Origin of the sequence: Isoptericola sp. NPDC056573 (assembly GCF_042793335.1) — a bacterium.
In the GTDB taxonomy this organism is placed as follows: domain Bacteria; phylum Actinomycetota; class Actinomycetes; order Actinomycetales; family Cellulomonadaceae; genus Isoptericola.
This window is the reverse complement of sequence record NZ_JBHTUY010000017.1, coordinates 1-57,671: the sequence shown is the minus strand read 5'-3', so window position 1 is coordinate 57,671 and position 57,671 is coordinate 1. Positions and strand designations below refer to the sequence as shown.

Sequence of the window (57,671 nt, the reverse complement as noted above, 5' to 3'; positions counted from 1 at the left end):
GCGAGATCCGGGAGGCCGAGCTCGCCCGGGCCGGCAAGAAGCCCCGCAAGCGTGCTTCCACCGCACGCGGCGACCGCTCCGACGGACGGCACGCCGCCCCCGCCGGCCACGCCTGGGTCACCCGGCTGACCGTCCTCGGCTCGCTCGCCGCCGCGACCATCGCCGCCCCCCTCGTCACCGACGACCAGGCCCACGGCGGCACCCCGTTCGACCTCGACACCCAGCCCGCGGGCCCCTCCACGCTGGCGCTCCTCGAGCAGGGCGTCGACACCCCCCGCACCTCCCAGGGCATCGCCGCCGCACCGCGCGACGTGCGCGTCGAGGCGTCCGCCGCCAGCCGGACCGCCGAGCGCAGCCCCCTGCCCGGGTGCGACGCCGGGGCGTCCATCGACGGCGGCAACGGCAGCCTGGCCGACCACTCGCTCTGCGACATCTGGCAGCCCGGGGAGAAGCTGCGCGCCGACGCCGCCGTCGCGCTCAGCGCCCTCAACGAGGCGTTCCGCGTCCGTTTCGGCCGCGACCTGTGCCTCGTCGACAGCTACCGCTCCATCTCCTCCCAGTACGCCGTCAAGGCCAGCCGCGGCTACCTCGCCGCCACGCCCGGCACCTCCATGCACGGGTGGGGGCTCGCCATCGACCTGTGCGGCGACGAGTACCGCTCCAGCGAGGTCTACGGGTGGCTGTGGGAGAACGGGCCCGCCTACGGGTGGGAGAACCCGCCGTGGGCGCAGCGGGGTGGCATGGGGAACTACGAGCCCTGGCACTTCGAGTACAAGCCCGGCGTCGTGGAGATCACGACCTGGCACTGAGCCGCCGTTCTGTGCTCGTGTGCTCACCGCCGCGGGAGGTGCAGGATCCTTCGCGCGGTCGCGTTCACGCGCCCCAGGGGGCGCTCCACTTCGGGAGGGATACGACCGCGCGAAGGATCCTGCGCCTCCCGCTCTCCTGATCCCTCACGGCAGCCTCGAACCCGGGCTCGTCCAGTCCCGCTGGTCGAGCCTGTCGACACCCGGCCGTGGTCTCGACAGGCTCGACCGACGACGATCCGCGGGCCGTGCGGCGTCAGGTGGTGATCGTCGTGTTGCCGCCGAAGTCGTCGCGGAAGCGCGGGCCCTGGGCGGCGAGCTCCTGGGCGTACGCGGCGGACCAGCCGCGGAAGGGGTCGACGGCGAGGGACTCGTTGGAGAACCGGCGGTCGTCGGTGAGCTCGGTGACGCAGAAGTCGGGGATCTGGAGGTCCGTGACCGGGCCCGAGCGCTCGCACTCGGCGACGATGAGCGGCGCGTTGGCGCCGCCGAAGACGTCGATCGACCAGCCGTCGGCGCCCAGCCAGGCCGCGTAGCGCGTCTTGATGACCTGCGCGCCGCCGCGGCGCACCAGCTCCGCGCCGACGTTCGGCTCGAGCGGGCGCTCCGCCTCGTACCGGGTGCCGCCCACCGACGGGCCCTTGACCGTGACCGCGGCGAAGTCGACGCGCGAGCGGTAGAGCTCGAGGACGTCACGCGCGTCGCTGTCGGGGCCCAGCCGTGCCTCGACGCCCGTCGCCTGCACCCGCACGCGCAGCGCGTAGCCGCCGTCCGAGAGGAAGTAGGACTGGACGATCAGGGCGGGCGCGTCGCGCAGCGCGTCCGGCAGCTCGCGGACGAAGAACCGGCGCTCGAACTCGAAGTCGGAGTAGTCGGCGGACATGGCCACGAGCCTAGTGGGCCGCGGCGACGGTCCGGTCCCGCGGCCAGGCGGTGTCGGTCCAGGTGCGCCGCACGCGCAGCACGCCCGTGCGCATCGGCAGGGTGAACTCGCCCTGCGCCGTCTCGGTCCGGCCCGCGAGGTACGCGCGGATGCGCGCCGTCGTGGCCGCGCGCTCCGCCTCCGGCATGACGAGCACCCCGGCGCGGGTCGCGAGGGTCGCGACGAGGGAGTCGGCGGTGCGGCGCTGACCGTGCGGGAACTCCGCCCGCTCCGCCCGGGCCGACCACCCCTCCCCGGCGGGCGGGAGCAGGCCGGCGGTCGCGCGGCGCCAGGCGGTCGGTGTGTCCCGCGGCCCCACGGCCGCGCTCCCGCCCGCGTCGGCGAGCCCGGCGACCCAGGCGACGTCGTCGTCCAGGAGGTTCCAGAGCCCGGCCAGGACGCCGCCGGGGGCGAGCACGCGGGCGATCTCGGGCCCCGCGACCGCCAGGTCGAACCAGTGGAGGGCGTTGCCCGCGAGCACGGCGTCGACGGAGCCGTCGGGCAGCGGGATCGACTCGGCGCTGCCCGCCAGGGCGCGGACGCCCGGCCGCCCCCGCCGCAGCTCGGCCAGCATCGCCGGGTCCGGCTCGACGGCGACGACCTCCGCGCCCGGGACGACCGCCGGGTCGAGCAGGGCGGCGGTCAGCTTGCCCGTCCCCGCGCCGAGGTCGAGCACCCGCGGGCCCGGCGCCGCCCGCAGCGTCCAGCGCACCGCGGCCGCCGCGTAGTCCGGGCGGTGCTCGGCGTACGCGCCGGCCGCCGTCCCGAAGGACGACGCTGCGGACGGGGCGTCCCGGTCGCCGCTCACGGGGCCGCGGGGCCGGGGACCTCGCGCCGCGCCGGACCCACGTACGCGGACAGCGGGCGGATCAGGGCGTTGGCGGCCTGCTGCTCCATGATGTGCGCCGTCCAGCCGGTGACGCGGGCGGCGACGAACAGCGGCGTGAACGTGGCCGTCTCGAACCCCATGAGGTGGTAGGCCGGGCCCGACGGGTAGTCGAGGTTCGGGTAGATGCCCTTGCGGCGCACGAACTCGGACTCCAGCGCGTCGTAGAGGGCGGCCAGGTCGGGGCGGTCGTAGTGCTCGACGAGGGTGTCGAGGGCGGCCTTCATGGTCGGCACGCGCGAGTCGCCGTGCTTGTAGACGCGGTGCCCGAAACCCATGATCTTGCGCTTGGCGGCGAGCGCGTCGTCGAGCCAGGCCGCGGCCCGCTCGGCGGTGCCGATCTCGGCCAGCGTCTCCATGACCGCCTCGTTGGCGCCGCCGTGCAGCGGCCCCTTCAGCGCGGCGATCGCGCCCACGACGGCCGAGTGCAGGTCGCTGAGCGTGGACGTGATCACCCGTGCCGTGAACGTGGAGGCGTTGAACGAGTGCTCGGCGTACAGGATCATCGACCGGTTGAACGCGTCGACGACCACCGGCTCCGGCTCGACCTCGAACGTCGTCCACAGGAAGTTCGCGGAGAAGTCCAGGTCGTCGCGCGGGGCCACGGGCCCCAGCCCGCGGCGGCGGCGCTGCCCGTACGCGACGACGGCCGGCAGGGCCGCGAAGAGCCGCACGCTGCGCTCGAGGTTGACGTCGGCGTTGGCGGCCGCCTCCAGGGCGGTGAGGCCCGCGGCCTCGCGGGCGCCGATGACGCTCACCGCCGTGCGCACCTCGTCCATCGGGTGCGCGGTGACGGGCAGGAGGTCGATCGCGGCGCGCACGTCGTCGGCGAGCGGGCGGTGCTCGCGCTCGGTCGCACGCAGGGTGGCGAGCTCGTCGTCGGTCGGCAGCTCGCCGTGCCACAGCAGCCACGCGACCGCCTCGAACGGGCAGGTCGCCGCCAGGTCCTGGACCGGGTAGCCGCGGTACAGCAGCGAGTTGGTCTCGGGGTCCACCTTGGAGACGGCCGTCACGTCGGCGACCACCCCCGCCAGCCCGCGTCGGACCTCCGGCTCGGGCCCGGTGTGCTCTGTCATCGATGCTCCTTCGCTGCGATGTCGGCGGAGACGGCGCGGCCGTCAGCCGTGCAGGTTGTCGTCCAGGCTGAAGTCGAAGACGTCCGTGTCGAACGTCGAATAGGCGGCGTAGTCGAGCAGCTCGTAGAGCCGCGCGCGGGTCTGCATGTGCTCGACCTGCCCCGCGAGCGAGCCCTCCGCGCGCAGCGCGTCCAGGCCCCGCTCGGCCGCGCCCATCGCCAGGCGCAGCAGCGAGACGGGGTAGATGACGAGGGCCACGCCCGCGTCGGCGAGCTGCGTCGTCGTGAACAGCTCGGACTTGCCGAACTCCGTCATGTTGGCCAGCACGGGGACGTCGACGGCGCTCGCGACGGCCTCGAACTCCGCCAGGTCGCGCATGGCCTCGGGGAAGATCGCGTCCGCACCGGCGTCGACGAGGGCCTTCGCGCGGTCGACGGCGGTCGGGAGCCCCGCCACGGCGCGCACGTCGGTGCGGGCCATGACCAGCAGGTTCTCGTCGCGCCGCGCGGCGACCGCCGCGCGCACCCGCTGCAGCGCCGTCGGCTCGTCCACGACCTGCTTGCCGTCGAGGTGCCCGCACCGCTTGGGGTTCACCTGGTCCTCGACGTGCAGGCCCGCGACGCCCGCGTCCTCCAGCGTCTGCACGGTGCGGGCCATGTTCATCGCCTCGCCGAAGCCGGTGTCGGCGTCCACGAGGGTGGGCAGGTCGGTCATGCGGGCGATCTGCCCCGCGCGGGTCGCGACCTCGGTGAGCGTCGTCAGCCCGACGTCGGGCAGCCCCAGGTCGGCGGCCACGACCGCCCCCGAGACGTAGACGCCGTCGAAGCCCTTGTCCTGGATCAGCCGCGCCGCGAGCGGGTTGAACGCGCCGGGCAGCTGCAGGAGCTCCCCGGAGCGCAGCCGCTCGCGGAACGTGGCGCGCTTGGCGGCGGGGGTGGTGGTCGAGTAGAGCACGGTCGCCCTCCGGGTCTCAGAAGATGCCGCGCGCGACGGGGTGGGTCGCGAGCGGGTCGGCGAGCGGCGTGACGGTGAGGCTGGACAGCTCGTCGGCGGACAGCTCCGGCAGCCGCTGGGCGAGGTCGAGGAACCGCTCCGTCTCCTCGTCGGCCAGCACCCCGGCGGCCAGCGTGCGGAACTTCGCCACGTACTGCTCGCGGGCGAACGGGCGGGCGCCCAGCGGGTGCGCGTCGGCGACGGCGATCTCCTCGACGACCCGCGAGCCGTCCGCGAGCTCGATCTCCACGCGGCCACCGAACGACTTCTCGTCCGGGTCGCTCGAGTGGTACCGGCGGGTCCACTCGGCGTCCTCGGCGGTGGTGACCTTGCGCCACAGCTCCACGGTGTCCGGGCGGGCGGCGCGCTCGGGGGCGTAGCTGCCGACGTGGTCCCAGGCGCCGTCCTGCAGCGCGACCGTGAAGATGTAGGGGATCGAGTGGTCCAGTGTCTCGCGGCTGGCCGTGGGGTCGTACTTCTGCGGGTCGCCCGAGCCGGAGCCGATGACGTAGTGCGTGTGGTGGCTCGTGTGCAGCACCACGGCGACGACGTTCGCCGGGTCGCGCAGCTCGGGCCGCTCGGTGCCGAGGCGGCGGGCGAGGTCGATCCACGCCTGCGCCTGGTACTCGGCGGAGTGCTCCTTGGTGTACGTGTCGAGGATGGCGCGCCGTGCCTCGCCCGCGGCGGGCAGCGGCACGGTGTACCGGGCGTCGGGCCCGTCGAGCAGCCAGGCGATCACGCCGTCCTCGCCCTCGTAGATCGGGCTGGGGGAGGTCTGCCCGCGCATCGCACGGTCGGCGGCCTCCACCGCCATCTTGCCCGCGAACGCGGGGGCGTGGGCCTTCCACGTGGAGATCTCGCCCTTGCGCGACTGCCGCGTCGCCGTCGTCGTGTGCAGGGCCTGGCCGACCGCCTGGTAGATGGTCTCCGCGGGCAGGCCGAGCAGCGTGCCGATGCCCGCCGCCGCCGACGGGCCGAGGTGGGCGACGTGGTCGATCTTGTGCGCGTGCAGGCTGATGCCCTTGACGAGGTCCACCTGGATCTCGTAGCCCGTGACGATCCCGCGCAGGAGCTCCGCGCCGCTGCGGCCCAGGTGCTGCGCGACGGCGAGCACGGGCGGGATGTTGTCGCCGGGGTGCGAGTACTCGGCCGCGAGGAACGTGTCGTGGTAGTCCAGCTCGCGCACGGCGACGCCGTTCGCCCAGGCCGCCCACTCGGGGCTGGTGCGCTCGGGGGAGCCGAAGACCGTCGACCCCGCGCCGCCGCGGGAGACCGGGTGCGCCTCCGCCTGCGTGCGGGCCGCGAGGATCGGGCCGCGGCCCAGCGACGCCGTCGCCACCGCGGCGTTGTCGATGACGCGGTTGATCACCATGTCGGTGACCTCCGGCGTCGGGTCGAGCTGCTCGGCCGCGACCTCCGCGATCTTCCACGCGAGCTGCCCCTCGCGGGGCAGCGGCTCGTCGGAACGGTAGACGCGGACCTCGTGGTCGATCATGCGGGGGAGTCCTCCCTGTGCAGGCCTCAGCAGACATCGTGTGCGGGCGTCGTCGCCGCCCGTGTCCGGGCCGCTCCGAGAACGTAACGCCCGGTGAACGCTGGGTCCAGCGTGTGCGGCCGCCGGACCGCACCGGGACGGCGGTGCGAGGGCCCGTGGCGACGCCTGTGGTGGGCTTCACGAATGACTCGTCAAGGAACGGTGTCGCCGCAGGTGACGGCGTCGCGCAGGGGTCGGTCCTCGGCCCGTGGTTGCCCTGACGAACTTGATTCTCGGTCAAGGATCGGTAACGTGGCCGCCCATGTTCGGGCTCGGCGTCCGCTCTCGCAGCGGACGCCGGCTCCCTGTCACGGGCCGGGCCGCTGCGTCACACCGCGTGCACGCCGCGCCGGCCACGGAAGGAAACATGACCGCCGTACTGCCTCAGGAACCGACCGGCACCACCCCTGCGAACGCCCCGGCCGCCCGGGCCGCGCGCCGCAGGCTCCGCGTCTCCGACGTCACCGTCGTGGACAACTCCATGCTCAAGAAGACGATCGGCGGCACCGCCGTCGGCAACCTCATGGAGTGGTACGACGTCGGCGTCTACGGCTACCTGGCCGTGACGATGGGTGCCGTGTTCCTGCCGCAGGCGTCGTCCGGCGTGCAGATCCTCTTCTCCCTCGGCGTGTTCGCCGCCACCTACGTGGCGCGCCCGCTGGGCGGCATCGTCTGCGGCCGCATCGGCGACAAGGTCGGCCGCCAGAAGGTGCTCGCCTTCACGCTCGTGATGATGGCCGCCTCGACGTTCCTCATCGGGCTGCTGCCGACGTACGGCGTCCTCGGTGTCGCGGCGCCGCTGCTGCTCGTGCTCCTCAAGCTGCTGCAGGGCTTCTCCACCGGCGGTGAGTACGCCGGCGTCACGACCTTCGTCGCCGAGCACGCCCCCGACCGCCGCCGCGGCTGGGCGGCCTCGTTCCTCGACTTCGGCAGCTACCTGGGCTTCGCGCTCGGCGCCGTCGTCGTGACGGTGCTGCAGGTGACGCTGGGCGAGCAGGCCATGCTCGACGGCGGGTGGCGCATCCCGTTCCTGGTCGCCGGCCCGATCGGCGCGTTCGCCGTGTGGTTCCGCCTGAAGATCGAGGAGTCCCCGGCCTTCCAGGCGCAGCAGGTCGCGGCCGAGGCCGCGAAGACCCACGGCGCCGAGGTGCCCGCGCCCACCGACGTCACGCTGCGCTCGCAGTGGCGCCCGCTCGCCGTCGCGATGGTGCTCGTGGCGGTCGCCAACACCGCCGGCTACGCCCTGACGAGCTACATGCCGACCTACCTCACCGACACGCTCGGCTACGAGGCGACGGCGGGCACCCTGCTCACCGTGCCCGTGCTGGTGCTGCTCGCGGTGATGATCCTCGTGGCGGGCCCGGTCAGCGACCGTGTCGGTCGTCGTCCGCTGCTGTGGTTCGGCGCGGGCTCGCTCGCGGTGCTCGCGGTGCCGGCCTTCCTGTTCCTGGCGATGGGCCACGTGTGGTCGACGCTGCTCGGCCTGTGCCTCATGGCCGTGCCGGTGGCGTGCATGGTCGGCGTGCAGGCGGCGACGCTGCCCGCGATGTTCCCCACGGCCGTGCGCTACCGCTCGATGGGCCTGGCGTACAACGTCGCCCTGGCGATCTTCGGCGGCACGACGCCGCTCATCGTCGAGTCGCTGACGCAGGCCACCGGGTCGAGCATGGCGCCGGCCTACTACCTCATGGGCTTCGCGCTGATCGGCGCGGTCGCCGTCGGTTTCGTCAAGGAGAGCGCGGGCAAGCCGCTGCCGGGCTCCATGCCGTCGGTCGACACCGACGCGGAGGCCAAGGCGCTCGTCAGGACGCAGGAGAAGAACCCGGACCTCGACCTCGACGCGATGCCGGGTCTGGCCCCCGCGCACTGATCGCGGCTCGAAACCGTCGTCGACGTAGTACCCGGTGCCGCCTCCGGGCGAGGAAGCAGCACCGGGTACTACGTCGACGACGGTGTGCCGCGGTAGAAGCCGGGACGCAGGTGCCCGAGCCGCTCGAACGCCTCCAGGAGGTCGTCCTCGCGGCCACCCACGGCGGTGAGCGGGATACACACCGGGGAGCCGAGGGTTCCCGTGCTCGCCAGCGCTGCCCGACGCGATGCGGCGCTGGGCTGCCGCTCGGCGACGCCCAGGGGGTCGGTCACCTCGACCACGAGCATCCGCTCGGGGTGGTCGACGATGCGCATACCTACCGTCTCGTCCCACTCGATCCGCCCGGCGCCGCGCAGGGATGCCGTGTCGGTGAACCCCTCGGCATCGAGGACCAGGGCGGTGCGGTCACGCTGCAGCAGCCGACGTGCCTGGAGCGTTCCGGCGGCTCCGGCGAAGAGCGCCACGGCAATCCCGACGACGACGCCGGCGAGTGGCGACGGGCCTCGGCGGCTCCCGGTGAGCTCCAGGACGCCGAGCCGCAGGGGCGCCCCCGAGTGGTCGGACCAGCAGACCACGACGACGCCCACCGACACGACGACGATCCCGGCGGCGAGCAGGAGCGCGCGCGACGACGCTCGACGGGACAGGTGGAAGATCTCGGGCGTCCCGACGGATCCACGACTCACGGCGGCAGCGTAGCGACGGACTGGCGGGGACGACGGAAAACGGCCCTGGTCGATGACCAGGGCCGTTTCTCGTTCTCGGTGCGCCTGAAGGGATTCGAACCCCCGACCTTCTGCTCCGGAGGCAGACGCTCTATCCACTGAGCTACAGGCGCGGGCGCCGGACGGAAAACCGCTCGGCACGGTGCACGAGACTACCAGCACCTGGGCGTCGGCCGGCACATCGTCGCCGATCCCACGACCGCGGCGAGAGCCGGGCGGCCCGCCGCCTTTGTAGAATCGCCCGGTGACCCCCGACGAGCTCTCCCGAGCACTCAGCGCTGCCCTCGCCTCGGCCGTGGCCGAAGGCACCCTCGCCCTGCCCGCCGACGCCGTCCCCGCGTCGGTGCACGTCGAGCGACCCCGGCAGCGCGAGCACGGGGACTGGGCCACCAACGTGGCGCTGCAGCTCGCGAAGAGGGCGGGCACGACGCCGCGCGCGCTCGCGGAGGACCTGGCGGCCCGCCTCGCGGCGACCCCGGGGATCAAGGCGGCCGACGTCGCCGGGCCGGGCTTCCTCAACATCACGCTCGAGGCCGGCGCCGCGGGCGAGCTGGCGCGCACGATCGTCACCGCCGGCGACGCGTACGGCCGCACGGACGCCCTCGCGGGCCAGGTCCACAACCTCGAGTTCATCTCGGCCAACCCGACGGGCCCGCTGCACATCGGTCACACCCGCTGGGCGGCGCTCGGCGACGCGCTCGCACGGATCATGCGCGCGGCCGGTGCCGACGTGACGGCCGAGTACTACATCAACGACGCGGGCGCGCAGATGGACAAGTTCGCCGCGTCGATCATCGCCCGCGCCAAGGGCGAGGACGTGCCCGAGGGCGGCTACCCCGGCGAGTACGTCGCCGAGCGTGCCGCCGAGGTGCTCGAGCAGGAGCCCGACCTCCTGTCGCTCCCGGCGGACGAGGCCCTCACGACCGCCCGCGAGCTCGGCTACCAGGCCCAGCTCGAGGCGATCCGCCGCACCCTCGACGCGTTCGGCGTGCACTTCGACGTCTGGTTCTCCGAGCGCACGCTGCACGACTCGGGCGCGGTGGAGCAGGCGGTCGCCCGCCTGCGCGAGCAGGGGCACGTGTTCGACGTCGACGGCGCGGTGTGGCTGCGCACCACGGACTTCGCCGACGACAAGGACCGCGTGATGATCCGCGCGAACGGCGAGCCCACCTACTTCGCCGCCGACGCCGCGTACTACCTGTCCAAGAAGGACCGGGGGTTCCCGGGCAAGATCTACCTGCTCGGCGCCGACCACCACGGGTACATCAACCGCCTCAAGGCCATCGCCGCGTGCGCGGGCGACGACCCGGAGGCGAACATCGAGGTGCTCATCGGCCAGCTCGTCAACATCGGCGGCGAGCGGATGGGCAAGCGCCGCGGCAACGCCCTGTACATGGACGACCTCATCGAGTGGCTGGGCTCCGACCCGCTGCGCTACTCGCTCGCCCGCTACCCGGCGGACTCGCCGCTGTCCCTGTCGGGCGAGGAGATGCTCAAGCAGAGCAACGACAATCCCGTCTACTACGTGCAGTACGCGCACTCGCGCACCTGCGCCGTCGACCGGAACGCGGCCGACCGCGCCGTCGCGCGCGTGGCCCCCGACGGGTCCGACGCCTTCGACCCCGCGCTGCTCACGCACGAGACCGAGGCGGCGCTGGTCGGCGCGCTCACCGAGTTCCCGCGGATCGTCACCCAGGCGGCCGAGCTGCGCGAGCCGCACCGCGTCGCGCGCTACCTCGAGTCCCTCGCCGCGGACTACCACAAGTGGTACCAGGAGTGCCGCGTGACGCCGTACCCGGACGAGGAGGTCACGGACACGCACCGCACGCGCCTGTGGCTGAACGACGCGGTGCGCCAGGTGCTGGCCAACGGGCTCGACCTGCTCGGCGTCTCCGCCCCGGAGCGGATGTGACCGGCGCCCAGGTCGAGGAGGGCGTGCTCGGGGTCCCCTGGTCGTCGGGCGTGCGCCGGCGCGACGACGGCGTCGTCGAGGTGGGCGGGCTCGCCGTGGACGCGCTCGCGGCCCAGCACGGCACCCCCGCCTACGTGCTCGACGAGGCCGACTTCCGGGCCCGCGCCCGCGGCTACCGCACGGCGTTCGCGACGGCGTTCGCCGAGGTGGGCACCGGCGTCGACGTGTACTACGCGGGCAAGGCCCTGCTCACGGTGGCCGTGGCGCGCTGGGCCCGCGAGGAGGGGCTGCGCGTCGACACGGCGTCCGGCGGGGAGCTCGCCGTCGCCCTGCGCGCCGGCGTCCCCGGCGCCGAGATCGGCCTGCACGGCAACAACAAGTCCGACGCCGAGATCCTCGCGGCCCTCGACGCCGGGGTGGGCCGCATCATCGTCGACTCCCTCGTCGAGATCGACCGGGTCGCGGCGCTCGCGGCCTCCCGCGGGCTCGTGGCGCCCGTCATGGTGCGCGTCACGACCGGCGTGCACGCCGGCGGGCACGAGTACATCTCCACCGCGCACGAGGACCAGAAGTTCGGCCTCTCGGTGAACCCCGGCGCGCTGGACGAGGGCGGCGACCCGCCGGCGATGCAGGCGCTGCTCGCCGCGGCCCGGCGCCCGGAGCTGCACCTGCTGGGCATCCACTCGCACATCGGCTCGCAGATCCTCGACCCGGCGGGCTTCGAGGCGGCGGCGCGCGTCGTGCTGCGGCTGCGCGCCGAGCTCGCGGAGCGCACGGGCGTGCTGGTCGACGAGGTGGACCTCGGCGGCGGCTACGGCATCGCGTACCTGCCGGGGGAGGTGCCGCTCGACCCGGACCGCATCGCCAAGGACGTCGCGAGCGCGGTCGCCGCGGTCTGCGCCGAGCTGGGCACCCCGCTGCCGCGCCTCTCCATCGAGCCGGGGCGCGCGATCGTCGGCCCGGCGGGCCTGACGCTCTACACCGTCGGCACGGTCAAGCCGGTCGCGCTCGACGACGGCCGCGTGCGCACCTACGTCTCGGTCGACGGCGGCATGAGCGACAACATCCGCCCCGCCCTGTACGAGGCGCAGTACCACGCGGAGCTCGTCGGCCGGACCTCGACGGCGGAGCCCGTGCTCGTGCGCGTCGTGGGCAAGCACTGCGAGAGCGGCGACATCGTCGTGCACGAGGTGCGGCTGCCCGGCGACGTGCGCGCGGGGGACCTGCTCGCCGTCGCCGCGACCGGCGCGTACGGGCGCTCGATGGCGTCGAACTACAACCTGCTGACCCGTCCGCCCGTGGTCGCCGTGTCAGGCGGCGCGTCGCGCGTCCTGGTGCGGCGCGAGACGGTCGACGACCTGCTCGCGCTCGACCAGGGCTGACGCCCGACGCCGCGTCGTCGGCCCGTCGTCGCCGCCCGTGGACGGCGGCCCGACGGCCGGCGCGCCGCGGCTATCCTGACCCCGTCCCGGCATCCCGTTCCGAAGGTTCTCCCGTGCCTGCAGCCCCCTCGTCCGGGCCCCTGACTGGGGCCGAACCCGCGGCCCGTCCCCGCCAGGCGGCCGACCCGACCCCCACGGTGCTGCGCGTCGCGCTCCTCGGGTGCGGCGTCGTCGGCTCCCAGGTCGCGCGGACGCTGATCGAGCACGCCGACGACCTCGCCGCCCGCGCGGGCACGCGCCTGGAGCTGGTGGGTATCGCCGTGCGTGACGCGAGCCGCCCGCGCGACGGCGTCGGCACCGTCGTGCCGGCCGAGCTGCTCACCGAGGACGCGGGCGCGCTCGTCGACCGCGCCGACCTCGTCATCGAGCTCATGGGCGGCATCGAGCCGGCAAGGGGCCTCATCCACCGCGCGATCGCGGGCGGCGCGAGCGTCGTCACGGCGAACAAGGCGCTGCTCGCCGCGCACGGACCGGAGCTGTTCGAGGCCGCGGACGCGGCGGGCGTCGACCTGTCGTTCGAGGCCGCGGTGGCGGGTGCGATCCCGATCGTCCGCCCGGTGCGCGAGTCGCTCGCCGGCGACCAGGTGCGTCGCGTGCTCGGCATCGTCAACGGCACCACCAACTACGTCCTCGACCAGATGACGACGCACGGGCTGGACCTCGAGGAGGCGCTCAAGGAGGCGCAGACCCTCGGGTACGCCGAGGCCGACCCCACGGCCGACGTCGAGGGGCACGACGCCGCGGCGAAGGCCGCGATCCTCGCGTCGCTCGCGTTCCACACGCGCGTCTCGCTGGCGCAGGTCGCGTGCGAGGGCATCACGGGCGTGACGGCGGCCGACGTCGCCGCCGCGCAGCAGACCGGGCACGTCGTGAAGCTGCTGGCGATCGCGGAGCAGACCGCCGAGGGCGTGTCCGTGCGCGTGCACCCCGCGCTGGTGCCGTCCGCGCACCCGCTCGCCGCGGTGCGCGGGGCGTTCAACGCCGTCTTCGTCGAGGCCGACGACGCCGGCCCGCTGATGTTCTACGGCCAGGGCGCGGGCGGGCGCCCGACGTCGTCCGCCGTGCTCGGCGACCTCGTGTCGGCCGCGCGCGACCGGATGGTCGGCGGGCGCGGGCCGCGCGAGTCCGCGTACGCGTCGCTGCCGGTGCTGCCGCACGACGCCGCCGTCACGCGCTACCAGGTCCGGCTCGTCGTGGCCGACCGCCCGGGCGTGCTCGCCCAGGTGGCGCAGGTGCTCGCCGACCACGGCGTGTCGATCGACACGGTCCGCCAGGCGCCCGACGAGCCGTACGCCGTCGACGTCGCCGAGGGCACCGCCGCGCTGCTGCTCACCACGCACTCCGCCCGCGAGGCGTCGCTCGCCGCGACGGTCGCGGCCGTGCGCGGCCTCGAGCCGGTGCACGAGATCACGTCCGTCCTGCGAGTCGAGGGAGCCTGACCATGCCGGTCGACCAGCCGAAGACCCAGCCTGCCCACCAGTGGCGCGGTGTCATCACCGAGTACGCCGACCGGCTGCCCGCCCACGTGGCGGAGCGGATCGTCACGCTCGGCGAGGGCGGCACCCCGCTCGTGGCCGCCCCCGCGCTGTCGGACCGTACCGGCGCCGACGTGTACGTCAAGGTCGAGGGCATGAACCCGACCGGGTCGTTCAAGGACCGCGGCATGACGACGGCGATCTCCGCGGCCGCCGGCCGCGGCGCGAAGGCCGTCGTGTGCGCGTCGACGGGCAACACGTCCGCCTCGGCGGCGGCGTACGCCACCCGGGCGGGCATGACCTGCGCCGTGCTCGTGCCGGACGGCAAGATCGCGATGGGCAAGCTCAGCCAGGCGATCGCGCACGGCGCCCGCCTGCTCCAGGTGGACGGCAACTTCGACGACTGCCTCGTCGCGGCGCGCAAGCTCGCCGAGGTGTACCCGGTCGAGCTGGTGAACTCCGTCAACCCGGACCGCATCGAGGGACAGAAGACGGCCGCGTTCGAGGTCGTCGACGCCCTCGGCGACGCGCCGGACATCCACTGCCTCCCGGTCGGCAACGCGGGCAACATCACCGCGTACTGGAAGGGCTACCGCGAGTACGCGGGCCTGGACGACGGCGCCGCGCACGGCGCGGTCGCGACCCGCACGCCGCAGATGTGGGGCTTCCAGGCGGCCGGCGCCGCGCCGATCGTCCTGGGCCACCCCGTCGACCAGCCGGAGACGATCGCCACCGCGATCCGCATCGGCAACCCGGCGTCGTGGGAGCAGGCGGAGGCCGCCCGCGACACGTCCGGCGGCGTGATCGAGTCGGTCACCGACGAGCAGATCCTCGCCGCGCACCGCGTGCTGTCCGCCGAGGTCGGCGTGTTCGTCGAGCCGGCGTCCGCCTCGGGCGTCGCAGGCCTGCTCGCGCGGGCCGAGCGCGGGCTGGTCCCCGCCGGCGCGCGCGTCGTCGTGACCGTCACCGGTCACGGCCTCAAGGACCCGCAGTGGGCGCTGCGCACGCCGGACGGCGGCGAGGTGGCCCCGACCCGCGTGGGCGCCGACGTCGTGTCCATCGCCGACGCGCTCGGCCTGGGCTGACACCCCGCCCGACACCGCTCCGCCCGACACCGCTCCGCCCGACAACGCTCTGCCCGACACCGTTCCGACCGAGCCCCGAGAGGGAGACGCGCATGCAGCTCGGCGCCGACCACGTGCTGGTCCGTGTTCCCGCGACCAGCGCCAACCTGGGCCCGGGGTTCGACGCGATGGGCCTGGCCCTCGCGCTGTACGACGACCTGGAGGTCGAGCTCCTCGCGACCGACGACGTCGTCGTCGAGATCGAGGGGCAGGGGGCGGGGGAGGTGCCGCTCGGCGAGGACCACCTCGTCGTGCGCGCCCTGCGGCACACGCTCGAGCTCGCCGGCGCGCCCCGTACCGGCCTCCGGCTGCGGTGCGTCAACCGGATCCCGCACGCGCGGGGCCTCGGGTCCTCGTCGGCGGCCGTCGTGTCCGGCATCGTCGCGGCGCGGGCGCTCCTGGCCGACCCCCACGTCCTGGACGCGGCCGCGGTGCTGCGGATCGCGACCGAGTTCGAGGGGCACCCCGACAACGCGGCGCCCGCGATCCGGGGCGGCGCGACGCTGGCGTGGCGGTCGGGCGACGGCCCCCGCGCCGTGGACCTCGACGTGGACGAGCGCATCGAGGCCACCGTGCTGGTCCCCGACGCCCGCCTGGCGACGAGCCGCGCCCGGGGCGTGCTCCCGGCCGAGGTGCCGCACGGCGACGCGGCGTTCACCGCCGGGCGCGCGGGGCTGCTGGTCGAGGCCCTGGCCCGGCGCCCGGAGCTGCTGCTCGACGCCACCGAGGACCGGCTGCACCAGGACTACCGCGCGAGCGTGATGGCGGGCTCCGCCGAGCTGTTGCGCGCCCTGCGCGCCGAGGGGCTCGCGGCCACGATCTCGGGCGCCGGTCCCACGGTCCTCGTCCTCACCGCGGGCGACGGCACGGGTCGGCTCGACGCCGTGCTGGCCGACCTCGTCGACGACGTGGCGGGCTGGCGTGCGGTGCGGCCGGGCGTGGACCACGACGGCGCGGTGGCGCGCCGCGTGACGGGCGGCGGGTCGGCCTGGGGCGGTGTGTGAGGTGATATGATGCGGTGAGCCTTCGGGATCGACCGCGAGGGCAATCCCTCTCCACCGCACGGCCCCTCTCGACCGCGCCGCGCGTCCGTGTGCCCGGTCAGAGCCAGGTGCGTGGTGGTCGTGATGCGGTGCAGGATCCGCCGCGACAGTCCCGCGAGAGGGTGAAACACCAACCCCGCCAGCCGACGTCGTCGTACCACTGATGCGAGGTTCCACGCGTCTCGGCGCTCCCCGCGCCGGACGGCAACCACCCCGGCCCCGAGATCTGCGGGCCGCATACGAGGGGGAAGGGTCCTTCGTGACGAACACCACCGACAGCCGGAACGGCACCGCCGCATCCGGGAACCTGAGCTCGATGCGTCTGGCCGAGCTCCAGGCGCTGGCCTCCGGCATGGGCGTCAAGGGCACGTCCCGGATGCGCAAGAGCGACCTGCAGGACGCGATCCGGGCCGCGCGCGGCCAGGGCGCGCGCACCGCCGGTGCCCCGGTCGCCGCGGCGACCGCCGTGGCGCCCACGGTCCGCAGCGACGCCCCGGCCCAGGCGCCGGCCGACCACGGCTCCGGGCAGCCCTCGGGCGACGCCCGCGCCCCGCGCGCCGACGGCGCCGAGGCCCCGCGCCGCTCGCGCCGGGCCACCCGCTCCGCCGGCTCGTCCGAGGGTGACGCGGCGCCGCAGCAGCGCGCGGAGGCGCCCGCCGAGCAGCAGCCCGCACGGGGCGGCGACCAGCGTGGCGGCGAGCAGCGCGGCGGCCAGAACGACGCCGACCGCGAGGCGCGCCTCGCCCAGCTCGCGGAGGCCGTCGCGGCCCCGCGCGAGCGCGGCGCCCGCCGCTCCGGCAACGGCCAGAACAACCAGGGCGACGGCGACGGCCAGCGCTCGGGCCAGGGCCGCTCGAACGACTCCTCCGGCCAGCAGCGCTCCGGCGCGCAGGGCGGTCAGGGGCAGAGCGGCCCGGCACAGGGCGGCCAGCGCGACGAGCGCCAGCGCCGGGACGACGACGACGAGCGCGGCTCGCGCCGTCGTCGGGGTCGCGACCGTGGCCGGGACCGCAAGCGCAACCGCAGCGGCCGGCCGGGCGGCCCGGACGTCGCCGGCCTGGACGACGTGGAGGTGCGCGAGGACGACGTGCTGCTGCCGGTCGCCGGCGTGCTGGACATCCTCGACAACTACGCCTTCGTGCGCACGAGCGGCTACCTGCCCGGGGCGGGCGACGTCTACGTCTCCCTCAACCAGGTGAAGAAGTCCGGCCTGCGCCGCGGTGACGCCATCGTCGGCGCCATCCGCCAGCCCCGCGAGGGCGAGGAGCCGCCGCAGGGCAAGAACGTCCGCAGCAAGTTCAACGCCCTCGTGCGCCTGGACTCGGTCAACGGCATGACGCCGGAGGAGGCGCGCCAGCGCCCGGAGTTCACCAAGCTGACGCCGCTGTACCCGCAGGAGCGGCTGCGCCTGGAGAACCCGGAGGCCACCCGCCTCACGCCGCGCGTGATCGACATCGTCGCCCCGATCGGCAAGGGCCAGCGCGGCCTCATCGTCGCGCCGCCCAAGGCCGGCAAGACGATCATCATGCAGCAGATCGCCAACGCGATCACCGCGAACAACCCCGAGGTCCACCTCATGGTGGTGCTCGTGGACGAGCGGCCCGAAGAGGTCACCGACATGGAGCGGACGGTCAAGGGCGAGGTCATCGCCTCGACGTTCGACCGCCCCGCGTCGGACCACACGATCGTCGCCGAGCTCGCGATCGAGCGCGCCAAGCGCCTGGTCGAGCTGGGCCAGGACGTCGTCGTGCTGCTCGACTCGCTCACCCGCCTCTCGCGCGCCTACAACCTCGCGGCGCCGGCGTCGGGCCGCATCCTCTCGGGTGGTGTGGACGCCGCGGCGCTGTACCCGCCGAAGAAGTTCTTCGGCGCGGCGCGCAACATCGAGAACGGCGGCTCGCTGACCATCCTCGCCTCGGCGCTCGTGGAGACGGGCTCGAAGATGGACGAGGTGATCTTCGAGGAGTTCAAGGGCACGGGCAACATGGAGCTGCGCCTGTCCCGCAACCTCGCCGACAAGCGGATCTTCCCGGCGGTGGACGTCAACGCGTCCGGCACCCGGCGCGAGGAGATCCTCATGGCGAAGGACGAGCTGGGCATCGTCTACAAGCTGCGCCGCGTCATGGGCGCGCTCGACCAGCAGCAGGCGATCGAGCTGCTGCTGGGCCAGCTCAAGAAGACCAAGACCAACGTCGAGTTCCTGCTGCACGTGCAGAAGACGACGCCGGCCGGGCTCTCGGACGAGAACCCGGGCGAGACGGTCTGATCGTCCCCGTGCGCCAGGCCCCGCGGGGCCCGGCGCACGGGCGATGTCCGGGGCGCGTCCGCGTTCTGGCACAATGGTTCGTCGGCCTTCCGGTTCACGGCCCGCTGTCCTGCGGGGCGACCCGGCGGCATCACACCAAGGAGCATCATGAAGTCCGGTATCCACCCCGAGTACGTCGTCACCCAGGTGTCCTGCACCTGCGGCAACACGTTCACGACCCACAGCACCGCGACCTCCGGCAAGATCAGCGTCGAGGTCTGCAGCGCCTGCCACCCGTTCTACACGGGCAAGCAGAAGATCCTCGACACCGGTGGCCGCGTCGCCCGCTTCCAGGCGCGCTACGGCAAGAAGAAGTAGCTGCCTGACAGCGCCGGTGGTCCGCCCGACAACCTCTCCAGGGGCAGTCGGACGACGGACCACCGGCGCTTCTGCTTTGCCGAGGGAGTTTCGCCACCCGTCGAGGCAGTGCGTGTCCCGGTGAGGTGGTCCGCGCCGGGCCCGACGAGGCCTCGCGCCCGGACCGGGAGTACCCATGACCGACTCGTTCGCCGCCGCGCGGCCGCTGCTCGACGAGCACGCCGAGATCGAGCGCGCGCTGGCCGACCCGGCCGTGCACGCGGACGCGGCGCGCGCCCGCTCGCTCGGGCGCCGCTACGCCGAGCTGAACCAGGTCGCCGCGGCCTACCGGGCGTGGGAGCAGGCGCGCGACGACGCGGAGGCGGCCGCCGAGCTCGCCGCGGAGGACGAGGCCTTCGCCGCGGAGCTGCCGGCCCTGCGCGCGGCGGCGGACGACGCCGCCGAGCGGCTGCGGCGCGTGCTGGTGCCGCGCGACCCCGACGACGCGCGCGACGTCATCCTCGAGATCAAGGCGGGGGAGGGCGGCGACGAGTCGGCGCTCTTCGCCGGCGACCTGCTGCGCATGTACCTGCGGTACGCCGAGCGGCGCGGCTGGGCCACGCAGGTGCTCGACGCGACGGAGACCGAGCTGGGCGGCTACAAGGACGTGCAGGTCGCGATCAAGGCGCGCAGCGTCTCCGACCCTGCCGAGGGCGTGTGGGCCAGCCTCAAGTACGAGGGCGGCGTGCACCGCGTGCAGCGCGTGCCGGTCACGGAGTCGCAGGGGCGCATCCACACGTCGGCCGCCGGCGTGCTGGTGCTGCCCGAGGTGGACGACCCGGGCGAGGTGGAGATCGACCAGAACGACCTGCGCATCGACGTCTACCGGTCGTCGGGCCCGGGCGGCCAGTCGGTGAACACGACCGACTCCGCGGTCCGGATCACGCACGTGCCCACGGGGATCGTCGTGTCGATGCAGAACGAGAAGTCGCAGCTGCAGAACAAGGAGCAGGCGATGCGCGTGCTGCGCGCCCGGCTGCTCGCGGCGCAGCAGGAGGCCGCCGCCGCGGCCGCCGCCGACGTGCGGCGATCCCAGGTGCGCACCGTGGACCGCAGCGAGCGGATCCGCACCTACAACTTCCCGGAGAACCGCATCGCGGACCACCGCACCGGGTACAAGGCGTACAACCTCGACCACGTGCTCGCGGGCGACCTCGACCCGGTGGTGCGCTCGGCCGTCGACGCCGACGAGGCGGCGCGGCTCGCGGCGGCCGGCGGACCCGGTGCCTGACGCCGTGCCCGGCGCCGTGGCCGACGAGGTGCCCCGCACCGCGGCTGCGGCGCTCCGCTGGGCGACCTCGCGCCTCGGGGCGGCGGGCGTGCCGAGCCCGCGCGTCGACGCGGAGGCTCTGCTCGCCCACGCCCTCGGCGTCGACCGGGCGGAGGCGCGGCGCCTCGCGGTGCTGGACCGTGCCCTGCCGGACGGCGCGGGCGACCGGTTCGCCGCCGACGTCGCGCGGCGCGCCGCCCGCGAGCCGCTGCAGCACCTCACCGGCGTGGCCCCCTTCCGGCACCTGGAGCTCGCCGTCGGGCCGGGCGTCTTCGTGCCGCGGCCGGAGACGGAGCAGGTGGCGCAGGTCGCGATCGACGAGGCGGCGCGGGTCGTGGCCCGGAAGGGCACGGCGGTCGTGGTCGACCTGTGCACCGGGTCCGGAGCCATCGCCCTGGCCGTCGCGACCGAGGTCCCGGGCGCCCGCGTGCACGCCGTCGAGCTGGACGCCGCTGCCCACGGGTGGGCGAGCCGCAACGTCGCCGCCGCGACCGGCGACCGGCCGGACGCCGTCGTCCACCTGCTGCGCGGCGACGCGCGGACCGCGCTGCGCGAGCTGGACGGCACCGTCGACGTCGTCGTCTCCAACCCGCCGTACGTGCCGCCGGGCGCGGTGCCGCGCGACCCGGAGGTGGCCGACCACGACCCGGCGGTCGCGCTCTACGGCCTGGGCGACGACGGGCTGGAGGTGCCGCGCGGCGTCACCGCCGCCGCGGCGCGCCTGCTGCGCCCCGGCGGGCTGTACGTCATGGAGCACGCCGAGGTGCAGGCCGCCGCGGCGCGCGCGATGGTGGCGGGCACGACCGTGGGCACGACCGTGGGCACGGCCGGGTTCGGCCCGGTGAGCACGCGCGACGACCTCACCGGCCGGCCGCGGATGGTGGTGGCGCGCCGCTCCGACCGGGCGCCCGAGCGCCCGTCCCCGCACCCGGACGTCCGGCCGGCGGCCGGTCGAACCGTGACAGACTGAGCCCGTGAGCAGCGTGCACGACGTCACCGACCCGAACACCTGGGGCCCTGCGATCGACGAGGCGGTGAACACGGTCTCGCGCGGCGGCCTGCTGGTGCTGCCGACCGACACCGTCTACGGGATCGGCGCCGACGCCTTCGACGCGGAGGCCGTCGCGGCCCTGCTCGCGGCCAAGGGCCGCGGGCGCCAGATGCCCCCACCCGTCCTCATCCCCGACGTGCGCACGCTCGACGGCCTCGCCACCGAGGTCCCGGACGACGCGCGCAAGCTGGCCGAGGCGTTCTGGCCCGGCGGGCTCACGATCATCCTGCAGGCCCAGCCGTCGCTGCAGTGGGACCTGGGGGAGACGCACGGCACCGTCGCGCTGCGCATGCCCGACCACCCGGCAGCCCTGGCCCTGCTGCGGCGCACGGGCCCGCTCGCGGTGTCGAGCGCCAACGCCACCGGCAACCCGGCGGCTCTCGACGTCGTCGACGCGCAGGCGCAGCTCGGCGACGCGGTGACCGTCTACCTCGACGGCGGCGACGCGCCCGGCGGCGTCGCGTCGACGATCGTGGACGCCACCCGCGAGCGGCTGCGCGTGGTGCGCCAGGGCGCGATCACGCTCGAGGCGCTCAACGAGGTCGCGCCCGTGCGCGGCGTCGACGAGCCCGTCGAGGAGCCCACCGCCGACGCGCCCGAGGCCGACGACGCGAGCACGCCCGACCGGACCGAGGAGCACGGCTCCGCACCCGCGGAGGAGTCCGCCGGGTGAGGGCCTATCTGCTCCTGCTGCTCGTCGCGGCGGCGGTCACGTACCTCGCCACGCCGGGCGCGCGGTGGGTCGCCCGCCGCACGAACGCGATCACCGCGGTGCGGGCGCGCGACGTGCACGTGCAGCCGACGCCCCGGCTCGGCGGCCTGGCGATGCTGCTCGGCATCGTCGTCGCGGTGGTGCTGGCCTCGCAGATGCCGTTCCTCGCGGGCGTCTTCGAGACGGGGCCGCAGGCGTGGGGCATCGTCGGCGGGGCCGTCATCGTCTGCCTGCTCGGCTGGGCCGACGACGTGTGGGACCTGGACTGGATGACCAAGCTCGCCGGGCAGGTGCTCGCGGCGGGGTTCATGGCCCTGCAGCAGGTCCAGCTCACGTCGCTGCCCACCCCGGACTGGCTGTTCATCACCTCGTCGAGGATCTCGCTGTTCCTCACGATCCTGGTGGTCGTCGTGGCGATGAACGCGGTGAACTTCGTCGACGGCCTGGACGGTCTGGCCGCGGGCCTGATGGCGATCGGCGGCTCGGCGTTCCTGCTCTACACGTACGGGCTGACCCAGCAGGCGACGCCGGAGAACTACGCCAACCTCGCGACGCTCATGATGGCCGTGCTGGTGGGGGCGTGCCTCGGCTTCCTGCCGCACAACTTCTTCCCGTCGCACATCTTCATGGGCGACTCCGGCTCGATGGTGCTCGGCCTGGTCTTCGCGGGCTCGGCGATCACGATCACGGGGAACGTCGACCCCGTCTCGATGGGCGCGACGCTTTCCGGGGCGCAGGCCGTGCCGCTGTTCATCCCGCTGCTGCTGCCGGTCGCGGTGGTGCTGCTGCCCCTGCTCGACATGGCGATGGCCGTGGTGCGCCGCCTCGCGGCCGGCAAGTCGCCGTTCCACCCCGACCGCATGCACCTGCACCACCGGATGCTGGCGCTCGGCCACTCCCACCGGCGCGCGGTGCTCATCCTGTACGTGTGGGCCGCCGTCTTCTCCTTCGGGGTGGCCGCGCTCGTGCTGTGGGACTGGAAGGCCGTGCTGGCGGGCCTCGGCGTCGCCGTGGTGGTGGCGCTGCTCCTCACGCTCGGCCCGCTGCGCACCCGGGGCCGGTTCCTGGACGACGACGTCGCCACCGGCAGCCACCCGACGGTCGCGGCGGCGCACCCCGCGCCCGCAGCCCCCCGATCCCCGACCCCGCCCCCGGCCGCTCCGGCCGCGCCCACCCTGACGACGCACGAAGGACGCCACCGATGACGACGCCCGACACCCCTGGCCCGACGCCCGACCCCGCCGCCGGCGCGGCGGGCGAGCACGCCACCGACGCCGAGCGCCGGGTGCTGCGGACCGCGCTGCGGGACACGCTCCTGCTGGTCGGCGTGCTGGTGGTGCTGGGCGGCGGCATCGGCCTGCTGGTCGCCGGCCTGCCCGGGCTGTGGGGCGCCCTGGTGGGCGCCGCGATCGCGGCCTTCTTCTGCGCGACGACGATCTGGTCGATGATGCGCACCGTGGGGTCGAGCCCCGCGCGCATGGCGGCGTTCGTCATGGGCGCCTGGGTGGCCAAGATCGTCGTCCTCATCGTCGTGCTGGCGCTGCTCCAGGGCGCCACGTTCTACGCCCCGTGGGTGCTGATCGCCGTGCTCGGCGTGGGCGCGATCGGGTCCGCGCTGCTCGACTACCGCGCCGTGAACAGCGGACGCGTGCCCTACGTGCAGCCCTGACCGAGCCTTCCGGCCGAGCCTCCTGACCAGGGTGCTTGCGCCGGGCGACCATCCGTCGCCGGGGGCAACATCGTGCGCTTCTTCACAAGCCGCGAGATCTGGCCGGAAATTATGCTCCGGGATGTCGGAGCACCTGTGAACATCCGGTAGGCTGTCCGCGAATCCATGACGGCCAGGTCCGATGGCGTGCCCTCCCAGGAGTGGAGCGTCCGGACCGTACGACCTCCGGGAGAATCCCCTGTCTACGCCAGCGATCCCCCTGCTGCTTGCCGCCGAAGGCGGTGGCTTCCAAGCGCCGACGATCGCGGACTTCTTCCCGCCGGCCATCTTCTTCGAGGGCACGCCCTTCGAGTTCAACCGGATCATGCTGGTCCGCGTCATCATGGCGGCCGTCCTGCTGCTGGTCTTCTGCCTCGCCGCGCGTCGCGCCCGGCTGGTGCCCGGCCGGTTCCAGAACGGTGTCGAGATGGTCCTCGACTTCGTCCGCAACTCGATCGCCATCGAGGTGCTGGGCCAGGAGAACGGGCGCAAGTACTTCAAGCTGCTCGCGACCATCTTCTGCACGGTCCTCGTGATGAACATCGCGGCCGTCATCCCGTTCCTCAACATCGCGGGCACCTCGGTGATCGGCCTGCCGATCGTGCTCGCCGCGTGGACGTACGTGATGTACCTCGGGGCGGGCGTCAAGGCGCACGGGGTCGGCGGTTACCTCAAGAACTCGCTGTTCCCCCCGGGCGTGCCGAAGCCGCTGTACCTGCTGCTCGTGCCGATCGAGGCGCTCCAGGTCTTCATCCTGCGGCCGGCGACGCTCGTCATCCGGCTCCTGGCCAACATGGTCGCGGGGCACCTCATGCTCGCGATCTGCTTCGCGGCCACGTCGTTCTTCCTCTTCGACTCGGCCGGCGCGATGAAGCTCTTCGGGGCGGGCACGTTCGTGGCCGGCGCGGCGTTCTTCTTCTTCGAGGTCTTCGTGGCCGCCCTGCAGGCGTACGTCTTCGCGATCCTCACCGCCGTGTACCTCAACATGTCCGTCGAGGCGGAGCACTGACCGTCTCGCGGTTCCCGGCCTAGCCGGACCAGATCCACAACTGCACCCCACGAAAGCGACGCCGGGCCACCGTGGTCCGGCGCCCAACGGAAGGAAACCCAGTGGACGTCACCACCCTCGCCGAGGTCACCGGAAACATCGGCACCGTCGGTTACGGCCTCGCGGCGGTCGGCCCCGGCATCGGCCTCGGCATCCTCATCGGCAAGACGATCGAGGGCATGGCTCGCCAGCCCGAGGTGTCCGGCCAGCTCCGTACCACGATGTTCATCGGTATCGCCTTCGTCGAGGTGCTCGCGCTCCTCGGCCTGGTGGCCGGCTTCATCGTTCCGTGATGATGACCTCTTCCCTGAACACCCCCGCGGTTCTGGCTGCCGAGGGGACCGAGCAGAACATCCTGCTGCCGCACACGCCGGACATCGTGTGGTCGCTGATCATCGTGATCATCGTCGGGATCGTGTTCTACCGGTACGTCCTGCCCAAGTTCCAGGCCGTGCTGGACGAGCGCACCGCGAAGATCGAGGGCGGCATCGCCAAGGCCGAGAAGGCCCAGGAAGAGGCCGCGGAGGCGCTGAAGGAGTACCACCAGCAGCTCGCCGAGGCCCGTGCGGACGCCGCGAAGACCCGCGAGGAGGCGCGCGCCGAGGGCACCGCCATCGTCGCGGAGCTGCGCACCAAGGCGCACGAGGAGGCCTCGCGCATCGTCGAGACCGCCCACCGCCAGATCGAGGCGGAGCGCCAGACGGCGGCCGTCTCGCTGCGCGCCGAGGTCGGCGAGCTGGCCACCGAGCTGGCGTCCAAGATCGTCGGCGAGTCGCTGCAGGACTCCGCGCGCCAGTCGCGCGTCGTCGACCGCTTCCTCGACGAGCTCGAGGCCGCGGGCGACGAGTCGCGCACGGCGGCGCCGGTCGGCAACTCGGTCGGCAAGGAGGGCTGATGCGGGGCACCAGCGGAGCATCCCTCGCGGCGGCGCAGGAGCGGTTCGAGCCGGTCCTGCGGTCCGCCGGGGCCGACGCGAAGGCGCTCGGCGAGCAGCTGTTCGCCGTCGTCGCCGCCCTGGACGAGTCCGGGCCGCTGCGCCGGTCGCTCGCCGACCCGTCGCGCGACCCGGAGGACCGTGCGGCCCTGGCCGGACGCGTGCTGGCCGGGGGCTTCGACGAGCGGGTCGTGGACCTCGTCACGGGCCTGGCGCGGTCGCGCTGGTCCGGCGACCGGGACCTCGCGGACGCCGTCGAGCGTCTCGGGCTCGACGCCGTGCTGGCGTCCGCCGAGGCGCGGGGCACCCTCGAGACCGTCGAGGACGAGCTGTTCCGGCTGACCCGGGCGCTCGTCGGGCAGCGTGAGGCGCGCCAGGTGCTCTCGGACGGCAAGACCGACCCCGAGCGCCGCGCGCAGCTCGTCGACTCCCTGCTCACGGGCAAGGTCGACGACGTGACGCTCGTGCTCGCCCGTCGGGCCACGACCGCCCTCCGCGGCCGCCGCTTCGTGGCGACGCTGCTGTGGTACGGGGAGATCGCCGCCGAGCGTCGCCGCCGCCTCGTGGCCACGGTCACGAGCGGCAGCGTGCTCAGCCAGTCCCAGCAGGACCGGCTCGGCGGGCTGCTCGAGCGTGCCTACGGGCGCCCCGTGCAGCTCAACGTCACGGTCGACGCCGCCGTCATCGGCGGCCTGCGCATCCAGGTCGGCGCCGACGTCGTCGACTCCACCGTGCTGTCCCGCCTGGCCGACGCCCGTCGCCGGCTGGCCGGCTGAACCCCTAGGCCCAGCGCCGGCTCCGGTCGGCTACGCAGAACGTGAGGCCGCGCGATACGCGGCCACGACAGGAGAGAGCAATGGCTGAGCTGACGATCCGGCCGGAGGAAATCCGCGCCGCTCTGGACAGCTTCGTGAAGTCGTACGAGCCCGAGGGCGCGGTCAGCGAGGAGGTCGGCCGCGTCACCGTCGCCGCCGACGGCATCGCCTACGTCGAGGGTCTCCCCGGCGCGATGGCGAACGAGCTGCTGCGGTTCGAGGACGGCACGCTCGGCCTCGCCCTGAACCTGGACGTCCGGGAGATCGGCGTCGTCGTCCTCGGCGAGTTCACGGGCATCGAGGAGGGGCAGGAGGTCCGCCGCACCGGCGAGGTCCTGTCCGTCCCCGTGGGCGAGGGCTACCTCGGCCGCGTCGTCGACCCGCTGGGCAACCCGATCGACGGTCTGGGCGACATCGAGAGCGAGGGTCGCCGCGCCCTCGAGCTCCAGGCGCCCGGCGTCATGCAGCGCAAGTCGGTGCACGAGCCGCTGCAGACCGGCATGAAGGCGATCGACTCGATGATCCCGATCGGTCGCGGTCAGCGTCAGCTGATCATCGGCGACCGGCAGACCGGCAAGACCGCGATCGCGATCGACACGATCATCAACCAGAAGGCCAACTGGGAGTCGGGCGACCCGAGCAAGCAGGTCCGCTGCATCTACGTCGCCGTCGGCCAGAAGGGCTCGACGATCGCGTCCGTGCGCGGCGCCCTCGAGGAGGCCGGCGCGCTCGAGTACACGACGATCGTCGCCGCCCCGGCGTCCGACCCGGCGGGCTTCAAGTACATCGCCCCCTACACCGGCTCGGCCATCGGCCAGCACTGGATGTACCAGGGCAAGCACGTGCTGGTCATCTTCGACGACCTGTCGAAGCAGGCCGAGGCCTACCGTGCCGTGTCGCTGCTGCTGCGCCGCCCGCCGGGCCGCGAGGCGTACCCCGGCGACGTCTTCTACCTGCACTCCCGTCTGCTCGAGCGCTGCGCCAAGCTCTCGGACGACCTGGGCGCGGGCTCGATGACCGGCCTGCCGATCATCGAGACCAAGGCGAACGACGTCTCGGCGTACATCCCGACCAACGTCATCTCCATCACCGACGGCCAGATCTTCCTCCAGTCGGACCTCTTCAACGCCGACCAGCGCCCGGCGGTCGACGTCGGTATCTCCGTCTCCCGAGTCGGTGGTGACGCGCAGATCAAGGCGATGAAGAAGGTCTCCGGCACGCTGAAGCTCGAGCTGGCGCAGTTCCGCTCGCTCGAGGCCTTCGCGATGTTCGCGTCCGACCTCGACGCGGCGTCGCGCGGCCAGCTGGCCCGCGGTGCGGTGCTGATGGAGCTGCTCAAGCAGCCCCAGTACACGCCGTACCCGGTCGAGGACCAGGTCGCGTCCGTGTGGGCCGGCACCAAGGGCAAGCTCGACGACGTCCCCGTCGAGGACGTCAAGCGGTTCGAGTCCGAGATGCTCGACCACCTGCGTCGCCACACCTCGGTGCTCTCCACGATCGCCGAGACCGGCAAGCTCGAGCAGGACACCGAGGACGCGCTGGCCGCGGCCGTCGAGGACGTGCGCAACGGCTTCCTCAAGGCCGACGGCACCCCGCTCGTCGGCGGCGACGACGAGGGCGACTCCGCGGACGTCGAGCAGGAGCAGCTCGTCGTGCAGAAGAAGGCCTGAGCATGGCCGGTGGAGCCCAGCGCATCTACAAGCAGCGGATCAAGTCGACGCAGTCGCTGAAGAAGATGTTCCGCGCGCAGGAGCTGATCGCGGCCTCCCGCATCGGCAAGGCGCGGGCGCGCACCGCCGCGGCGTCGCCGTACGAGCGTGCCATCACCCGCGCGGTGTCGGCCGTGGCGACGCACACGTCGACCAAGCACCCGCTGACGAGCGAGCGCCACGACACGGACCGCGTCGCGGTCCTCGTGATCGCCTCCGACCGCGGCATGGCCGGCGCCTACTCGGCGTCGATCATCCGTGAGACGGAGCGCCTCGTCGCGCAGCTGCAGGGCGAGGGCAAGCAGGTCGCGCTCTACGCGACCGGCCGGCGCGCCGTCTCGTACTACGGCTACCGCGGGCGCCAGCTCGCGGGGCAGTGGTCGTACGGCTCGGACAGCCCGGACTCGGACGTCGCCGGCGAGATCGCCGACACCCTGCTCGGGGCGTTCCTCGCCCCGGCGGACAAGGGTGGCGTCGGTGAGCTGCACGTCGTCTACACGCAGTTCGTCAACATGGTCACGCAGCGGCCGCGCGTCGTGCGGATGCTCCCGCTCGAGGTCGTCGAGGGCGTCGCCGCACCCGGCGAGCACGAGACGTTCCCGCTGTACGACTTCGAGCCGTCGCCGGAGAGCGTCCTCGACGCCCTCCTGCCGCGCTACGTCCGCAGCCGCATCTTCAGCTTCATGCTCGACGCCGCGGCGTCGGAGCTGGCCGCGCGCCAGCGGGCGATGCACACGGCGACGGACAACGCCGAGGACCTGATCCGCACCTACACGCGCCTGGCGAACCAGGCTCGCCAGGCGGACATCACCCAGGAGATCAGCGAGATCGTCTCGGGTGCCGACGCCCTCGCGGCGTCATGACGCCGGCCATGGCAGCAGCCCAGCCGGCTCTGACGACCGTACTGACATCCGCAACGTTCCTTTCGAAGCGAGGCAAGCAATGACCGCCACCACCGTGGAAGCCCCGGTCGAGCACCAGAGCGGACCCGGCGTGGGCCGTGTCGCGCGCGTGATCGGCCCCGTCGTCGACATCGAGTTCCCCGAGGACGCGATCCCCGACATCTACAACGCCCTGACGGTCGACATCGACCTGTCGTCGCAGGGCGAGGGGGAGAAGTCCTTCACCCTCATGCTCGAGGTCGCCCAGCACCTCGGCGACTCCCTGGTCCGCGCGATCGCGCTGAAGCCGACCGACGGCCTCGTGCGCGGCGCCGCCGTCACCGACACGGGCGCGCCCATCAGCGTGCCGGTCGGCGACATCACCAAGGGCAAGGTCTTCAACGTGACCGGCGACGTCCTCAACCTCGCCGAGGGCGAGAAGCTCGAGGTCACCGAGCGCTGGCCGATCCACCGCAAGCCCCCGGCCTTCGACCAGCTCGAGTCGAAGACCGAGATGTTCGAGACCGGCATCAAGTCGATCGACCTCCTCACCCCGTACGTGCAGGGTGGCAAGATCGGCCTCTTCGGTGGTGCGGGTGTCGGCAAGACGGTCCTCATCCAGGAGATGATCCAGCGCGTCGCGCAGGACCACGGCGGCGTGTCCGTGTTCGCCGGTGTCGGCGAGCGCACCCGTGAGGGCAACGACCTCATCGCCGAGATGGAGGAGGCCGGCGTCTTCGACAAGACGGCCCTGGTCTTCGGCCAGATGGACGAGCCGCCGGGCACGCGCCTGCGCGTCGCCCTGTCCGCGCTGACGATGGCGGAGTACTTCCGCGACGTGCGCAAGCAGGACGTGCTGCTCTTCATCGACAACATCTTCCGGTTCACGCAGGCCGGCTCCGAGGTGTCGACCCTGCTGGGCCGCATGCCGTCCGCGGTGGGCTACCAGCCCAACCTGGCCGACGAGATGGGCCTCCTGCAGGAGCGCATCACCTCGACGCGTGGTCACTCGATCACCTCGCTGCAGGCGATCTACGTGCCGGCCGACGACTACACCGACCCGGCGCCGGCGACCACGTTCGCCCACCTGGACGCGACGACCGAGCTCTCCCGCGAGATCGCGTCGAAGGGTCTGTACCCGGCGATCGACCCGCTGACCTCGACGTCCCGCATCCTCGACCCGCGCTACGTGGGCCAGGAGCACTACGACGTCGCCACCCAGGTGAAGTCGATCCTGCAGCGCAACAAGGAGCTGCAGGACATCATCGCGATCCTCGGTGTGGACGAGCTCTCGGAGGAGGACAAGACGGTCGTCGCGCGTGCGCGTCGTATCCAGCAGTTCCTCTCGCAGAACACCTACATGGCGAAGAAGTTCACCGGCGTGGAGGGTTCCACCGTGCCGCTGAGCGAGACCATCGAGGCGTTCAAGAAGATCGCCGAGGGCGAGTTCGACCACATCGCCGAGCAGGCGTTCTACAACATCGGCGGCCTCGAGATGCTCGAGGAGAACTGGGCCCGGATCCAGAAGGAGTACGGGGCCTGACGGTCTCGTCCCGCCGCGTCGCCCCCCCCGGGGGGACAAGCCCCCCCCCGGGGGCGCCGCCCCCCGAAGCAAACCCCCCCCAAGGGAAGATGTCATTGGTGTTTGAGGGGCTGTCTAAGTTCTGGTCGTGGGGCTTGGTGTTCTCGTCCGCGGGGGCGGCCGGGCGGTGGCCGCCGACGGGGGGGGGGGCCCCCCGCGACCGCCTGACGAACCCCGCACGATCGGAAAGAGGACATGGAGATGGCAGAGCTGAACGTGGACCTCGTCGCGTCCGACCGCAAGGTCTGGTCCGGCGCGGCGCGCGAGGTCAGCGCCCCGTCCGTCGAGGGCCAGGTCGGCATCCTCGCCGGCCACGCCCCGCTCCTCGCGGTGCTGCGCCCGGGCACGGTCAAGGTGTCGACGGCCCAGGGGACCGCGGTCGAGGCGCACGTCACCGGCGGCTTCGTCTCCGTCGACGGCGACCTCGTGACGATCGTCGTCGACGAGGTCTCGGAGCTGTCCGGCCGCGAGCCGGCGCTGCGCTGAGGCAGGTGCCGGTGGCGTACGTCGTCTGGACCGCGGTGGCTCTCGTCGTCGCGCTCGGACTGGTGCTCGCCGCCGGCGCCTCCCGCCTGCGGACCCTCTCCCGGAGGGTCGGCTCCTTCCCCTGCCACGCCCGGCCCGCGGACGACCCGCAGGCCGCGTGGATGGTGGGGATCGCCCACTACGCCGTGGGCCGTATCGACTGGTGGCGCGGGTGGTCGCTCGCCCCGCGCCCGGCGCGCGTCTGGCGACGCGACGGGCTCTCGATCACCGGCCGCGCCCCGCTCGACCAGGCCGGCCAGCCCGACCAGGTGCTGGTGCGCTGCCGCTACGACGGCACCGACTTCGAGCTGCTGATGTCCTCCGGTGCCTATGCCGGGCTGGCGTCGTGGCTCGAGTCCGCGCCCCCGGGGCGCCGCGACCTGGTCCTGTAGGGTCCTGGGGCGCCCTCCGCGGCGCCCGCTCCGCAGCACCCGCCACGAACGAAGAGGGGGACCGTGCGTCTCGTCGTCGCCCGCTGCTCGGCCCGGTACACGGGCCGGCTCACCGCCCACCTGCCGCTGGCCACGCGGCTGCTCGTCGTCAAGGCCGACGGCAGCGTGCTGCTGCACTCCGACGGCGGCTCGTACAAGCCGCTCAACTGGATGAGCCCGCCCTGCTCGACGGCGGTCGGCGAGCCCGACGACGAGGCGCGCGAGCGGGGCGTCACCCAGGTCTGGACGGTGCAGCACCAGAAGTCCGACGACCGGCTCGAGATCGAGCTGCACGAGGTGGAGCACGACTCGGCCCACGACCTCGGCGTCGATCCCGGCCTCGTCAAGGACGGGGTCGAGGCGCATCTGCAGGAGCTGCTGGCCGCCCAGATCCACCATCTCGGCGCGGGCCACACGCTGGTGCGGCGCGAGTACATGACGGCGATCGGGCCGGTCGACATCCTCGCCCGCGACGCGTCCGGCGCGACCGTGGCGGTCGAGCTCAAGCGCCGCGGCGACATCGACGGCGTCGAGCAGCTGACGCGCTACCTCGAGCTCCTCAACCGCGACCCGCTGCTCGCCCCCGTGCGCGGGGTGTTCGCGGCCCAGGAGATCAAGCCGCAGGCGCGCGTGCTCGCGACGGACCGGGGGATCGAGTGCCTGGTGCTCGACTACGACGCGATGCGCGGCGTCGACGACGTGGACTCGCGCCTCTTCTGAACCCCCCGGGGGTTTGTCAGGAAGGTTTCGCAATTCGTTCGCCGTGCGGCAGGATTGGCCCATGAGCGCTGCCACTCCCACGGTCCCCGTCTCCGAGCCCGGCGCGCCGGTCGCGCTGCGCGGTCGTGTCGTGACCCCGCAGGACGACGTCGAGGACGGCGCGATCGTCCTGGAGGACGGCCTCGTGCGCTGGGTGGGACCCGCTGCGGCGGCCGAGCACGCCGACCCCGAGGTCGCCGCCGCGGTGGCCGCGGTGGTCGTCCCCGAGCCGGGCACGGTGCTGCTGCCCGGATTCGTGGACCTGCACAACCACGGCGGGGGCGGAGTGGGCTTCCCCGACGCGACGACCGCCGACGAGGCCCTGGTCGCGGTGCGGGAGCACCGCCGGCACGGCACCACGACGATGCTCGCGTCCCTCGTCACGGCCGACCGCGAGACCCTCCTGGCCCGGGCCGCCCTTCTGGCCGACCTCGCCGACGCGGGCGAGATCGCGGGGATCCACGCGGAGGGTCCGTTCCTCTCGCACGAGCGGCGTGGCGCGCAGAGCCCGGACGACCTCCTGCCGGGTGACACCGGCCTCGTGCGCGACCTGGTCGAGGCGTCGCGGGGGCATCTGCGCACCATGACCGTGGCTCCCGAGGTCGACGGCGTGGTCGGGCCCGACGGCGCGGCCGCGGCACTGGTCGCCGCGGGGGTCGTGCCGTCGCTGGGGCACACCGACGCCACCACGGAGCAGTCGGAGGAGCTCGTCGCGGAGGTGGCCGCGGCCCTCGCCGCCGCCGCCGAGGCGGGCGAGGCCCCGGTGCGCGAGATGACCGCCACCCACCTGTTCAACGGGATGCGTCCGCTGCACCACCGGGCGCCGGGGCCGATCGCCGCGTGCCTCGCGGCCGCCGCCCGCGGCGAGCTCGTCGTGGAGCTGATCGCCGACGGCGTCCACCTGGCACCCGCGACCGTGCGCACGGTCGTGGAGACGGTCGGGGCCGACCAGGTCGTGCTCGTGACGGACGCGATGGCGGCCGCCGGCATGGCGGACGGCTCCTACGAGCTGGGGCCGATGGCGGTGACCGTGCGCGACGGCGTCGCCCGCCTCGCCGACCCGGACGACCCGGACGGCGGCGCGATCGCGGGCGGCACGGCGCACCTCGTCGACGTCGTGCGCGACGCCGTCGGGGCGGGCGTCCCGCTCGTCGACGCGGTGCGCTCCGCGTCCTGGGTGCCGGCGCGCGTGCTGGGTCTCACCGACGTCGGCGGGCTCGTCGTGGGGCGGCGGGCCGACGTCGTCGTCGCCGACGGCGACCTGCGGGTGCGCCGCGTGCTGCGCTCGGGCGTCGAGGTCAGCTGAGCTCCGGTCCCGCAGAGCCGGCCCCCAGCACGCGGTCCGACGCGCCGCCCCGACCGATGGCGCGTCGGCCCGCGTGCCGAGAGGGCTTTGCTCTCGGGGGAGGTGAGTCGGTAGCGTTGTTGAAGCGCTTCGACAGAGAGGCGTGACCCGAGCCGCACCGCCGCGGCGCCCCGAGGAGGACCCGTGGACGTGCCTGCCTTCCGTGACCACCGCCTGCCGGCGCCCGAGCGCGCCCGCGACCTGCTCTCCCGGCTGTCGCACGACGAGCGCGTCGCGATGCTCCACCAGCACGCGCCAGCCGTCGAGCGCCTCGGGCTCGCGCCGTTCCACACCGGCTGCGAGGCCCTGCACGGCGTCGCCTGGCTGGGGGAGGCGACCGTGTTCCCGCAGCCGGTGGGGCTCGCGGCGACGTGGGACGTCGACCTGCTGCGCCGGGTGGGGGACGCGACCGCGTCCGAGGTGCGGGCCAAGCACCACGCGGACCCGTCGGTGAGCCTCAACGTCTGGGCCCCCGTGGTCAACACGCTGCGGCACCCGGGGTGGGGGCGCAACGAGGAGGGCTACTCGGAGGACCCGCACCTCACCGCGCACCTCGCGACGGCGTACGGCCGTGGCCTGCGGGGCGAGCACGAGCGGGTGTGGAAGACGGTCCCGACCCTCAAGCACTTCCTCGCGTACAACAACGAGACCGACCGGTCGTCGACGAGCTCGAACCTCGACCCGCGCACCCTGCACGAGGAGGAGCTGCCCGCCTTCCGGGAGCCGATCGAGACGGGGGCCGCTGGCGCGGTGATGCCGTCGTACAACCAGGTGAACGGTGTGCCGGCGCACCTCCAGGGCGAGCTGTTCGACGAGCTGCGGTCGTGGGCGCCGGGTTCCGTCGCGCTGGTCTCGGACGCCGCGGCTCCCGCCTTCCTCGTGACGCTCCAGGACGCGGCGCCCGACCGGGCCACGGGGAACGCCGCGATGGTGCGGGCGGGGGTCGACTCGTTCACGGACGACGACGCCGATCGCGCACCCACGGTGCGGCGGATCGAGGAGGCCCTCGAGCGCGGCCTGCTCACCATGGACGAGGTCGACCGGGCCGTCCTGCGGCTCCTCGAGCTGCGGATCCGGACCGGCGAGCTGGACGGCGACCAGGACCCGTACGCCGCCCACGGCACGATCGACCCGCCCGAGCACCGACGGCTGGCACGGGAGGCCGCGGCCCGGTCCGTCGTCGTGCTGCGCAACGACGCCGGGACGCTGCCGCTCGCCGCCGGGTCGGTGGCCGTCGTCGGCCCGCTCGCCGACGACGTGCTCACCGACTGGTACTCGGGCACGCCCCCGTACGCGGTCACGCCCGCCGACGGGCTGCGCGACGCCCGCGGCGTCGACCGGGTCGAGGTCGCGACCGGGGCCGACCTCGTCGCGCTGCGCGTGGCGGCGACCGGCCGCTATGTCGCGGTGTCCGAGGACGGCGGCCGCGTGGTGGCCGACGCGGTGGCCGCGGACAAGACGACGCACCTCGCGGTGACCGACTGGGGCGACGGCGTGCTGACGTTGCGCTCCGGTGCGTCCGGCCGGCTGCTGACCGGCGCCGCCTGGCCGTTGCGGGCCGACGCGGACCGGGTGGGCGGCTGGGAGGTGCAGGAGAGCTTCCGCCGCCACGTCCACCCCGACGGCTCGTGGTCGCTGCTGCACCTCGGCTCGGGCCGCTGGGTGCGGGTCCAGCGGGACACCGGGGTGCTGTGCGCCGAGGGCCGGACGCTCGACGACGCCGCGCGCTTCGTGCCCCGGGTGCTGGAGTCCGGGGCCGCCCGCGTGGCCGAGGTCGCCGCACGCTGCGACGCCGTCGTCGTGGTGGTCGGGAACGACCCGCACCTGAACGGCCGGGAGACGCAGGACCGTCCCCACCTGAGGCTGCCCGACGCCGCCGTGGAGGTCTGGCGCGCGGCCGCCGACGCGAACCCCCGCGCCGTCCTCACGATCGTCTCGAGCTACCCCTACGTGCTCGGGCCCGGGTCCGACGACGCGGCGACGGTGGTATGGAGCAGCCACGGCGGGCAGGAGCTCGGGCACGGGCTCGCCGACGTGCTGACCGGTGCGGTGGAGCCCACCGGCCGCCTCGCCCAGACCTGGCCGGCGCGGCCGGAGCAGGCGGGGGACCTCTTCGACTACGACACCCGCCGCCAGCAGGTCACCTACCGGCACCTGCCCGCCGGCGACCTCGGGGTGCCGGCGTTCGCGTTCGGCCACGGGCTGACGTACGGCGACGTCGCGTACGACGGCCTCGACCTGTCGGCGGACGCCGTGGTGGCGCCCGCGCCGACCCGCGACCACCCGCCGCTGCACCCCGCGGACCCGTCCGCCCCCGGTGCCCTCGTCGCGCGCGTGACGGTGCGCAACGCCGGCGACCGGCCCGCCGAGGAGCTGGTGCAGGTCTACTCGCTGGGCGCCGAGGCGGTGGGGACCGCCACCCCGGTCCGCCTGCTGCTGGGGTACCGGCGGGTGCGCCTCGCGCCCGGCCAGGAGGCCGTCGTGGACGTCCCGGTCGACGTCGCCCGCCTCGCCGTCTGGGAGGCGCGCCCGGGGGGCGGGCCGCTCGACGGCGCGCTCCGCGTCCAGCCGGGGGAGTACGTCCTGGCGGCCGGGCCGTCGAGCGTCGACCTCCCCGCGCGGCGGCGCCTCACGGTGCAGGCCCCGACGGCGGACGACGGGTCGGTCGGGGGACGGGCACGGTGAGGATCGACCCGGAGGGCCGCACGGCTCAGGGCATCACCACGTTCGTCCTGTTCGTGGTCCTCAACGTCCTGTACCTCCTGGCCTGCCTGCCGCTCGTGACGATCGGCGCCGCCACCAGCGCGCTCCTCGAGGTGACGCTGCGGTACGCCGACGACGAGCGTGGGCACCTGGTGCGCGGTTTCGGCGTCGCCCTCGTGCGCAACGCCTGGCGGGGCACGGCGGCGCTGGTGGCGCTCGGGCTGCCGGCGGCGATGCTCGTGTACAGCGGGGTCTTCTGGCTCTCGCTGGCGAGCGTGCTCAGCGCCGTCGCCGGGGCGCTCGCGCTGCTCGGCGCCTGCTACCTGCTGGCGGCGCTGCTGTACGCGCTCGCGCTGGTCGCCTGGTTCGACGCGCCGCTGCGGCGGACGCTGCGCAACGCGCTGCTGCTGCCGCTCGTCGAGCCGGCGCGCACCCTTGTGCTGGTGCTGGTCCCGGTGGGTCCGGCCTGCCTGGCGCTGGTGGCACCGCAGACGCTCTTCCTGGGAGCGACGATCGGGTTCTCGTTCGGTGCGTACGTCTGCGCCTTCGTGCTGCACGGCGTCTTCCGTCGCCGCCAGGCGGACCCGTCGGAGCTCGAACCGGTGAGCCCGCACTCCGGGCAGTGATCCCGGCACCCCGCCGGGGACGACGAAGGGCTCGGGCGCCACGCCCGAGCCCTTCGCCGTGCGGCTACCGGTGACCGGTCACCGCCGCGGGGCCGTCACCCGAACTCCTTGGCGACCGCCACGCGGGCGTCGTTCTGCGCCTTGGCGTTCGCCATGTCGAACTCGAGCACCTTGGCGTAGCCGAGGCCCTCGACGGTCTTCTGCATGTCTGCCAGGAGCGAGTCGAACTCGGCGTCGCTCTTGGCGAAGACCATCTTCCAGGAGTGCTCGATGATGGCGGCCTTGACCTGGCTGCGGATCGCCTCCACCTCGGAGTCGTCCGTCGGGGCGGTGAAGCTCGAGCCTGGCGCGACGACGAGCTGGTCGTTGGCCTGCAGGTACTCCATCGTCGAGGTGGCGTCACCCATCCGGGCGCTCCAGTCCTCGGTCAGCGGGTTCGCGACCTGCTCCTGGTAGCTGGGCCAGAACGTGTAGTTGTACGGGGCCTCGGTCTCCGGGTTCACGTCCTTGGGCAGGACGGTCGACACGTTGAGCGTCGAGACGCCGTCCGTGTACGCGCCGCCGCCCCACTCGGCCGGCACGTCGGCGCCGCCCTCGCGGAAGACCTTCGTGCCGAAGTCGGTGAGCGCCGGCTCGCCGTCCTCGCCCAGCTCCCACGTGAGGCCCTCCGGCCCCGCGGCCGCGCCGGTCTGCGACGCGTTCATGTTGACGCCCTCGGGCGAGTACAGCCAGTCGATGAACGCCGCCAGGCGGGCCGGGTCCTCGGCGCCCGAGCCGATCCCGAGGATCTGCTTGCCGCCGTACACCTCGGCCCCGTAGGAGAAGATCTGCTGGTCCTGCAGCGGCGCGAGCTCGAAGCCCTTGCCGGCGCCCATGTTCTCGTCGGTGTTGTAGGCCGACTGCCCGAGCCACGGCCACCAGGAGAGCAGCACCTGCCCGTTCTGGTACTTGGTGAACATGGTGTCGTAGTTCTGGGTGGTGGACTCCGGGTCGACGAGCCCCAGCTGGTTGGCGTCGAAGTAGAACTTCAGGGCCCGGACGTACTCGGAGTCGGGGTCGACGATGCTCTGGTAGTCGGAGCCGTCCGCCTTCGCCAGGACGAAGCCCATCTCGTCGTACCCGTAGAGGGTGGCGGGCTGCTTGGCCGTGACCATCATGTTCCCGTCCCAGTCCTTGAACAGGGAGATGGCGTAGGCCTTCTGCCCGTTGTCGGCCTTGGGCTGCGCGTCCTGCATGTCCTTCAGGACGGGCAGGAGGTCCTCGAGCGTCCCGATCTCCGGGTAGCCGGCCTCGCCGTACAGGTCCCACCGCAGGTAGGGGCCGAACGTGGGCTCGAGGCCCTCGGACGGCTCGGTCGGCTTGAGGCTCGACACGGAGGTCGGGAAGCCGTAGACGCCCTCCTTGCCCTCGTTGAGGTGCTGGACCGCCGGGTCGAACTGCGCGACGTTCTTCATCGACCCGTAGTAGTCGGCGGCGTCCAGGAGGAGGCCGCCCTCCACGAGCTCGTCCATCTGCTGACCCTTGTCGACCACGACGAGATCACCCAGCTCGCCGCCCGAGACGCGGGTGTTGTAGAGGGTGTCACCGCCGCCCGCGACGTTGGGAGCGATGATGTTGAGCTCCATGTTGAACTTGTCCTTGACGATCTTCCCGAACCAGCCGCCCTGGGTCCCCATGTAGTTGGCGAGGCCGTCGTAGACGTCGACGGTGATCGGGTCCGCCTTGGACCAGTCCTGGTCGAGGCTCGCGGTGGTGGTCGAGTCGTCGTCCGACCCGCCGGGCGAGCAGGCCGCGAGCGACAGCACCCCGACCAGCGGGGCCACCACCATGGCGACCGATTTCCTGAGTTTCATGACACCCCTTCGTGCGTGCGACGAGACGCGGTCAGCCCTTGACCGCGCCGAGCATGATTCCCTTGACGAAATAGCGTTGGAAGAGCGGGTAGATGAAGAGGATCGGGAGCACCACGAGCACCGCCACCGTCATGCGGATCGACGTCGGCGTCTGCGTGGTGGCCGCCGTGGCCAGGGCTCCCAGGTTCCCCTGAGCGTTCTGCGCCGCCTGCGCCAGGCTGCTCGCCTGGTTGGTGTACGTGTAGAGCAGGTACTGCAGGGAGTAGAGCTTCTGGTCGGTGATGTACAGCAGCGTGTCCTGGAACGAGTTCCACTGGGCCACCGCCGTGAAGATCGCCACCGTGGCCAGGATCGGCGTCATGTTCGGCAGGATGATCCGGAAGAAGACCCGGAGGGTGCCCGCCCCGTCGATCTCGGCCGCCTCCTGCAGCGAGGCGGGCATCGACTCCACGTACGTCTTGACGAGGATGATGTTGAAGGGCTGCACGATGGCCGGGAGGATGTAGACCCAGAACGAGTTCGTGAGCCCCAGCGTCTTCATCGTGACGTACATGGGGATGAGCCCCGCGCTGAAGTACATCGTGAAGATGACGAGGCGGTACCAGAGGGAGCGCTTCCACATCCGTTCTTGAGTGAACATGAAGCCGAGGAACGCCGACGCCAGCACCGTGCACGCCGTGCCGATCACGGTGCGGGCCACGGACACGATCGCGGCGGCGGACAGACCGTCGAGCTGCAGGATCTGCGAATAGTTCGACAGGTGGAGACCCTCGGGCCACAGGCGGACCTGACCCAGCGCGCTCATGTCGTTGGCGCTGACCGAGTTGATGATCAGGAAGTAGAACGGGTAGGCGCACAGGAGCGCGAAGAGCAGGAAGCCGGCGTAGTTGACGAGCGCGAAGGGGGCGTCCCCGCGGGTGCGCTTAAGGGCAGGGCTGGTGATCGACACGGTCTCTCTCCCCGTTCAGATGATCGACGTGCCGCGGGCGCGCTTGGCGATCGCGTTGGCCGTGACGAGGAGGACGACGGAGATGACGCTCTTCAGCATGCCCAGCGCCGTCGCCATCGACAGGCTGTTCCCGGTGATGCCGATGTTGTAGACGTACAGGTCCAGCACCTGGATGTGCTCCTTGTTGAAGGCGTTCTGGAACACGTAGTACTGCTCCATGCCGTTGTTGAGCATGTTCGCGATCGAGAGCACGAGCAGGACCACGTAGGTGGGCATCAGCTGCGGGAAGGTGATGTACCGCATGAGCTGGAATCGTCCGGCGCCGTCGATGCGCGCGGACTCGTAGAGCGCCGGGTCGATCGACGTGATGGCGGCGAGGTACATGATCGCGCCCCACCCGAGGCCCTTCCACAGGCTCCAGAGCAGCATCGTGAGCCACACGTGCTCACCGGTGTCGAGGAACTTGATCGGTGTGGTGATGATGCCCCAGTCGTTCAGCACCGAGTTCACGAGACCCGAGGTGGAGAAGAGCGAGAAGGCGATCATGTAGACGAGCACCCACGAGATGAAGTTCGGGAGCGTCGTGAGGGTCTGCACCGCGTTCTTGAACCACGGCGCCCGGATCTCGTTGAGGAGCATCGCGAAGAAGACGGGCAGCAGCGAGGTCGCGATCCCGAGGAAGCTCATGGCGAGGGTGTTCGCCATGACCTGCCCGATCTGCTGGAGCTGGGTCGGGGAGGACACGAGCATCCGGAACCACTGGAACCCGACGAACTCGCTGCCGGACAGCCCGAGGGCGGGCTTGTAGTCGTAGAACGCCGTCGCCCAGCCGGCGAGCGGCAGGTAGGAGAACACCACCACGAGGACGAGGAACGGGAGCACGACGAGGAACATCGCGGGCGACGGCTTCTTGCCGCGGTGTCGCCGGTGTCTCCGGTCGCGTCCCCGGCGCCGACCCCGGGGGTCGTCCTCGCTCCGGCGGTCGCGTTCTCGGTCCGGCACGTCGGCGGGTCCGCGGTCGAGCAGCGGCGCTCCCTGGGTGAGGCTCACCTGTCACTCCCTCGTGATGGGTCTCGCGCGCTCGGTGGCCGCCGGTGGCCACCGTGTCGAAGCGCTTCGAATTGATATCACCCCCGTGACAGGTTGCGCAATGGTGTGCGGCGATCCGGACGGGTGCGGTCCCGCGACGTCGCGGGCCGGTCGGTCAGCGGCGGGCGGTGCTCCCGCGGGTGGTCAGCACGGGCGTCAGCAGCCGGGTCTCGGCGTGCTGGCCGCCGTCGAGGCGCGCCATGACGATGTCCACGGCGAGGCCGCCGATCGTCGACGCCGGCAGGTCGATCGCGGTCATCGGGACCTGCTGGGCGAGCGCGACGTCCTCGGGGCACAGGGCGACGACGGACACGTCCTCGGGCACGGACCGGCCGGAGTCGCGCAGCCGGGACAGCACGTGCGGCAGCGCACGCTCGTTGTGCACGAAGAGCCCGCTGGTGCCGGGGGTCTCGGCGAGGAGCTCGTCGACGACGCGGGCCACCTCGGCGGGCGCCCCCGGGCAGGCGACGACCTTCGCGTCGAGGCCGTGCTCCGGTGCCGCCTGCGCGAACCCGCGCATCACCCGGTCCACGTACGACGTGTGCCGGTCCACGACCTCCGGAGGCGCGCCGAGCATGGCCACCTGCCGGTGCCCCAGCTCGGACAGGTGCTGCGCGGCGAGCCGGCCGGCGGCCTCGAAGTCCAGGTCGACGCACGACAGCCCGGAGGCGTCCCGCGGCAGGCCCACCAGCACGGACGGCTGCCGGGACCGGGTGAGGATCGGGATGCGGGGGTCGTCCGCCTCGACGTCCATGACGACGAGCGCGTCCACCATCGAGCCGTTCGTCGCACGCTCCAGGCCCTCGAGGTCGTCCTGGGTGAGCAGCAGCACGTCGTGCGCGTGCTCCCGCGCCCGCGTGACGACGCCGCCCGCGAACTGCATGATCACGGGCACGTCGATGCCCGAGCGCAGCGGGATCATGAGCCCGATGACCTCGGTGCGCGCCGACGCGAGGGCGCGCGCGCCGGCGTGCGGGCGGTAGCCCAGCGTCGCGATCGCCTGCTCGACGCGCCGACGCGTGGGCGCGGAGATGGACCGCTTGCCCGAGAGCACGTAGGAGACGGTCGACGCCGAGACTCCCGCCGCCTTCGCGACGTCCTCGATGGTGGCCACGGCTATCTCCTGGGTGCGTGAGGGACGGCGGCGCCCACGACCGGGAGGTCGCCGGGCACGTCGAGGATCACGGTAGCGCCCGCGGCGACCGAGACCGGGGTTCCCTCGGTGGCCACGCCGCCGTGGCGCACCACGACGTCCAGCGCCCGGTCGCCCGGCGCCCGCAGCCGTGCGCGGGTGAGCTCGCCGTCGCGCCAGGCGAGGTCGACCTCGGCGCCGCCGCGGGCCCGCAGGCCGGTGATCTCGCCGTCCGGCCAGGCCGGGGGCAGCGCGGGCAGCAGGTCGAGGCGGACCGCGCAGTCGTCCCGCCGGTGCGACTGCAACAGCATCTCCGCGACGCCCGCGGTGAGGCCGAGGTTGCCGTCGATCTGGAACGGCGGGTGCGCGCTGAACAGGTTCGGGTACAGCCCGCCCCGGTGCCCGCCCGGGTGCCGCCCGTCTGGCCCGTCGGCGGGGCGCAGCGACAGCAGCACCTGGTCGTGGGCCCGCCCGCCCTCGCCGAGCCGCGCCCACAGCGAGATCCGCCAGGCGAGCGACCAGCCCGTGGACTCGCGGCCGCGCAGCTCGAGGCTGCGCGCGGCGGCCCGCGCCAGGCCGGGGGTCGTCGTCGGGTCCAGGTCGCCGAGGGGGTAGAGCCCCACGAGGTGGGACAGGTGCCGGTGCTCCGGCTCCGCCTCGGGGACCTCCTCGCCCCACTCCAGCAGCTCCCCGCGCGCCCCGATCGCCGGGTCGGGCAGCGCGGCGACGACGGCCTCGAGGCGGGGGAGCCACGGCTCGTCGGCGTCGTCGAGCCCGAGCGTGCCGGCGGCCTCGCGGCAGCCCGCCGCCAGGGCGCGCAGCAGCGCCACGTCCATCGCGGCGCTGGTCGTGACCGCGGCGGGCGCGCCGTCACGCGCCACGAACTGGTTCTCCGGCGACGTCGACGGGCTGGTCCAGGCGCGCTCCGGCGCGCCGCCGGGCGCGCCACCGGCCGTCTGCACCCAGGCGAGCGCGAACTCGCCCGCCCCGCGGAGCGCGGGCCACGCGGCACGCAGCTCGGCGTCGTCGCCCGTGAACCGGTGGTGCTCCACGAGGTGCTGGGCCAGCCAGGTGCCGCCGTGCGCCCACGCGGACCACTTGGCCTCGCCACGGCCGTTGCCGACGGGCGCGGCGTGGCCCCACGCGTCCGAGTTGTGGTGCGCCGCCCAGCCGGCGGCGCCGTACAGGTCGCGCGCGACGGCGGCGCCCGGTCCGGCGGCGAGGCGGCCGACGTAGCGCAGGAGCGGCTCCTGGCTCGCGGCGAGCCCGGTCGTACCGGCCGCCCAGTACGCCATCTGCAGGTTGATGTTCAGCGTGTAGCCACTGCTCCACGGGCCCGGCAGCCACGGGTTCCACAGGCCCTGCAGGGTGGCGGGCAGGCCGCCGGGCCGGGACGACGACAGCAGCAGGTAGCGGCCGAGGTGGAACGTGAGCGCCGCCAGACCGGGGTCGGGGCGCTCGGCGGCGGCCAGCACACGGCGGTCGGTCGGCAGGTCGACGGCGTCCGCCGGCGACGGCAGCGCCAGGTCCACCCGCCCGTACTGCCGGGCGTGCTCCGCGACGTGCGCCGCGCGCAGGCGCTCGCGGAGCCCGGCGGCGTCGTCGGCCGAGATCCGCCCGTCGCCGTCCCGGTGCGCGGGCGCCGCGTGGGTCGCCAGCTGCGCCGCGAGCCGGTCGGCCGGCGGCGCGGCCTCCGGCTCGCCGGGCGGGTCGGTCGTGGCGGTCGCGACCAGCAGCACGTGCGTGCGCGCGACGCCGGTGCGCAGCGTGCCGTCGTCGACGACGGCGTCGTGGTCGGCGGGCGCGGTCACGGCGACGACGCCGGCGCGGCCGAGCGCGGTGTCGTACCGCAGCTCGCCCTCGGGGTGGTGCGACGGCGGGACGTCCACGGGCAGGTCGAAGGTCCGCACCAGCACGGCGGGGCCGGCAGGGCCGTCGGTGCGGATCGGGTCGACGGCCGGGCGGGCCGAGACGCGCAGCAGGCTCTCGACGCGCACGACCAGGCGGACCGGTCGCGCGGCCCGCACGGTGTGCACCACCGCGCCGCCCCGGGAGTCGGCCCAGGTCTCCTGCACGACGCGGCCCGCCACGGGGTGCTCCCACGCGTGGGTGGCGACACCGGTGCGCAGGTCCAGCTCGCGCCGCTCGATGCCGCGGGGGTGCCCCGCCGGCGCGTCCCCGGCTGTGGAGGCGGACTCGGAGGCGGGCTTGGAGGCGGGCTCGGGGGCGGGCTCGACGGCGACGTCGAGCTCGGCCAGCGGGAGGTAGGCCTGCGCCCAGGGTGTCTGCGTCTCGGCGAGCAGCGCCTCGGCGCCGCGCACGTCACCGGCCTCGACGGCGGCGCGCACCCGGGAGAGGTGCTCGGGGCCGCGGGCGCGGGCCCCGGCCAGCGGGTCGGCGGGCGGCGGGCCCGACCAGGCGGTGCCGTCGTTGAGCCAGAGGTGCTCGACCCCGGCCCGGCCGGCGCACATCACCCCCCGGTGGCCGTTGCCCACGGGGTAGGCCTCGACCCACCGGGCGGCACTGCGGTCGGCGTGCAGGACGTGCGTCGTCGCGGGGAGTTCGCCCATGGTCGGAGAGCGTAGTGGGCGTGGCCGAATCGCTTCGACCGCCACGACGGTCGTCGGTCGTCGCGTGACCACCGGTCGGAGCGTCCCTGCTTGACGACCGTTCGTTCGAGGTCGATACTCGCCGTCGAAGCGCTTCGACTTGCAGGTCGGAGCGCCTCGCCGGGGCCCCGAGCGGTGCCGCCGCGGCGCTGGACTCGACGAGGAGGACCCCATGCCCCACCGCGCACGCACCCTGTCCGCGGCCGCCCTGATCGCCGCGTCGGCCCTGACGCTGACCGCCTGCGTGGGCGGCGGGGGAGGCGGCGGCACGACCGCCGGGGGCGGCGACACCGACGACAAGACCCTGACGATCTGGCACTACGAGAACGACGACTCGGCGATGGGCCAGGCCTGGGCCAAGGCGATCGAGATCTTCGAGGCGGAGCACCCGGACGTCACGGTCGACGTCGAGAAGCAGACGTTCGAGCAGATCCAGAAGAACGCGAAGATCGTGCTGACCGGCGACGACGTGCCCGACGTCATGGAGTACAACAAGGGCAACGCGACCGCCGGGCAGCTCGCCGCGCAGGGCCTGCTCGCCCCGCTGACCGACGCCGCGGAGGAGAACGGCTGGGCCGACAAGCTGTCCGGCTCGCTGCAGACCACCGCGCGCTACGACGAGAACGGCCTCATGGGCTCCGGCGACTGGTACGGCGTGCCCAACTACGGCGAGTTCGTGGGCGTCTACTACAACAAGCAGATGTTCGAGGACGCGGGCCTCGAGGTGCCCACCACGCTCGACGAGCTCGAGCAGGTGATGGAGGCGTTCAAGGACGACGGCGTCACCCCGCTGGCCGAGGCGGGGGCCGAGTACCCCATGGGCCAGCTCTGGTACGAGCTCGTGCTGGCGAACGCCGACCGGGAGCTCGTCGACCGGTACCAGCTCTTCGACGGCGACGTCGACTTCCACGGACCCGAGATGACGGCGGCCACCGAGCAGCTCGACGACTGGATCGACAAGGGGTACGTCGCCGGTGACTCCGCCGGCCTCACGGCCGAGGACATGGGTGTCGCCTTCATGAAGGGCGACTACCCGATGATGGTCTCGGGCTCCTGGTGGTTCGGCCGCGTGACGGCCGAGATGAAGGACGACTGGGGTCAGTTCAACTTCCCGGGGAACGCGCTGCACACCGGCTCGTCGGGCAACCTGTGGGTCGTCCCGACCAACGCGGACTCGCCGTCGCTGGCCACGGAGTTCATCGACACCACCCTGCGCCCCGAGGTGCAGGACGTGCTGGCGCAGACCGGCGGCCTGCCGGTCGCGGGCGACGCCTCCACGATCACCGACGACAAGACGCGCGAGCTCACCGAGAACTTCCAGGCGATCCTCGACGACGACGGCCTGGCGTTCTACCCCGACTGGCCCGTCCCCGGCTACTACGACACGATCGTCAGCCAGCTGCAGTCCCTGATCAACCGGTCGAAGACGCCGGAGCAGGTGCTCGACGGTCTGGAGTCGGCCTACACGGACGGCAAGGCCGACCTGCTCGGCGAGTGACGACGTGACCGCCACCCTCAGCCCGCCCGCGGCGGCGTCCCGGGCCGACGCCCGGACGCGCCGCCGCCGGCGGGGCGCGACCCTGCCCTACCTGGCGTACCTGCTCCCCGGCGCGGTGCTCTTCGTGCTGGTCATCGGGTACCCGCTGGTGACCAACGTCTACATCAGCCTGTTCTCCTGGCGCGGCGGCCTGGCGCCGCTCACCTGGGTGGGCCTCGACAACTACACGGAGCTCTGGCACGACGCCGCGTTCTGGACGTCGTTCCAGAACTCGGTCGCGATGATCGTCGCGATGGTGCTGGTGCCCACCGTGATCGGCCTGCTGCTCGCGGCGGTGCTGTTCGACTACCTGGGCCGGCGGTTCGGCGGCCGGGTCGCGTCGGTCCTGCGGGCCACGTACTACCTGCCGCAGATCCTGCCCGTCGCGGTCGCGGGCGTGCTGTGGAACTGGATCCTCAACGCCCAGACCGGCGCGCTCAACGAGATCCTGCGTGCGCTCGGCGTCGCGGACCCGCCCAACTGGCTGGGCGACCCGAGCACGGCGCTGCCGAGCGTCATGCTCGTGCTCATCTGGGTGCAGATCGGGTATCCCGTGGTGATCTTCATGGCGGCGCTGCAGCGGGTCGACCCCGAGCTGTACGAGGCCGCGGAGCTGGACGGCGCCGGCTGGTGGCGGCGGTTCCAGGCCATCACGATCCCGCAGATCCGCCCGGAGACGTTCGTCGTGACGCTGACCTGCACGGTCGCGGCGCTCAAGGTCTTCGGCCCGATCTACGTGCTGACCCGCGGCGGCCCCGAGAGCTCCACGCTCGTGCCGAGCTACTACTCGTACCTGAACTTCTTCGACAAGTCGCGGGTGGGCTACGGCGCCGCCGTCGCGACCGTGCTCACGGTGGTGATCCTCGTGGTGGCCGTGGTCATCCTCGCGCTGCAGACGCGCGCCGAGCGGGCCGAGGAGGTGGGGCGCTGATGGCCGCGACCCTGGCGACGGTCCGGGCGCGCAGCGGGAACCGCCACCACCGGGGCGCCGGGCGCTGGTTCGTGCTCGCGGGCGCCGTCGTCGTCGCGCTGCTCGTCGTCGCGCCCCTGCTGGTGATGCTGCTCAACGCGTTCAAGTCGCCCGACGACTACACGCAGCACGGGCCGCTCAGCCTGCCGACGAGCCTCTACCTCGACGGGCTCGTGAACTTCTGGCAGCGCACGGAGTTCCCGGTGAAGCTGTGGAACTCGTTCTTCATCTCCGCCGTCGTGGCGGTGGCGGCGTGCGCGCTCTCGCTCCTCAACGCCTACGCGATCGGGATCGGCCGGATCAAGGGCCGGATGTGGGTGGTGCTGCTGTTCCTGCTCGCGAACATGCTGCCGCAGGAGGCGCTGATCTACCCGCTGTTCGACATGGCCCGGCAGGTGGGGCTGTCGAACTCGCAGTGGTCCGTGATCATCATCTTCACGGTCATCCAGTCCGCCTTCGGCACCTACCTGCTGGCGTCCGTGCTCGGGACGTTCCCGCCGGCGCTGCTCGAGGCGGCGGCGCTCGACGGCGCGGGCCGCTGGCGGATCCTGTGGCGGGTCGTGTTCCCCATCGTGCGGCCCACGCTCATCGTCCTGATGATCTTCTTCTTCATCTGGACGTGGAACGAGTTCTTCATCCCGCTGGTCATGCTCACGACCAACGACACGCAGACGATCCCGATCGCGCTCGCGTCGCTCCAGGGCGACCGGATGATGGACGCCCCCACGACCAACGCCGGGGCGCTCGTCTCCCTCGTCCCGGCCCTGGTCTTCTTCCTGATCTTCCAGCGCACCCTCACCCGAGGCGTCACCGCCGGCGCGGTGAAGTAGCGCACCACCCCACCCTCGTGCGGCGTGCTCCCGGGCGCTCCGCCATCATCGACACGACAGCTCGGAGTAGGTGCACCTGATGAAGTTCACCGACGGCTACTGGCAGACCCGCCGCGGCATCGCACCGTTGTACGCGGTGGAGGTCGACGACGTCCGCGTCGACGAGGCCGCGGGCACGATGACCGTGTACGCCCCCACGGCGCCGGTCCGGCGACGTGGCGACACCCTCAACCGGCCGATGCTCACGGTCACGTACTCCTCGCCCGCGCCGGGCGTCGTGCGGGTGCGCGTGGAGCACTTCGCGGGGGCCGCGCGCCGCGGGCCGGAGTTCGCCGTCCACGGCGAGCCGGGCTTCCTCCCGGTCGTGAAGGTCGACGAGACGGAGGGCGTGCTGGAGACCGGCGGGCTCTCGGTCCGGGTGCACCGGGGCGGCGGCTGGCACGTGGACGTCGAGCACGACGGCAAGGTGCTCACCTCCAGCCTGCCGAAGTCCGTGGGAGCGATGAGCGCGACGTCGGGCCCGCTCGAGGGCGGCGCCTGGGTGCACGAGCAGCTGACGCTCGAGCCCGGCGAGCACGTGTACGGCCTCGGCGAGCGGTTCGGGCCGTTCGTCAAGAACGGGCAGTCCGTCGACGTCTGGAACGAGGACGGCGGCACGTCCAGCGAGCAGGCGTACAAGAACGTGCCGCTCTACCTGACCAGCAAGGGGTACGGGGTCTTCGTCGCGCACCCCGAGCGGGTGTCGCTCGAGGTCGCCTCCGAGGTGAACACCCGCGTCCAGTTCTCGGTCGAGGGCCAGTCGCTCGAGTACTACGTCATCGCCGGCCCCGCACCGAAGGACGTGCTGCGCCGCTACACCGCGCTCACGGGGCGCCCGGCGCGCGTGCCCGCCTGGTCGTACGGGACCTGGTTGTCGACGTCGTTCACGACGGACTACGACGAGGCCACGGTGACGAGCTTCGTGGACGGCATGGCCGAGCGCGGGCTGCCGCTGAGCGTGTTCCACTTCGACTGCTTCTGGATGCGCGAGTACCAGTGGTGCGACTTCGAGTGGGACCCGCGCGTCTTCCCCGACCCGGAGGGCATGCTCGCCCGCCTGCACGACCGGGGGCTGAAGGTCAGCCTCTGGATCAACCCGTACATCGGGCAGCGCTCGCCCCTGTTCGAGGAGGGCCGCGCCCAGGGCTACCTGCTGCGCACCACCGACGGCGGGGTGTGGCAGTGGGACCTGTGGCAGGCCGGCATGGCCCTGGTCGACTTCACCAACCCCGAGGCCGCGGACTGGTACCTCGGCCACCTGGAGCGCCTGCTCGACCAGGGCGTGGACGCGTTCAAGACCGACTTCGGGGAGCGGGTGCCCACCGAGGACGTGGTGTGGCACGACGGCTCGGACCCCCGCAAGATGCACAACTACTACGCCGAGCTGTACAACGAGCTGGTCTTCCGGATGCTCGAGCGACGCCGGGGTCGCGGCGACGCCGTCGTCTTCGCGCGGTCGGCCACGGCCGGCGGACAGCAGTTCCCGGTGCACTGGGGCGGAGACTGCGACTCGACCTACGCGTCGATGGGGGAGTCCCTGCGGGGCGGGCTGTCGCTCGCGCTGTCGGGCTTCGGCTACTGGAGCCACGACATCGGCGGCTTCGAGGGCACGCCCGACGCCGGGGTGTTCAAGCGCTGGCTCGCGTTCGGGCTGCTGTCGAGCCACTCGCGCCTCCACGGCTCGTCGTCGTACCGCGTGCCGTGGGCCTTCGACGAGGAGGCGGTCGACGTCGCGCGCCGGTTCACGCACCTGAAGATGTCGCTCATGCCCTACCTCGCGCAGGCGGGGGAGGAGGCGCACGCCGCGGGCACGCCGATCATGCGGCCGATGGTGCTGGAGTTTCCCGGCGACCGGGCCACCTTCGGCGTCGACATGCAGTACATGCTGGGCGGCTCGCTGCTCGTGGCGCCGGTCTTCCAGGCCGACGGCACGGTCGAGTACTACGTGCCCGAGGGCACGTGGACCCGCCTGCTGGACGGCGCGGAGACCGCGCACGCGCAGACCGTGACCGGGCCGCGCTGGGTCACCGAGACCCACGACTTCGACTCCCTGCCGGTGCTCGTGCGCCCCGGCACGGTGCTGCCGGTCGGGACGCGCACCGACCGGCCCGACTACGCGTGGGCCGACGGCGTCGAGCTGCGCTGCTTCGGTCTCACCGACGGGCACGACGCCGTCACCGTCGTGCCCACGGGAGGGCCGGACGGCGAGGCGGCGCGCTTCCGCGTCCGGCGCACCGGCGACGAGGTCGTCGTCACGTCCGACGACGCCCCCGGCGCCTGGACCGTCCGGGTGGGGGAGCGCACGGCAGCCGCCGCCGGACCGGGCACGGTCAGCCTGCGCCTCTGACGGCGACCCGCGCGCCCGCGCGCTGCCGGTGGCTACACTGCCGGGACAGGGTGGGAGCGCTTCCACACGACCGCCGCACCGACCACCACGACGCCCCGTGACTCCGAGCACCGAGGAACGAACCCATGACCAGCACGACCACCACGCCCGCCACCCAGCCCGACGTCACCGCGACCGTCGCCCGCACGTTCCCCGCCGACTTCCTCTGGGGCACCGCGACCGCGGCCTACCAGATCGAGGGCGCCGCCGCCGAGGGCGGACGGGGGCCGTCCATCTGGGACACGTACTCCCGCACGCCCGGTCGCACCCGTGACGGCGACACCGGCGACGTCGCGTGCGACCACTACCACCGCTGGGCCGAGGACGTGGACCACCTCGACCGCCTCGGCGTCGGCGCCTACCGCCTGTCGATCTCCTGGTCGCGCGTGCAGCCCGGCGGGAGCGGCCCCCTCAACCCGGAGGGCGTCGCGTTCTACCGCGACCTGCTCGACGCGCTGCGCGAGCGCGGCATCCGGCCCTTCGTCACGCTCTACCACTGGGACCTGCCGCAGGAGCTCGAGGACGCCGGCGGCTGGGCGGACCGGGCGACGTCGGACGCGTTCGCGCAGTACGCCCGGCACATGGCCGTCGAGCTCGGCGACCGCGTCGAGGCGTGGACCACCCTCAACGAGCCCTGGTGCTCCGCCTACCTCGGCTACGGCTCCGGCGTCCACGCGCCCGGCCGCACCGAGCCCGCCGCGGCGCTCGCGGCCGTCCACCACCTCAACCTGGCGCACGGTCTCGCGGCGCAGGCGATCCGCGACGTGCTGCCGGGCGCCCAGGTGTCGATCACGCTGAACCTGCACGCGATCCGCCCGGCGGACGCGGCGTCCGAGGGCGACGCCGACGCCGTCCGGAAGATCGACGCGCTCGCCAACCGGGCGTTCCTCGGCCCGATCCTCGACGGCGCGTACCCCGACGACCTGCTGGCCGACACCGCGCACGTGTCCGACTGGTCGTTCGTCCGCGACGGCGACCTCGAGCAGATCCGCCAGCCGCTCGACGTCCTCGGCGTGAACTACTACTCCACGGTCACCGTGCGGCGGTTCAGCGGGGACGGGGAGCGGTCGGAGAACGACGGCCACGGCGCGTCGAGCCACAGCCCGTGGATCGGCGTCACCGACGTCGAGTTCGCCGAGCAGCCCGGCCCGTACACGGCGATGGGCTGGAACATCGAGCCGTCGGGCCTCACGGAGCTGCTGTTGCGGCTGCACCGCACCTACCCGGGCCTGCCGCTCGCGGTCACCGAGAACGGGGCCGCCTTCGACGACGAGCTCGTCGTCGACGACGGCGAGCGCCGCGTGCACGACGACCGCCGCGTGGCCTATCTGCACGACCACGTCGAGGCCGTCGGCGCCGCCCGCGACGCGGGCGCGGACGTGCGCGGGTACTTCGCCTGGTCGCTCATGGACAACTTCGAGTGGGGCTACGGCTACTCCAAGCGTTTCGGCATCCTGCACGTCGACTACCCGACGGGCGAGCGCACCTGGAAGGACTCCGCCCACTGGTACCGCCGGCTCGTCACGTCCGGCGAGGTGCCGCCGGTCACCGCCGTCACCCCCTGACGCCGACCGGGCAGTGCCTGTTCGGCGCTACCGTGCGGGGCATGACCGCCGCGCGTCCCGTCCCGCTACCCGCCTCGCTCCCGCCCGACGACGCCCCGTCCGCCGGCGTCCGGTTCGACGACGCGCTCCGTGCGCGCTGCGGGGAGCGCCGGGTGCCGGCGCTGTCCGCCGCGGTGGGGCGCGCCGGCGCGGTCGCGTGGACCGGCACCGCCGGGTGGGCGCCGTCCGGCCCGGGTACGGCGTTCCGGATCGGGTCGATCACCAAGCCCATGACGGCCGTGGCCGTGCTGCGGCTGGCGGTCGCGGGGCGGCTCGGCCTGAACGACCCGGTGGGGCGGTACCTCGCGGAGGCCCCCGCCCCGGACGCCACGGTCGCCCAGCTGCTCACGCACACCGCGGGCCTGGCGGCCGAGCCCCCGGGGCCGTGGTGGGAGCGGCACGGCGCGGGGTCGTGGGCCGAGCTCGTCGCCTCCGGCGTCGAGCGGCTGTGGGAGCCGGGGGAACGGCACCACTACTCCAACGTGGGCTACGCCGTGCTGGGCCGCCTGGTCGAGGAGGCGCACGGCCGGTCGTGGGACGCCGTCCTGCGCGACGAGGTCTGGGCGCCGCTGGGCATGGCGGGCACGGGCCGGACGCCGCCGGGCGAGGCCGCGGTGGGGTACGCGGTGCACCCCGACGTCGACACCGTCCTCGTCGAGCCGGTGGCCGCCTACGGCGCGATGGGGCCGGCGGGGGAGGTGTGGTCCACGCCGACGGACCTCGTGCGGTTCGGGTCGTGGCTGGTGGGCGCCGGCGACGACGGCGGAGCGGGTGACGACGTGCTGCCGCTCGCGTGGCGCCGTCGGATGGCGACGCCCCGGGCGGTGGTCGACGACGACGTGCCGTTCACGGCCGCGTGGGGGCTGGGCGTCTCCGTGCACCACGGGCCCGGCGAGGGCGGGCGGAACGCCCGTCGCACCGTGGGGCACGGGGGCTCCGTGCCCGGCTTCACCGCGACGCTGCGGGCCGACCCCGCGACGGGGGACGTCGTCGCCGTCTGCGGCAGCTCGACCGCCGGGTTCGGCGACGCGTCCTTCCTGCTCGACCTCCTGGGCGTGCCGGGCCCGGCCCCCGAGCCCGCCGTCGTGGGCGGCGCCGGTGGCACCGCCCCGGACGCCCTCGCGCTGGCCGGGACCTGGTACTGGGGCCCGATGCCGTACACGGTGTCCGTGCGCGCCGACGGCTGCCTGGACCTGGGTTCGCCGGACGGGCGGAGCACGGTGTTCGACCGGACGCCCGAGGGCTGGGTCGGCGTCGCGGGCGGCTACTGGCGCGGCGAGCGGCTGCGGCCCGTCGCGACCGGCACGCCCGCGGAGGCCCTCGACGTCGGCACCTTCCACCTCACGCGCGCGCCCTACGACCCCGCGACGGCGGTGCCGGGCGGCGTCGACCCCGCGGGCTGGCGCGCCGTGCCCGTGTCGCCGTCCGCCGCCGAGCGCGACGCAGGGAGCTGACCGGTCCGCGCGGTGTGCGACACACCACCGCGAGCGACACGCCGATGACATCGACGAGTTTCCGAGCAGTTCGGTGCCAGGAATGTCCGATCTGCCGGGCCGCTTCCCGACCGGAGCCCGGGACCCGGCCCGGCTCCGGTCCCGATGGACGACGACCCGTCGTCGCACACACGCTGTGGACGCCCGTCGCCCACCGCCTGTGGACATCCCGACGCGATCCGCACGGTGCTGCGGAAGGACGCCCCGAGACGGTGTTGACGGAGCCTCGCCCACCCTGTGGACGAGGAGTGTCGGACCCCCGTGGGAGGCTGTTCGTGAGCGCGTGCAGCGAGGGGTGTTCGACGAATGACAGCGGTGTCAACCACAAGATGTCGGTCCCGCGCGCGCCCTGACCACTAGGTGTAGTGTTTGGAGCACGCGGGGCGCACAGCCCTTCGAACAAAGCACACCGGCGTAGTTCCACGGGCGTCATCCCTGGTCCGGGCCCTTTCGAGGCCCGTCGAGGGGACCGGCTCGCAGGGTCGCGACACCGGTCGGACGAAGCCCCCGGTGGGGAGCGCAGAGAGGGAGAGACACATGAGCATCACGGTCTACAGCAAGCCGGCCTGCGTGCAGTGCGACGCGACCTACCGCGCCCTCGACCGCAAGGGCGTCGAGTACTCCGTGGTCGACATCACGCAGGACGCCGAGGCGCTCGAGATGGTCCGCGGTCTCGGCTACCTGCAGGCCCCCGTCGTCGTCGCCGGCGACACCCACTGGTCGGGCTTCCGCCCGGACCAGATCGCCGCGGTCGCCGCGCAGCAGGCCGTCTCGGCCTGACGCCGACCGCGACACAGACTCGACAACAGGCGGGGCCCGCAGGCTGCGGCTCCGCACCCCACGAACGGCCGGCGCCCCGGGCTTCGAACCCGACCCGGGGCGCCGTGCGTCTTCGGCGACGCAGCACGTCGGTCTGGTAGCAGCATCCGGGGGGAGGCTGAGCATGAGTTCTCTCGTCTACTTCTCCAGCGTGTCGGAGAACACCCACCGGTTCGTCCAGCGCCTCGGGCTGGAGGAGCTCGGCATGTCCGTGCACCGGATCCCGGTGCGGAGGACGGACGGGTCCCTCACGGTGACCGAGCCCTACGTGCTCATGGTCCCGACATACGGCGGGGGCAACGAGGGCGGCGCCGTGCCTCGGCGCGTGCGTGAGTTCCTCAACGACCCGCACAACCGGTCGCTCGTCCGCGGCGTCATCGCCGCGGGGAACACCAACTTCGGCGCTGCGTACTGCATCGCCGGCGACATCATCTCCGCGAAGTGCCAGGTGCCCTACCTGTACGCCTTCGAACTCCTGGGGACGGCTGAGGACGCCCGGCGCGTCCGTGACGGATTGGGACGATTTTGGCAACGACAGTCACTGATCTCGGCGTGAGCTCGACGACGGACCCGGAGCACGCGGGGGCCACCCCCGTGCCGCTGCAGGGCGTGCAGCTCGACTACCACGCGCTGAACGCGATGCTGAACCTGTACGGACCGGACGGCAAGATCCAGTTCGACAAGGACCGCGAGGCCACCACGGCCTACTTCGAGCAGCACGTGGTGCCGAACACCATCCAGTTCGAGACGCTCGACGCGAAGCTCGACTACCTCCTCGAGAACAAGTACTACGACCCTGCGGTCCTCGAGAAGTACTCGCGCACCTTCGTCAAGGAGCTGTTCCGGCTCGCGTACTCGAAGGACTTCCAGTTCGAGTCGTTCCTCGGCGCGTTCAAGTACTACACGTCGTACACGCTGAAGACGTTCGACGGGAAGAAGTACCTCGAGCGCTTCGAGGACCGCGTCTCGATGGTCGCCCTCGGCCTGGCCGACGGCGACGAGCAGGTCGCGCGGGACGTCGTCGAGGAGGTCGTCTCCGGGCGGTTCCAGCCCGCGACGCCGACCTTCCTCAACGTGGGCAAGGCGCAGCGCGGCGAGCCCGTCTCCTGCTTCCTGCTGCGCATCGAGGACAACATGGAGTCCATCGCGCGCGGCATCAACTCCGCCCTGCAGCTGTCGAAGCGCGGCGGCGGCGTGGCCCTGCTGCTGAGCAACGTCCGCGAGCACGGCGCGCCGATCAAGCACATCCAGAACCAGTCGTCCGGCGTCATCCCCGTGATGAAGCTGCTCGAGGACTCGTTCTCGTACGCCAACCAGCTCGGCGCGCGCCAGGGTGCGGGCGCCGTGTACCTGCACGCGCACCACCCGGACATCATGCGGTTCCTCGACACCAAGCGGGAGAACGCGGACGAGAAGATCCGCATCAAGACCCTCTCGCTGGGCGTCGTCATCCCCGACGTGACGTTCGAGCTGGCGAAGACGAACGCGGACATGCACCTGTTCAGCCCGTACGACGTCGAGCGCGTCTACGGCAAGCCGTTCGCCGACGTCTCCATCTCGGAGAAGTACGACGAGCTCGTCGCCGACGACCGCATCACGAAGACGACGATCAAGGCCCGCGACTTCTTCCAGACCATCGCGGAGCTGCAGTTCGAGTCCGGGTACCCGTACGTGATGTTCGAGGACACGGTGAACAAGGCGAACCCGATCAAGGGCCGCATCACGCACTCGAACCTGTGCTCGGAGATCCTGCAGGTCTCGACGCCGTCGACGTTCCACGAGGACCTGTCCTACGACCACGTCGGCCGGGACATCTCCTGCAACCTCGGCTCGCTGAACATCGCCAAGACGATGGACTCGCCGGACTTCGCCAAGACGATCGACACCGCGATCCGCGCGCTCACCGCCGTCTCCGACCAGACGAGCATCGAGTCGGTCCCGTCGATCCGCCGCGCCAACGACCTCGGGCACGCCATCGGCCTCGGCCAGATGAACCTGCACGGGTACCTCGCGCGCGAGCGGATCTACTACGGGTCCGCCGAGGGCGTGGACTTCACGAACCTCTACTTCTACACGGTCGCGTACCACGCGATCGCGGCGTCCAACCGGCTCGCGATCGAGCGCGGCAAGGCGTTCGGCGGGTTCGAGGACTCGAAGTACGCCACGGGCGAGTACTTCGACAAGTACACCGACGGCGAGTGGAAGCCGGCGACCGAGCGCGTCGCGCAGCTCTTCGCGGAGGCCGGTGTCGCCATCCCGACGCAGGACGACTGGCGTGCGCTCAAGGCGTCGGTCGTGGAGCACGGCATCTACAACCAGAACCTCCAGGCCGTGCCGCCCACCGGCTCGATCAGCTACATCAACAACTCGACGTCGTCGATCCACCCGGTGCCCGCCAAGATCGAGATCCGCAAGGAGGGCAAGCTCGGTCGCGTGTACTACCCGGCGCCGTACATGACGAACGACAACCTGGACTACTACCAGGACGCGTACGAGATCGGCTACGAGAAGATCATCGACACGTACGCTGCCGCGACGCAGCACGTGGACCAGGGCCTGTCGCTGACGCTGTTCTTCCCCGACACGGTGACGACGCGCGACGTCAACCGCGCCCAGATCTACGCCTGGCGCAAGGGGATCAAGACGCTGTACTACATCCGTCTCCGCCAGATGGCCCTCGAGGGCACGGAGATCGAGGGCTGCGTCAGCTGCATGCTGTGATCGCGTCGGGCAACTACGGAATGTGTGGAGAAGAGAAGACATGGCGCCCACGGGGAAGCTCAAGCTCATCGATCGCGTGACCGCGATCAACTGGAACCGTCTGCAGGACGAGAAGGATCTCGAGGTCTGGGACCGCCTGGTCGGCAACTTCTGGCTGCCGGAGAAGGTGCCGGTGTCGAACGACATCCAGTCGTGGCACACGCTCACCGACGCCGAGCGGCTCATGACGACCCGCGTGTTCACCGGCCTCACGCTGCTGGACACCATCCAGGGCACGGTCGGTGCGGTGTCGTTGATCCCCGACGCGCTGACCCCGCACGAGGAGGCGGTGTACACCAACATCGCGTTCATGGAGTCGGTGCACGCCAAGAGCTACTCGTCGATCTTCTCGACGCTGATCTCGACGCGGGAGATCGACGAGGCGTTCGCCTGGTCGGAGCAGAACCCGCACCTGCAGCGCAAGGCCGAGATCGTGCTCGACTACTACCGCGGCGACGACCCGCTGAAGCGCAAGGTCGCCTCGACGATGCTCGAGTCGTTCCTGTTCTACTCCGGCTTCTACGCGCCGATGTACTGGTCGAGCCGCGCCAAGCTCACGAACACGGCCGACCTCATCCGCCTCATCATCCGTGACGAGGCCGTGCACGGGTACTACATCGGCTACAAGTACCAGAAGGGCCTGGCGCAGGTCAGCCAGACCGAGCAGGACGAGCTCAAGGCGTACACGTTCGAGCTGCTCTTCGAGCTGTACGAGAACGAGGTCGAGTACACCGACGCCCTGTACGGCGAGCTCGGCCTCACCGAGGACGTCAAGGCGTTCCTGCGGTACAACGCCAACAAGGCCCTGATGAACCTGGGCTACGAGGCGCTGTTCCCCAAGGAGGACACGGCCGTGAATCCGGCCATCCTCGCGGCCCTGTCGCCGAACGCCGACGAGAACCACGACTTCTTCTCCGGGTCGGGCTCGTCGTACGTCATCGGCAAGGCCGTGGCCACCGAGGACGACGACTGGGACTTCTGACCCCTGCCGAGGTAGCACGAGAGGGCGGACCGCACGTGATGCGGTCCGCC

Annotated in this window: 48 protein-coding genes and 1 tRNA gene (1 of these 49 running past the window's edge); 37 read left to right on the top strand and 12 right to left on the bottom strand. The window is 72.9% G+C overall.

Annotated features, from left to right (window positions below):
- A protein-coding gene (locus ACFQ8E_RS20950) for a M15 family metallopeptidase (RefSeq protein ID WP_430552494.1) crosses the window boundary here: on the top strand, positions 1 to 809 show its 3' portion. The gene continues 46 nt to the left of window position 1, outside the view; the window shows 809 of its 855 coding nt (coding positions 47-855); its start codon lies off the left edge, out of view; it ends in the stop codon at positions 807 to 809.
- A 253-nt stretch (positions 810 to 1,062) separates the two neighbouring features.
- Here ACFQ8E_RS20950 and ACFQ8E_RS20945 read toward each other — a convergent pair whose 3' ends face one another.
- The 5 genes from ACFQ8E_RS20945 to ACFQ8E_RS20925 are packed head-to-tail and all read right to left on the bottom strand — an operon-like array spanning position 1,063 to position 6,178.
- The gene (locus ACFQ8E_RS20945) at positions 1,063 to 1,689 is read right to left on the bottom strand and encodes a CYTH domain-containing protein (RefSeq protein ID WP_430552493.1); all 627 of its coding nucleotides are present in this window, start codon (positions 1,687 to 1,689) and stop codon (positions 1,063 to 1,065) included.
- A gap of 10 nt (positions 1,690 to 1,699) precedes the next feature.
- Positions 1,700 to 2,536: a class I SAM-dependent methyltransferase gene (locus ACFQ8E_RS20940; RefSeq protein WP_430552492.1), complete on the bottom strand. Its 837-nt coding sequence runs from the start codon at positions 2,534 to 2,536 to the stop codon at positions 1,700 to 1,702.
- Complete coding sequence (locus tag ACFQ8E_RS20935; protein ID WP_430552491.1) at positions 2,533 to 3,690, bottom strand: bifunctional 2-methylcitrate synthase/citrate synthase; 1,158 nt, start codon at positions 3,688 to 3,690, stop codon at positions 2,533 to 2,535. Before ACFQ8E_RS20935 ends, ACFQ8E_RS20940 begins: the two co-directional genes overlap by 4 nt.
- A gap of 42 nt (positions 3,691 to 3,732) precedes the next feature.
- A complete protein-coding gene (prpB, locus tag ACFQ8E_RS20930; RefSeq protein ID WP_430552490.1) occupies positions 3,733 to 4,644 on the bottom strand; it encodes a methylisocitrate lyase in 912 nt (303 codons plus the stop codon).
- A gap of 16 nt (positions 4,645 to 4,660) precedes the next feature.
- Positions 4,661 to 6,178 (bottom strand): MmgE/PrpD family protein, encoded by a 1,518-nt coding sequence (locus ACFQ8E_RS20925; RefSeq protein WP_430552489.1) that lies wholly within the window; start codon positions 6,176 to 6,178, stop codon positions 4,661 to 4,663.
- A gap of 406 nt (positions 6,179 to 6,584) precedes the next feature.
- On the opposite strand from ACFQ8E_RS20925, the gene ACFQ8E_RS20920 reads away from it, so the two are divergent.
- Positions 6,585 to 8,087, top strand: a complete 1,503-nt coding sequence (locus tag ACFQ8E_RS20920) for an MFS transporter (protein ID WP_430552488.1) — start codon at positions 6,585 to 6,587, stop codon at positions 8,085 to 8,087.
- Positions 8,088 to 8,155: 68 nt separating this feature from the next.
- Here ACFQ8E_RS20920 and ACFQ8E_RS20915 read toward each other — a convergent pair whose 3' ends face one another.
- Together ACFQ8E_RS20915 and ACFQ8E_RS20910 are read right to left on the bottom strand one after the other, a co-directional pair.
- Positions 8,156 to 8,773 (bottom strand): STM3941 family protein, encoded by a 618-nt coding sequence (locus ACFQ8E_RS20915; protein ID WP_430552487.1) that lies wholly within the window; start codon positions 8,771 to 8,773, stop codon positions 8,156 to 8,158.
- Positions 8,774 to 8,852: 79 nt separating this feature from the next.
- Positions 8,853 to 8,925: transfer RNA gene (locus tag ACFQ8E_RS20910), tRNA-Arg, on the bottom strand.
- 131 nt (positions 8,926 to 9,056) lie between these two features.
- Between ACFQ8E_RS20910 and argS the strand changes: the two genes are divergently transcribed.
- The 25 genes from argS (at position 9,057) to ACFQ8E_RS20785 (ending at position 36,569) form a co-directional block, all read left to right on the top strand.
- Positions 9,057 to 10,724, top strand: coding sequence for an arginine--tRNA ligase (argS, locus tag ACFQ8E_RS20905; RefSeq protein WP_430552486.1), 1,668 nt, complete (start codon positions 9,057 to 9,059; stop codon positions 10,722 to 10,724).
- The gene (lysA, locus tag ACFQ8E_RS20900; RefSeq protein ID WP_430552485.1) at positions 10,721 to 12,106 is read left to right on the top strand and encodes a diaminopimelate decarboxylase; all 1,386 of its coding nucleotides are present in this window, start codon (positions 10,721 to 10,723) and stop codon (positions 12,104 to 12,106) included. Before argS ends, lysA begins: the two co-directional genes overlap by 4 nt.
- A 140-nt stretch (positions 12,107 to 12,246) precedes the next feature.
- Positions 12,247 to 13,605, top strand: a complete 1,359-nt coding sequence (locus ACFQ8E_RS20895) for a homoserine dehydrogenase (protein ID WP_430552501.1) — start codon at positions 12,247 to 12,249, stop codon at positions 13,603 to 13,605.
- 2 nt (positions 13,606 to 13,607) lie between these two features.
- On the top strand, positions 13,608 to 14,726 hold the full coding sequence (thrC, locus tag ACFQ8E_RS20890) for a threonine synthase (protein WP_430552484.1): 1,119 nt from the start codon (positions 13,608 to 13,610) through the stop codon (positions 14,724 to 14,726).
- A 92-nt stretch (positions 14,727 to 14,818) separates the two neighbouring features.
- Positions 14,819 to 15,769, top strand: coding sequence for a homoserine kinase (gene thrB, locus ACFQ8E_RS20885; protein ID WP_430552483.1), 951 nt, complete (start codon positions 14,819 to 14,821; stop codon positions 15,767 to 15,769).
- A 298-nt stretch (positions 15,770 to 16,067) separates the two neighbouring features.
- Complete coding sequence (gene rho, locus ACFQ8E_RS20880) at positions 16,068 to 18,074, top strand: transcription termination factor Rho (RefSeq protein WP_430552482.1); 2,007 nt, start codon at positions 16,068 to 16,070, stop codon at positions 18,072 to 18,074.
- A 147-nt stretch (positions 18,075 to 18,221) separates the two neighbouring features.
- Positions 18,222 to 18,431, top strand: coding sequence for a 50S ribosomal protein L31 (gene rpmE, locus ACFQ8E_RS20875; RefSeq protein WP_430552481.1), 210 nt, complete (start codon positions 18,222 to 18,224; stop codon positions 18,429 to 18,431).
- Between the two features lie 175 nt (positions 18,432 to 18,606).
- Positions 18,607 to 19,701 (top strand): peptide chain release factor 1, encoded by a 1,095-nt coding sequence (prfA, locus tag ACFQ8E_RS20870; protein WP_430552480.1) that lies wholly within the window; start codon positions 18,607 to 18,609, stop codon positions 19,699 to 19,701.
- Entirely contained in the window at positions 19,694 to 20,710 is a 1,017-nt protein-coding gene (gene prmC / locus ACFQ8E_RS20865) for a peptide chain release factor N(5)-glutamine methyltransferase (RefSeq protein WP_430552479.1), read from the top strand. Before prfA ends, prmC begins: the two co-directional genes overlap by 8 nt.
- A gap of 4 nt (positions 20,711 to 20,714) precedes the next feature.
- Positions 20,715 to 21,464 (top strand): L-threonylcarbamoyladenylate synthase, encoded by a 750-nt coding sequence (locus tag ACFQ8E_RS20860; RefSeq protein WP_430552478.1) that lies wholly within the window; start codon positions 20,715 to 20,717, stop codon positions 21,462 to 21,464.
- Positions 21,461 to 22,708, top strand: a complete 1,248-nt coding sequence (locus ACFQ8E_RS20855) for an MraY family glycosyltransferase (RefSeq protein WP_430552477.1) — start codon at positions 21,461 to 21,463, stop codon at positions 22,706 to 22,708. Before ACFQ8E_RS20860 ends, ACFQ8E_RS20855 begins: the two co-directional genes overlap by 4 nt.
- Complete coding sequence (locus tag ACFQ8E_RS20850) at positions 22,705 to 23,172, top strand: hypothetical protein (protein WP_430552476.1); 468 nt, start codon at positions 22,705 to 22,707, stop codon at positions 23,170 to 23,172. Before ACFQ8E_RS20855 ends, ACFQ8E_RS20850 begins: the two co-directional genes overlap by 4 nt.
- A gap of 364 nt (positions 23,173 to 23,536) precedes the next feature.
- On the top strand, positions 23,537 to 24,220 hold the full coding sequence (gene atpB, locus ACFQ8E_RS20845; protein WP_430552475.1) for a F0F1 ATP synthase subunit A: 684 nt from the start codon (positions 23,537 to 23,539) through the stop codon (positions 24,218 to 24,220).
- 101 nt (positions 24,221 to 24,321) lie between these two features.
- Positions 24,322 to 24,552 (top strand): ATP synthase F0 subunit C, encoded by a 231-nt coding sequence (locus tag ACFQ8E_RS20840; RefSeq protein WP_079569652.1) that lies wholly within the window; start codon positions 24,322 to 24,324, stop codon positions 24,550 to 24,552.
- A gap of 2 nt (positions 24,553 to 24,554) precedes the next feature.
- Positions 24,555 to 25,154, top strand: a complete 600-nt coding sequence (locus ACFQ8E_RS20835) for a F0F1 ATP synthase subunit B (RefSeq protein ID WP_430552500.1) — start codon at positions 24,555 to 24,557, stop codon at positions 25,152 to 25,154.
- Entirely contained in the window at positions 25,154 to 25,969 is an 816-nt protein-coding gene (locus ACFQ8E_RS20830) for a F0F1 ATP synthase subunit delta (protein ID WP_430552474.1), read from the top strand. The genes ACFQ8E_RS20835 and ACFQ8E_RS20830 overlap by 1 nt, the downstream gene beginning before the upstream one ends.
- A gap of 80 nt (positions 25,970 to 26,049) precedes the next feature.
- Positions 26,050 to 27,678 carry a F0F1 ATP synthase subunit alpha gene (gene atpA / locus ACFQ8E_RS20825; RefSeq protein ID WP_429767007.1) on the top strand — a complete coding sequence of 543 codons (1,629 nt, stop codon included), beginning with the start codon at positions 26,050 to 26,052 and terminating at the stop codon, positions 27,676 to 27,678.
- A gap of 2 nt (positions 27,679 to 27,680) precedes the next feature.
- Positions 27,681 to 28,580: a F0F1 ATP synthase subunit gamma gene (locus ACFQ8E_RS20820; protein ID WP_430552473.1), complete on the top strand. Its 900-nt coding sequence runs from the start codon at positions 27,681 to 27,683 to the stop codon at positions 28,578 to 28,580.
- Positions 28,581 to 28,659: 79 nt separating this feature from the next.
- Positions 28,660 to 30,141 (top strand): F0F1 ATP synthase subunit beta, encoded by a 1,482-nt coding sequence (gene atpD, locus ACFQ8E_RS20815; protein WP_430552472.1) that lies wholly within the window; start codon positions 28,660 to 28,662, stop codon positions 30,139 to 30,141.
- Positions 30,142 to 30,381: 240 nt separating this feature from the next.
- Entirely contained in the window at positions 30,382 to 30,666 is a 285-nt protein-coding gene (locus tag ACFQ8E_RS20810; protein ID WP_430552471.1) for a F0F1 ATP synthase subunit epsilon, read from the top strand.
- 11 nt (positions 30,667 to 30,677) lie between these two features.
- Complete coding sequence (locus ACFQ8E_RS20805; RefSeq protein WP_429735124.1) at positions 30,678 to 31,097, top strand: DUF2550 domain-containing protein; 420 nt, start codon at positions 30,678 to 30,680, stop codon at positions 31,095 to 31,097.
- Between the two features lie 63 nt (positions 31,098 to 31,160).
- Positions 31,161 to 31,856: an endonuclease NucS gene (nucS, locus tag ACFQ8E_RS20800; protein ID WP_430552470.1), complete on the top strand. Its 696-nt coding sequence runs from the start codon at positions 31,161 to 31,163 to the stop codon at positions 31,854 to 31,856.
- 61 nt (positions 31,857 to 31,917) lie between these two features.
- Entirely contained in the window at positions 31,918 to 33,201 is a 1,284-nt protein-coding gene (locus ACFQ8E_RS20795; RefSeq protein ID WP_430552469.1) for an N-acetylglucosamine-6-phosphate deacetylase, read from the top strand.
- Positions 33,202 to 33,384: 183 nt separating this feature from the next.
- Positions 33,385 to 35,925 carry a glycoside hydrolase family 3 C-terminal domain-containing protein gene (locus tag ACFQ8E_RS20790; RefSeq protein WP_430552468.1) on the top strand — a complete coding sequence of 847 codons (2,541 nt, stop codon included), beginning with the start codon at positions 33,385 to 33,387 and terminating at the stop codon, positions 35,923 to 35,925.
- Positions 35,922 to 36,569, top strand: a complete 648-nt coding sequence (locus tag ACFQ8E_RS20785) for a DUF624 domain-containing protein (protein WP_430552467.1) — start codon at positions 35,922 to 35,924, stop codon at positions 36,567 to 36,569. Before ACFQ8E_RS20790 ends, ACFQ8E_RS20785 begins: the two co-directional genes overlap by 4 nt.
- A gap of 95 nt (positions 36,570 to 36,664) precedes the next feature.
- On the opposite strand, the gene ACFQ8E_RS20780 is transcribed toward ACFQ8E_RS20785, so the two are convergent.
- The 5 genes from ACFQ8E_RS20780 to ACFQ8E_RS20760 all read right to left on the bottom strand — a co-directional run bounded on the left by ACFQ8E_RS20780 (position 36,665) and on the right by ACFQ8E_RS20760 (position 44,162).
- Entirely contained in the window at positions 36,665 to 38,422 is a 1,758-nt protein-coding gene (locus ACFQ8E_RS20780; protein WP_430552466.1) for an ABC transporter substrate-binding protein, read from the bottom strand.
- Between the two features lie 31 nt (positions 38,423 to 38,453).
- Positions 38,454 to 39,371, bottom strand: coding sequence for a carbohydrate ABC transporter permease (locus tag ACFQ8E_RS20775; protein ID WP_430552465.1), 918 nt, complete (start codon positions 39,369 to 39,371; stop codon positions 38,454 to 38,456).
- 15 nt (positions 39,372 to 39,386) lie between these two features.
- Positions 39,387 to 40,421 carry an ABC transporter permease gene (locus ACFQ8E_RS20770; RefSeq protein ID WP_430552464.1) on the bottom strand — a complete coding sequence of 345 codons (1,035 nt, stop codon included), beginning with the start codon at positions 40,419 to 40,421 and terminating at the stop codon, positions 39,387 to 39,389.
- Positions 40,422 to 40,575: 154 nt separating this feature from the next.
- Entirely contained in the window at positions 40,576 to 41,574 is a 999-nt protein-coding gene (locus ACFQ8E_RS20765) for a LacI family DNA-binding transcriptional regulator (RefSeq protein WP_430552463.1), read from the bottom strand.
- 2 nt (positions 41,575 to 41,576) lie between these two features.
- The gene (locus tag ACFQ8E_RS20760; protein WP_430552462.1) at positions 41,577 to 44,162 is read right to left on the bottom strand and encodes a glycoside hydrolase N-terminal domain-containing protein; all 2,586 of its coding nucleotides are present in this window, start codon (positions 44,160 to 44,162) and stop codon (positions 41,577 to 41,579) included.
- 211 nt (positions 44,163 to 44,373) lie between these two features.
- Between ACFQ8E_RS20760 and ACFQ8E_RS20755 the strand changes: the two genes are divergently transcribed.
- From ACFQ8E_RS20755 to nrdF, 10 genes are all read left to right on the top strand, one after another.
- On the top strand, positions 44,374 to 45,699 hold the full coding sequence (locus ACFQ8E_RS20755) for an ABC transporter substrate-binding protein (RefSeq protein WP_430552461.1): 1,326 nt from the start codon (positions 44,374 to 44,376) through the stop codon (positions 45,697 to 45,699).
- 4 nt (positions 45,700 to 45,703) lie between these two features.
- The gene (locus tag ACFQ8E_RS20750) at positions 45,704 to 46,669 is read left to right on the top strand and encodes a carbohydrate ABC transporter permease (protein ID WP_430552460.1); all 966 of its coding nucleotides are present in this window, start codon (positions 45,704 to 45,706) and stop codon (positions 46,667 to 46,669) included.
- The gene (locus tag ACFQ8E_RS20745; protein WP_430552459.1) at positions 46,669 to 47,538 is read left to right on the top strand and encodes a carbohydrate ABC transporter permease; all 870 of its coding nucleotides are present in this window, start codon (positions 46,669 to 46,671) and stop codon (positions 47,536 to 47,538) included. Before ACFQ8E_RS20750 ends, ACFQ8E_RS20745 begins: the two co-directional genes overlap by 1 nt.
- 79 nt (positions 47,539 to 47,617) lie before the next feature.
- A complete protein-coding gene (gene yicI, locus ACFQ8E_RS20740; RefSeq protein ID WP_430552458.1) occupies positions 47,618 to 49,924 on the top strand; it encodes an alpha-xylosidase in 2,307 nt (768 codons plus the stop codon).
- A 125-nt stretch (positions 49,925 to 50,049) separates the two neighbouring features.
- The gene (locus tag ACFQ8E_RS20735; protein ID WP_430552457.1) at positions 50,050 to 51,528 is read left to right on the top strand and encodes a GH1 family beta-glucosidase; all 1,479 of its coding nucleotides are present in this window, start codon (positions 50,050 to 50,052) and stop codon (positions 51,526 to 51,528) included.
- Positions 51,529 to 51,569: 41 nt separating this feature from the next.
- Entirely contained in the window at positions 51,570 to 53,021 is a 1,452-nt protein-coding gene (locus tag ACFQ8E_RS20730) for a serine hydrolase domain-containing protein (RefSeq protein WP_430552456.1), read from the top strand.
- A gap of 576 nt (positions 53,022 to 53,597) precedes the next feature.
- Positions 53,598 to 53,840 carry a glutaredoxin-like protein NrdH gene (gene nrdH / locus ACFQ8E_RS20725; RefSeq protein WP_416345666.1) on the top strand — a complete coding sequence of 81 codons (243 nt, stop codon included), beginning with the start codon at positions 53,598 to 53,600 and terminating at the stop codon, positions 53,838 to 53,840.
- A 163-nt stretch (positions 53,841 to 54,003) separates the two neighbouring features.
- Entirely contained in the window at positions 54,004 to 54,435 is a 432-nt protein-coding gene (gene nrdI, locus ACFQ8E_RS20720) for a class Ib ribonucleoside-diphosphate reductase assembly flavoprotein NrdI (protein ID WP_430552455.1), read from the top strand.
- A complete protein-coding gene (gene nrdE / locus ACFQ8E_RS20715; protein ID WP_430552454.1) occupies positions 54,405 to 56,600 on the top strand; it encodes a class 1b ribonucleoside-diphosphate reductase subunit alpha in 2,196 nt (731 codons plus the stop codon). Before nrdI ends, nrdE begins: the two co-directional genes overlap by 31 nt.
- 40 nt (positions 56,601 to 56,640) lie before the next feature.
- Positions 56,641 to 57,621: a class 1b ribonucleoside-diphosphate reductase subunit beta gene (gene nrdF / locus ACFQ8E_RS20710; protein WP_430552453.1), complete on the top strand. Its 981-nt coding sequence runs from the start codon at positions 56,641 to 56,643 to the stop codon at positions 57,619 to 57,621.
- The last annotated feature ends 50 nt before the right edge of the window (positions 57,622 to 57,671 follow it).

Excerpts from the sequence above, each read along its gene's own strand:
- ACFQ8E_RS20945 (WP_430552493.1), bottom strand. The coding sequence starts at position 1,689 with ATGTCCGCCGACTACTCCGACTTCGAGTTCGAGCGCCGGTTCTTCGTC.
- ACFQ8E_RS20935 (WP_430552491.1), bottom strand. The coding sequence starts at position 3,690 with ATGACAGAGCACACCGGGCCCGAGCCGGAGGTCCGACGCGGGCTGGCG.
- ACFQ8E_RS20925 (WP_430552489.1), bottom strand. The coding sequence starts at position 6,178 with ATGATCGACCACGAGGTCCGCGTCTACCGTTCCGACGAGCCGCTGCCC.
- ACFQ8E_RS20920 (WP_430552488.1), top strand. The coding sequence starts at position 6,585 with ATGACCGCCGTACTGCCTCAGGAACCGACCGGCACCACCCCTGCGAAC.
- thrC (WP_430552484.1), top strand. The coding sequence starts at position 13,608 with ATGCCGGTCGACCAGCCGAAGACCCAGCCTGCCCACCAGTGGCGCGGT.
- thrB (WP_430552483.1), top strand. The coding sequence starts at position 14,819 with ATGCAGCTCGGCGCCGACCACGTGCTGGTCCGTGTTCCCGCGACCAGC.
- rpmE (WP_430552481.1), top strand. The coding sequence starts at position 18,222 with ATGAAGTCCGGTATCCACCCCGAGTACGTCGTCACCCAGGTGTCCTGC.
- prfA (WP_430552480.1), top strand. The coding sequence starts at position 18,607 with ATGACCGACTCGTTCGCCGCCGCGCGGCCGCTGCTCGACGAGCACGCC.
- ACFQ8E_RS20850 (WP_430552476.1), top strand. The coding sequence starts at position 22,705 with ATGACGACGCCCGACACCCCTGGCCCGACGCCCGACCCCGCCGCCGGC.
- atpB (WP_430552475.1), top strand. The coding sequence starts at position 23,537 with ATGCTGGTCCGCGTCATCATGGCGGCCGTCCTGCTGCTGGTCTTCTGC.
- ACFQ8E_RS20835 (WP_430552500.1), top strand. The coding sequence starts at position 24,555 with ATGACCTCTTCCCTGAACACCCCCGCGGTTCTGGCTGCCGAGGGGACC.
- ACFQ8E_RS20830 (WP_430552474.1), top strand. The coding sequence starts at position 25,154 with ATGCGGGGCACCAGCGGAGCATCCCTCGCGGCGGCGCAGGAGCGGTTC.
- atpA (WP_429767007.1), top strand. The coding sequence starts at position 26,050 with ATGGCTGAGCTGACGATCCGGCCGGAGGAAATCCGCGCCGCTCTGGAC.
- ACFQ8E_RS20820 (WP_430552473.1), top strand. The coding sequence starts at position 27,681 with ATGGCCGGTGGAGCCCAGCGCATCTACAAGCAGCGGATCAAGTCGACG.
- atpD (WP_430552472.1), top strand. The coding sequence starts at position 28,660 with ATGACCGCCACCACCGTGGAAGCCCCGGTCGAGCACCAGAGCGGACCC.
- ACFQ8E_RS20810 (WP_430552471.1), top strand. The coding sequence starts at position 30,382 with ATGGCAGAGCTGAACGTGGACCTCGTCGCGTCCGACCGCAAGGTCTGG.
- ACFQ8E_RS20795 (WP_430552469.1), top strand. The coding sequence starts at position 31,918 with ATGAGCGCTGCCACTCCCACGGTCCCCGTCTCCGAGCCCGGCGCGCCG.
- ACFQ8E_RS20780 (WP_430552466.1), bottom strand. The coding sequence starts at position 38,422 with ATGAAACTCAGGAAATCGGTCGCCATGGTGGTGGCCCCGCTGGTCGGG.
- ACFQ8E_RS20760 (WP_430552462.1), bottom strand. The coding sequence starts at position 44,162 with ATGGGCGAACTCCCCGCGACGACGCACGTCCTGCACGCCGACCGCAGT.
- ACFQ8E_RS20755 (WP_430552461.1), top strand. The coding sequence starts at position 44,374 with ATGCCCCACCGCGCACGCACCCTGTCCGCGGCCGCCCTGATCGCCGCG.
- ACFQ8E_RS20745 (WP_430552459.1), top strand. The coding sequence starts at position 46,669 with ATGGCCGCGACCCTGGCGACGGTCCGGGCGCGCAGCGGGAACCGCCAC.
- yicI (WP_430552458.1), top strand. The coding sequence starts at position 47,618 with ATGAAGTTCACCGACGGCTACTGGCAGACCCGCCGCGGCATCGCACCG.
- ACFQ8E_RS20735 (WP_430552457.1), top strand. The coding sequence starts at position 50,050 with ATGACCAGCACGACCACCACGCCCGCCACCCAGCCCGACGTCACCGCG.
- ACFQ8E_RS20730 (WP_430552456.1), top strand. The coding sequence starts at position 51,570 with ATGACCGCCGCGCGTCCCGTCCCGCTACCCGCCTCGCTCCCGCCCGAC.
- nrdH (WP_416345666.1), top strand. The coding sequence starts at position 53,598 with ATGAGCATCACGGTCTACAGCAAGCCGGCCTGCGTGCAGTGCGACGCG.
- nrdI (WP_430552455.1), top strand. The coding sequence starts at position 54,004 with ATGAGTTCTCTCGTCTACTTCTCCAGCGTGTCGGAGAACACCCACCGG.
- nrdF (WP_430552453.1), top strand. The coding sequence starts at position 56,641 with ATGGCGCCCACGGGGAAGCTCAAGCTCATCGATCGCGTGACCGCGATC.